The organism is Ochrobactrum sp. Marseille-Q0166, from assembly GCF_014397025.1.
In the GTDB taxonomy this organism is placed as follows: Bacteria; Pseudomonadota; Alphaproteobacteria; order Rhizobiales; family Rhizobiaceae; genus Brucella.
Window position 1 is genome coordinate 173,014 of the sequence record NZ_JACJUO010000003.1, and the last position, 57,671, is coordinate 230,684.

Sequence of the window (57,671 nt, forward strand, 5' to 3'; positions counted from 1 at the left end):
CCCACTTATCTCGAAATATTTCCGTGTCCTCAATAATGCGGAAATGGTGCCGGCTGAGTTTCGTGAATCGAATGTAACAGACTTCAACGATGCGTCGCTGACATGGACTGATGCGGTAAAGGCGGTTCGTGATGATGAGTTCCTGTTGGACCCAAGTCGCATGACACTGAGCTGCGGTGCTGCAGGATTTGACGGCACCAACTTTAAGAATATGTTGGCAGACCGCTTCAATATTCAAGTCAACAAGACTTCGCGAAACAGCATTCTGCTTCAGTCGAACATCAACAATTCGCGCAGCGACGTGGCTCTGCTGGTTCGTGTTCTACTCGAAATCTCCCAAGAGATCGATGCAAGTTTGAAGGAAGGCGGGGAGGCGCGCGTGCAGAACTTTGCCGCCAAGGTCCGCACCCTCGTTGAAGTTGTTCCGAACCTCCCGAACTTTAGCAAGTTTGATGATCGCTATCGCGGTGATCCGAAATCTGCGACGCTCAATGGCGATATTCGCAGTGCATTCTATGATGCCTACAAGAAGGATGAGTGTGAGTTCGTCCCTCTTCATGACTCAACTGTTGATGAACGTATCGAGAAGGGTCCGGCACTCGTATCGGCAAACTTCGTCATTCCTTACCCGCCGGGTTTTCCGATCATGGTCCCGGGTCAGGTCATTACGCGCGAAATCATTGAATTTATGCGTAAGCTTGATGTGAAGGAAATCCATGGCTACGACAAGGCTGCCGGTTTGAAAGTCCTCAAGCGCAGTTGACGCGCGCAAAACTTTGGAGCGTCCACCCTTTCAGGGGCGGACGCTTTAGTGAAATAAGCGCGTATTGCGAAAAGTGTAAAACCGTTTTCGGAAAAAGATGCGCGATAAGACAAAAAGTTAGAGTTTCGACCCGACCCAGTCAGATCGAAATCCGCTCTAATGCTGAAAAATGGGGCTCTCGTTTGGAGCGTTGCATTTTTTCTGCCGCTATTTGATCAGAAAGAAACAAAATGCACTTGTTTGAATGGATAAGTGATGTCCTCAGATCGGCACCTGAACTGGCGATCTTTCTTGCCCTTGCTGTCGGGTTCTGGATCGGTGCTCTGAAGCTTGGATCGGTCAGCCTTGGGTCTGTTACCGGCACCTTGCTGGTCGGCGTATTGATTGGCCAATTAGGCATTGAAATATCGCCGCAAATAAAATCCATCTTTTTCATCATGTTTCTTTTTGCCGTCGGATTTGGTGTGGGCCCGCAATTTGTGCGCGGCATCGCAAGTGATGGCCTACCCCAGGCGATTTTCGCGGTTGTCATTTCCTGCCTGTGTCTCGGCTCAGTGTATTTTGCAGCCGTTGTTGCAGGATATGGGCCGGGCTCGGCAATTGGCCTTTTAGCGGGTTCGCAAACCATTTCCGCGTCGATTGGCATGGCAACAGATGCGCTCAACAGAAGTGGCCATAGTCCATCGGAAATAAGCGAACAGCTTAATGCAATCCCCGTTGCCTATGCAGTGACCTATCTTTTCGGCACGGTCGGCACTGGCCTGATCATCGCTTTTCTTGGCCCTAAGTTGCTTCGGATCAATCTCGAAGAAGAATGCCAGCGTTACGAACGTGAAATGTCGGCTGGTGCGCCTGAGGGTGGAATTGAAACTGCATGGCATCAATACATCGTCCGCACCTTTCGTCTGACCGTTCCGGGTATTATTGCCGGCAAAACTGTCGGCGAGGCCGAAAAGATGGCGGGTGCGCGTATCTTTCTTGAGCGGTTGCGCCGGGATGGCAAGGTGATCCCTTTCGACGACGACACGATACTTGAAATTGGCGATATCATAGCGGTATCCGGCCCGCATGATGCCATGGTTGAATGGTCGAACAGAGCAAGCGAAGTTGCAGATCGCGAACTGCTCGATATTCCGATTGAGACGATGGATGTCGTCGTAACCAACAAGCGACTGCATGGACGTACGCTGATTGATCTTTCCCATGAGCCTTTTGCGCGCGGGGTTTACATCAATCGCATCCGACGGGGGTCGATGAATGTCGATGTGCCTGTTCAGGCGCAAAGCAAAGTTTATCGCGGTGATATCGTCAGTTTAACCGGGAGTCAGAAACACATCGAAGCGCTTATTGCCGAGATTGGCTATGCCGATAGACCAACAAGTACAACCGACATGGTTTTGGTAGGTTCAGGTATCGTCATTGGTGGTCTATTAGGGTCGATCATTATTCCTATCGGGGGAGTGCCTATCACGCTGTCAACTTCCGGAGGTGCGCTTATTGCGGGGTTGATCTTTGGTTGGCTGCGCAGTTTTACACCGAAGATGGGTAACGTGCCGACCGCGACGGTCTGGTTCATGAATACTGTTGGCCTAAATATCTTCATCGCCGTAGTCGGCATCTCGGCGGGTCCGACATTTATTGCGGGGCTGCGTGAAGTTGGCTTTGAAATGTTCCTTTGGGGATTATTCGCAACATCCGTTCCAATGTTGTTCGCACCTTTAATTGGAAAGTATATTTTCCGCTTCGATCCCGCGATTAATCTTGGTTGTTGTGGTGGTGCGCGTACCAGTACGGCATCTGCGGCAATGGTTTCTGAAGCCGCAAAAAGCAACGTGCCAATGCTGGGCTATACCGTACCTTATGCGATTAGCAACACGCTGCTGACACTTTGGGGTATGGTTGTTGTTTTGCTGACGGTTTGAGACAGTTCAGGGCGGCTCCGGTTAAAGCGGAGCCGTTGGACCACTCTATCTCTTTGTTTTTACGAATTATCCGACGCAAAGCCCTTATGTTTCTGCTGGAATGCCCGAGTAACATCAGGAAACATAGGGGTAGATTATAATAGTTCGCGAATGAACTTATTCGCGACCTTAATATCCGATTTTTTTGAAAATATTGGGCTGATCATTACTGTTAAATTCTTTAGAAAATAAAAGCCATTGAACCGTGTGGTAAAAACAGTGGCTTATGACTTTGATAGCCCCTAACGCAATATTCCCGTTATTATATCTTTTAGTCTGTTTCGTGGTTATTTTTGAACTGATGTAGTTTTCTCAATGTAACCATTGAGCAGAGGCGTTTTTTTAAAATGCAGGTTTCTTAATCTTTTTAAAGTTGACAATATCAATCATCTTTAAAAAACTGTTGAGATGCAAAATTAGTGCGACATTTCGCAGCAATATTAAATGTAAATTTGATAATGCTTATATCCTTTATTTATTAGATAGTCTGATTGGGGTATTTTGATTCATGAACATCAGTCTATCAGATCCCTTTTGCTGATTATCTGAGGCTCAGATAAATAAAAAATTAAGGTGGGGCTAATTGTGGTTAATGATCTGGTAGTCGATCTTTCACGAATTCAGTTTGCGGCAACAGCGCTATATCACTTTCTTTTTGTCCCATTGACATTGGGATTAACCATACTCGTCGCCATCATGGAGACAGTTTATGTAACAACAGGCCGCGAAGTCTATCGCCGGATGACCCAGTTCTGGGGCAAGTTGTTGCTGATTAACTTTGCCCTCGGTGTAGCAACTGGTTTGACGATGGAATTCCAGTTTGGCATGAACTGGTCATTCTATTCCAGTTTTGTCGGCGACGCTTTCGGTACGGCATTGGCGATTGAAGGCCTGATGGCGTTCTTCATGGAATCGACATTCCTTGGGTTGATGGTTTTTGGCTGGGATCGTCTCACCAAAATGCAGCATCTGGTCGTCACCTATCTGGTGGCGCTTGGCTCTAACCTTTCTGCTTTGTGGATTCTCGTTGCTAACAGCTTCATGCAGAGCCCTAAAGGTGCGGACTTCAATCCGGTGACGATGCGCATGGAGCTCAGCAGCTTCTTTGACATGTTCTTTAATCCCGATGCGCAGGCGAAGTTTGTGCATACCGTGCTTGCAGGATATGTGACCGCTGCGATTTTTGTCTGCGGTGTCAGTGCTTTTTACATGCTTCGCAATCGCCATATGGATGTTGCAAAACGTTCGTTCCGTATTGCGGCGCTTTTCGGCGTGCTCGGAACCGGCGGTGTGCTGACGCTCGGTGACGCGCTCGGCTTCGTTGGTGCGCATGCGCAGCCGACTAAGCTTGTGGCGATGGAAGCGCTTTGGGAAACTGAAGAGGCACCGATGTCATTTAACGCGATTGCCTTTCCTTCACAAAGCGAACAGAAAAATCTTTTCGCCGTTAAAATACCGGCGATGCTGTCTATTCTGGTAACGCATTCGCTTGAAGGGACGGTGCCTGCGGCAGATGTCTTGGAGGAGCGCGCGAAAACGCGCATTCGAAACGGTATTCCTGCAATTGAAGCCATGCAGGTACTCAGTTCCAACCCGACTGACGCTGCAGCTTTGGCTAAGTTTGATGCTCATAAGAATGACCTTGGCTACGGCTTCCTCGTCCAGCGTTATGCGCCTGATGGCGACATTACGCGGATCACGGATGCAGAAATTGACAAAGCTGCAAAAGACACCATTCCGGAGGTCTGGATTATTTTCTGGGCTTTCCGTGCCATGGTAGGGCTGGGTCTTTTGATGCTTGGCTACTTCGTCCTGTCCTTCATTCTGACATTGACCAATTCGGTTCACCATTATCGTTGGTTCCTGCGGGCCTCCGTCTGGATGATACCTGTGCCGTTTATCGCCTGCGAAATGGGCTGGTTGGTTGCGGAGGTCGGGCGACAGCCGTGGACTGTCTATGAAGTGTTGCCGACCTGGCTTTCTGCATCGACACATACGGTTGCCTACATGATTGTTTCGCTGTCAGGTTTCGTCCTGCTTTATTCAATCTTCGCGATCGTTGAGCTGTTTCTCATGCTGCATTTCATCCGCAAGGGACCAGATGTACTGGAAGAGACGAGTCCTGCAACTGCACCAGCTCCGGCTGCGGCTTACTAATCGGGTGATCTGTTATGGATATTTATCTCGTACTTCAGCTTATCTGGTGGCTGCTTCTTGGTATTCTCCTGATGGGCCTCGCCATCATGGTCGGTATGGATATGGGCGTTGGTACATTGCTGCGCTATGTCGGACGATCAGATACGGAACGACGTGTTGCACTCAACATTATCGGGCCACACTGGGACGGAAATCAGGTCTGGTTTATTCTTGGTGGCGGCGCAATCTTTGCGGCATGGCCTTTGGTTTATGCAACCGCCTTCTCCGGTTTTTACATCGTGATGCTGGTTTTGCTATTCAGCATGATCGTCAGACCGCTTGGCTTTGAATACCGCAGTAAATTGTCTTCGCCACGCTGGAGAAATGCATGGGACTGGAGCCTGTTCATTTCCGGCTTTGTTCCGATGCTGGTATTTGGAGCAGCTTTTGGCAATATTCTTCAGGGTGTGCCGTTTAACTTCGACTGGCGTATGACGTCTTATTATACTGGCAGCTTCATTGAACTGTTCAATCCATTTGCTATCCTGTGTGGCCTTCTTTCTGTTTCGTTGTCGATCTATATGGGCGGCGCGATATTGATGAGTGGCGGCGTTGGCGATCTGGCTGAACGGGCACGCAAAGCTTCCCTGCTTGGCGGAGTTCTGGCACTTGTTCTGTTCACGATTGGCGGGTTCTGGGTCTCAGGCATGGACGGCTATCAGATCGTACAGGGTCCAAATCCCGGCGTTCCGCAAACGCCTCTCCATCAGGTGGTTGAACGCACGCCAGGTGCACTTCTGTCAAACTTCCATGAGTATTCCGTGTTGTGGATTATCCCGGCGTTGACCTATATCGGGGTTGTTCTGGGGCTTCTGGCACTTGTTGCTCGCAAGGCGTTGCTGGGGTGGTGGCTGGGGGCGATCGCATGGATTGGTGTGATTGGCACTGCTGGTGCTGCCATGTTCCCGTTCATGATGCCATCGAGCACGAATCCTTCACATAGTTTGACCGTTTGGAACTCCGGTTCCAGTGAGCTGACACTCATGTGGATGTTGGGCTTTACGGTTATCTTCATGCCTTTGATCGTCATGTATACGAGCTGGGCTTTCTGGGTGATGCGCGGCAAGGTCGATCCTGATCATGTCGAGACGTCGCACCACGCATTTTAAGGAGAGCATGATGAGCGTATTCTGGCGTTTTGTGCTGGCAATGATCATCGCAGTCATAGCGATCCTTGTAGGCATTATCTTAGGGGATTATGGGCCTTGGTATCTTTCGTGGCTTTTGGGCACCGGCTTTATGATCCTTGTTGCAGCTCTCGGCGGCGTCTTGTTTGAGGAACAGGAAGATGCAGCAAGCAAAAAAGGGCGTGGTGTCGATATGCAAAAGTCTAAGACACCGCAAAGGCATCTCGAATATTGAGATAAAAGCTTTTGTAATGAAGATCCCATACGGAGTAATGCTCCGTATGGACTATGCGGAGCGTGGCGCAATGCATTTCTATTGAATATGTTTATATGAAGCCACTGCCAATATTTGATTTTATAGAGCAAATTTCAGGGAATGCTTCAGCGTTCCGGATTTTGCTTTAAGGAGAACAGCCAATGGCTTCAGGTATTTCACGCCGCGATTTTATCAAGCTTGGCACGTTTGCCGGTGTTACTGTCCTGCTTGGACGCGTCCCGACCGCAGAAGCTCTGGAAGTTCATTCTGGTCCAACATCCACCGCCTGGATTGCTAAAGATGGCAAGGCACGTTTTCGCTGGGACGGTGTTCGCAAAGTAACGGGACAAAAGAACTTTGCGCGTGATTATCGTGCGCGTGACATTCCCGGCTGGCCGAAACAACAAAGCCATGCCTTTATGATCAAAGCGACACAGGCCGATCGCACTTTTGAAGGCATTGATCTTTCCATTCTCGGCGCTGATTTACAGCCTGACAAAGTTTTGCTTCAGGAAGATCTCGTTCGTGACGGGCTTAACATCCCGCAAGACACCAATATGGGCAAAGGCTTTTACGGCTACAATATTCTTGTGCCCAAAGGCGAAACGCCACCCATTCTCGGACATCCGGTTGCAATCCTGATCTACAAGGATTTCGATCGTTTTGATGCCGCAAAGCGCCAGCTGCGCTTTGAGGATAATGTGGTCCTCTACGGTGAAAAAACCGGTCCTAAACCTCCGGCAAATTATGGTGCCGCCCGCTATGTGAGGATTGGCGGCGAAACACCTTATGACGCATCGCTATTCTCTCCATATCAGGATGCCGGTATTAAAGGTGGATTTGATGGCAACACACCTGTCTGGCCGCCTTATGCGCCGGATAAGGCGATCGCCATTCCGCCGATCATCCGCAAAGACCGTGGCGGTGGTTTTATCGAAGCGTTGCATAGGGCAGAAGAAAAGCCTGATACGCAGGGCATCGCGATGGATTATGCCAAGAGCATTTCAGACGAGGTCGAAGCCGCGCGCAACAACCCTGACAAAATCGTGCTCGAACGACACGGCTTCTCACAATCAATCGATCCTTGTGCGATGGAGCCTGATAATTGCAATGCCTGGTATGATGCCTCGACAAAGACCATGCATGTGATGACGGCAACACAGTCGCCGACTGGCATCGTCAATGCTGTGGCGATGCTTGCCAAAAACAACAAGCTCTTTCCGGTTGAGAAGATTGTTCTGTTGACCGGTTCGACGGTTGGTTACGGCTCGAAAGATTACTCAGTCTTTCCATTCTATGCGATGGCAGCGTGTTTTTATGGTGAGGGTCATGCAATCCGTATGGCCAATGACCGCTATGAACAGTTCCAGATGGGTATGAAGCGCCATTCTGTCGAGATGGATGTATCAATCACTGCCGACCGCAAGACGGGTAAATTTGAAATTCTCAAAGGATATTATAATTGCAATGGCGGGGGGCGTGAAAACCTGTCGGTGGCGGTCTCTCACGTTGCAGCGCGCGGCGCGCAATCGATTTATTATTTTCCAAAGTCCGATTTAACAGCGCTTGCTATGGCAACACCGGCTGTTGAAGCAGGTTCGATGCGTGGTTTTGGTTCATTGCAATCGATGGCGATTACCGAATTGATGGTCGATGAGCTGGCTAATGAATTGAAGATTGACCCGATCGAATTGCGTCGCCGCAATGCCATTCTCGAAGGCTATCCCAATACGCAAGGGGGCATTATTGCAGGCGATCCGCGCAATGTTGAAATGCTCAACCTGGCGGAAAAGCATCCGATCTGGCAAAATCGCGAGAAAGCGAAAATTGAATTTGAAAAGGCAAATCCGGGCAAGCTCTACGGCGTTGGCTTCGCCCAGGTTCAGCAAGTTTATGGCTCCAGCGGTGTTCCAACCGCTCTCGTGCTCGAGTTTGATGCAGATGGCAAGCTGACGATGCGTCATTGCGTGCAGGAGATCGGCACAGGCGGCACAACGGCACAGCAAGTTATGGTCTGGCAGGCGCTCGGCAAGGCGCCGGATGTGGTTGATTTCGGCGTGACCGAATTTGAACAGCTGCCTCTCCACACGAGCTATGCCGACCAGAAAAAGCAAGACGAACTGGCAAAAACTGATCCGTATTGGACGCCTGCTCTAATACCGGACATGAGTTCGTCGAGCGGTGTCTATTATATCGGCTTCGGCACACGCCAGGCTGGCCGCTTCCTGCTTGAAAACAGCCTCTGGCCGGCTGCCAAAGCATTGTGGAGTGAAGGCGTTGGCGGCGGCGCCATTGCGAGTCTCAATGTTGAACTCTCCGACATTCGCGTTGGTCCTGATGGCATCGGCGGTGGCGGGATGACGCCTATTCCGTTTGAGCGGCTTGCCAAAAAAGCGCATGAAATGGGACTGATCACCGGTGTCGCTGTCCATGCTTATAGCAGCTGGCAATGGTCACGGGCGGAGTTTGACATTCCAACTGTCGGTGAGAGGAATCTGCCGCTTGATGCGATTGCTGTTAAGTATGGCGATGGCGCTTCTGATGAACTCAAAAGCCGCATGACGACCGCCGGGTATGATTTTATCAAACGCAAGATTGCCTATTATCCGCCGACAAAACGCGGAGGCGCCGATCCGACAACCGTTACACCGGCTGCCTGTCTTGTCGAAGTCAACGTGAATACGTTCACAGGTCAGGTTCAGGTCATGCGCCATCACATGATGATGGCACCGGGCACCATGATTGTGCCGGAACTTGTGTCCGGACAGATACAAGGCGGTACGGCGATGGGTATCGGCCATGCTTTAATGGAAGAAATGCCGCTTTATGAGGATGGCCCTGGCAACGGCACGTGGAACTTTAACCGCTATACATTGCCGCGGGCCAAGGATGTTGCGGTCTGGAACCAGACAACCGACTATCTGCCGCCACTTTCAGAAACATCACCACCAAAAGGCATGGCAGAACTGGGCATGATCCCGATCCTGCCGGCAACCAGCAATGCCATTACCCATGCCACCGGCAAACGTTTCTATGACTTTCCGATCACTCCGGAAAAAGTAAAAAGGGCCTTATCATGAGCATCGAAAAACGCCCACTTTCTCTTACTATAAATGGCAAGACTGTTGGCCCTGTTGACGTGCCTGTCGGTATGCCAATGATTGATTTCCTGCATGAATATCTTGATTTAACGGGCACGCATTTTGGTTGCGGACAAGGCATCTGCCATGCTTGCACGATTGTCGAAGTGCACAAGGATGGTACGCGCACTGAAAGCCGCACCTGCATTTTCGACGCGCATTTCTTCAACGGTAAATCGATTATCACCATCGAAGGTCAGGCTGAAACCGATGCTGACGGCAAGGTGACAAAGCTCACGCCGATTCAACAGGCTTTCATTGATAATTTCTCGTTCCAGTGTGGTTATTGCACTCCGGGATTTGTCGCGGGCGCAACCGTTTTTATTGATCAGCTGAAGCGTCAGCCCGTCAAACGTGCCGAACTGGAAAGCGCCATCGAAGAAGCACTGGATGTCCATATCTGCCGTTGCACGGGCTATGTGCGCTATTACGAAGCGATCCGCGATGTGGCGCTTGCCACACCCGGTTGCGTCATCGGATAGGAGGAAAAACGATGAAAAGCCATAGATTGCGCAATTCGATCTTAGCCATCATCGTGTTGGGTGCATTGGTCGCGCTACCCATCCTGTTTGGTCTTTTTCGACAATCAAGTGTTGCTCCGCAGGCCCAACAATCTTTGTCGGCGGAACAAATGCAAAGCCTCATTCCGCGCGGGCGCGAGTTGGCCCTGGCAGGTGATTGTTTCGGCTGTCACTCCCTGCCTGAAGGACCAATGGCCGCTGGCGGTGTTCCAATTGCAACGCCCTTCGGTACGGTTTACTCGACCAATATTACGCCGGATAAAGAATTCGGTATCGGCAATTATACACGTGCTGATTTCCATCGCGCTCTGCGTGACGGTATCGCGGCTGGTAAAGGCAATCTCTATCCGGCGATGCCTTATGTTTATACGCATATTACCACGCCTGACGATCTGGACGCGCTCTATGCCTATATGATGAGCATTCCCGCCTTGCCGGTCGCCAACAAGAATAATACCGGCGTTTTCATGTTGCCGGTGCGTCCTTTCATGAATTTCTGGACATTGCTGAACTTCCCGAACCGCGAGGTTCCGCATAATCCATTGCGCTCTGCGGAATGGAACCGCGGTGCTTATCTGGTTGAAGGATTGGCCCACTGCGGCGCGTGCCATTCTCCACGCAATATCATGATGGGCGTTGATTTCTTCCGGTCGCTTCAAGGCGGCGAGGTGGACGGAATGGCTGTTCCAAACATCACAGCGGCGGCACTTACAAAGCATGGCTTTGATGTTGAGACACTCAGCCAGTATCTTGCGACGGGCATCGCACCTCAGGGCACGTCATTTGCCGGTATGAATACGGTGACGCATTTTTCAACAAACGCGATGGAGCCGGAAGACGTCAAAGCCGTTGCCACCTATCTGTTGACGAATGACGAGGGCAAGATTGAACAAGCAGCGCCTGCGCCTGCACCCCTGCCTGAAGCACAAAATGCGCAGCCCGACAGCACGATGGATCAAGGTCGGCTGGCCTATATTTCTTCTTGTGCCGGTTGTCATGGCATCAATGGCGAAGGGATTCCCAACGTAGCACCTGCCATGAAGGGTAACGCCACACTGGCGATGGATAATCCACAAACGCTGATCAAGGTGGTTCTTAACGGTATTCCGACACAGACGTTCACCAATGGCCAACGTATGTATGCCATGCCACCATTTGCGCATGTCATTGAAGATCCGGAAATTGCAGCTCTTATCAGCTGGATCAGAGCCGAATGGGGCGGACAGTCTACGCCTGTAACACCCGAACAGGTGAGCGCCCAAGAAACAGCTGTTGATTGAAACCGACAAGTTGGGCTGAAGAGATTCAGCCCAACGTAATGTGAAATAAGTGCATTTTTTAGACGTAATCGGATCAACCCCAGGGGGGAATGATGAGTTCGAATATTTCACGTCGCAATTTTATCAAGCTGGGCACAATCGCTGGCATTACCGTGATGCTTGGGAAGCTACCAGCGGCTCATGCTCTGGAAGTTCAGTCTGGACAAAGTCCGTCCGACTGGATCGGACCGGATGGTCATGCCCGTTATCGATGGGACGCCATTCGCAAAGTGACCGGCGAAAAAACGTTTTCCCGTGATTATCGGGCCCGCGATCTTGAAGGATGGCCAAAACAACAGGCACACGCATTTTTTATCAAAGCCACGGATGCAAAACGGACATTTGAAGGTGTTGATCTCGGTATCTTAGGTGACGACCTTCAGCCTGACCGTCTGGTTCTGCATGAGGATTTTGAAGCGGACGGTTTAATGGCGCCACAAGCCGAAGGGCTGGCCAGCGAATTCTACGGTAAAAACATTTTAGTGCCGAAAGGCCAGACAGCGCCACTTCTGGGGCATCCAGTGGCCTTGCTTGTTTATCAGGACTTCGATCGCTTTGATGCAGCCAAGCGTCTTCTGCGTTTTGAAACGGGTATCGTGAAGTATGGTGCGGAAACAGGCCCTAAACCACCTGCCAATTACGGTGCGGCACGCTATGTACGTATTGGCGGCGAAACACCTTCCGCATCATCCGTTTATTCACCGATTCAGGATGCAGTTATATGGGGTGGTTTCGACGGTGATACACCCACATGGCCGCCTGAAACTCCGACCGGTGTGTTCGTTCCGGCATCTGTGCTGACCAGGCATCGGGGTGGCGGAGGTGTGCGTGACCCTATAGAAGTCGCGCGCGAAACCTATGAGCCCATGCGGCGTGGCATGAATGCGGCTGACGATATTGCCAAAGCAATTGAAGATGCACGCAAGGACGAAAGCAAGTTCGTGCTGGAGCGCAAAGGCTTTTCGCAATCGATTGATCCGAGCGCGATGGAGCCGGACAATGGCAATGCATGGTATGATGCACAGTCAAAAACGCTCCATCTGATCGTTGCTGCACAATCACCCTACGAGGTTGCACGTGTTGCCGCCGTGATGGTCAAGAATAACAAGCGCTTTCCGGTCGAGACAATCAAACTCTTGACCGGAACAACGGTTGGTTATGGATCAAAAGATCATTCGATCTTTCCGTTTTATGCGATTGCAGCGTGTTTTTATGGCGACGGGCTGCCAGTACGTCTTGCCAATGACCGCTACGAGCAGTTTCAGTTGGGATTGAAGCGACATTCCATTCAGATGGACGTTTGCATCGTTACTGATCGCAAGACCGGCAAATTCGAGATTATGAAAGGCTTTTACAATTGTAACGGCGGTGGGCGCGCTAATTTTTCTTTCTCCGTTGCCCAGGTCGCGGCGACAGCCGCCCAGTCTATCTATTATTTTCCCAAGTCTGATCTCACATCAATAGCGCTTGCAACGCCTGCCGTTGAAGCGGGCTCGATGCGCGGTTACGGCACTATTCAGGTGATGAGCATCACCGAGCTGATGGTTGATGAAATCGCTGCGGAGTTGGGGCTTGATCCGATAGAGCTGCGTCTTCGCAATGCCATGCGGGCGGGCGATGAAAATACGCAGGGCGCGCAGCCCTTGGGCGACTTACGCAATATCGAAATGCTGGAACGGGTGGCGAAAAGCCCGCTATGGCTCAACAGAGAAAAAGCAAAAGCTGACTTTGAAAAAGCAAATCCCGGCCGTCTTTATGGTATTGGCGTTGCGCAGGTTCAAAAAGACTACGGGACCGGCGCGGATACCACCGCTCTCTCGCTCGATTTTGATGCAGACGGCAAACTGACCATGCGCCATTGCGTACAGGAAATCGGCACAGGTGCAACAACAGCACAACAGGTGATGGTCAGAAATCTGCTTGGCAAAGTGCCGGACGTCGTGGAATTTGGTGTGACTGAATTTCCTGAATTGCCAATGGTCAGCAACTGGTCGCCCTATACGACCACGCAGCAACAACAGGACGAGTTGCAGAAAGATCCATTTTGGGTGCCTAATGCACTGCCGCCGATGAGCGCATCCAACAGTGCCTATTTTCTGGGTTTCGGAACACAACAAGCAGCTCGTTTCCTTTTGGAAAACACGCTTTGGCCAGCCGCAAAAGCTATCTGGAGTGAAGGCCCGTCAGGCGGACAGATTGCCAGCGGCGTTGTCTCGTTAAGTGATCTGCGGGTGGTTGCAGGTGGTATAGGCGGCGGTGGAATGGAAACGCTGTCTTTTGAGCGCCTCGCGCGCAAAGCCCATGAAATGGGATTGGTAACGGGCGCCTCCATTCATTGTTTCAGCCGCTGGGAATGGGCAACTGCAAAATTCGATATACCCGGAATCGGTATGCGCGATCTTCCGGTTGATCTTCTTGCTGTTCGTTATGGCGATGGTGCTTCTCAAGAATTGAAAAGCCGCATGACAACAGGTGGCTATGATTTCATCAAACGCAGCAGTGTGAACTTTCCGCCGGTGCAGCGCAATAATGCCGGCGTCACAACCTATACGCCTGCGGCCTGTATTGTTGAGCTTAACGTCAATACATTCACGGGTGAAGTCGAGATCATGAAGCACCACAGCATACTTGATCCGGGAACTATCATCGTCGAGGAGCTAGTCTCCGGCCAGCAACAAGGCGGTGTTGCCATGGGAATTGGCCATGCTCTTATGGAGGAACTTCCGCTTTATGAGGACGGGCCGGGTAATGGCACATGGAATTTCAATCGTTACACGCTACCGCGGGCGAAGGACGTAGCCGTGTGGACCCAGACCGCTGAATATCTTGATCCGCTATCCGAAAGCTCCCCACCAAAGGGACTGGCAGAAGTGGTGATGATCCCGATTGTGGCTGCGACAGGAAATGCGATTACTCATGCGACAGGCAAACGCTTTTATCGTTTGCCGATGACACCCGATAAGATGAAGCAAGCTTTGGGAGAGTAAAAGCATTAATGCCTTTTGAAATCTATAGTGAACCCGTATGAAACCGACAGAACAGGCAGACTTCGAGGGTGCGAAGATCACCGTGCGCGCGGCGTCGATCAATGAGAATGATTTTCCATTGATGCCCGCCTTGTCTGCGGGAAAATGCGCACTCGCAGTGATCGTGGGAGTCGAAGGTCCTTCCTATCGTCGTTGCGGTGCCGCAATGATTGTTGATGCATCAGGCCGGAGCTGGGGCAATCTCTCTTCGGGTTGCATTGATAAGAATGTAGCACTGAATGCTAAGTCAGCGATGGAAACTGGCAATTCCATGCAAGTGCGTTATGGCCGTGGTTCACCTTATTGGGATTTGCCTCTTCCATGCGGCGGTGCGCTCGATATACAGATTTTTCCCTACCCTGATAAGATGGTTCTGAACGCTCTCGCAGAAAAGCTGAAAGCTCGAGAGTCAGCCGTCCTCACTCTGGGTGAGGATGGAACATTGTCTCTCAACCCGACCGGCATGGGTTTACACTTGACAATTTTGCCTCAAATCCGGGTTCTGGTCTTCGGCACCGGAATGGAGGTCATTTGTTTTACCGAGCTGGCGGTTGCTGCCGGTTGCAGGGTTGAATTGTTTTCCCCCGATCCAGACGTTCTAACGCATTTTTCTTGGGCAAATCCACTTGTTAAAGATGATTGGCCAGAGGGCGTTGTAATCGACGAACGAACGGCTGTTGTGACTTTTTTTCATGACCATAACCGTGAACCTTCTATTCTGACAGAAGCACTGAACAGTCATGCCTTCTTTGTCGGGGCTCAAGGCAGCAGAAGAGCCCATGCAACACGTTGTCAGGAGCTGGTCAACAATGGTTGCCCCGTTGCAGGCATTGATAAGCTGAAATTTCCATTGGGACTTATTCCCTCGACGCGTGATCCATATACGCTTGGCGTGTCTGTGCTGGCACACATATTGCAGAACGTAAAAGATTCTACAGCACCGCAAATACTTGCAAACGAAATTAAATGAGTGGAACGCCAAAAATCGCTGTCATCGTTTTAGCAGCAGGTAAATCGCGCCGGTTTGGAGCGGCCGATAAACTTCTTTCCTTCTTCAATGGCAAGCCACTGGCCGCTCACGTGGCATCATCTCTACGGGGGCTGCCCTATAGCTTTGGTATCGTCGTCGCACGCAATCCATCTGTGGCTAAACTGTTTCGCCAGACGCGCCTGCAACACATGTATCCTCAGAGGTTATGTCGCAAATTTATCATGATGTTAAAAGCGGCTTGAACTTCAGACGCAATTATGCTGCCAGCTCCGCAAAGACTTCAAATGGCGAGCGGTTGTCATTTTCGAACTGCTTCTTACGGATCATATGCGCCACTTCTATGCCCGCGATTGTCGCTGCGGCTGAATGAAACGCCTTGAAGCCCATCATCGGTTTGGTGATCCGTTTGATGAACCGATGATCTTGTTCAAGAATGTTGTTCAGATATTTGACCTGCAGGATTTCAATCATCTTGCTGTGACCGGTGATCTTCAGGATATTGTTTACTGCCTGCACACCAGCCAAATTAGCTCCGCTTTTGTCGATAACGATCTTGTGCGGAACACCATTACTTGTAATGGCTTTTTTAAAGAAAGGCCGTGCTGCACCGAGATTCCGGTGTTCAGAGAACATGAAATCAAGTGTTTGGCCCTCTCGGTCAACGGCTCGGTACAGATAGGTCCATTGACCACGAACCTTGATATAGGTCTCGTCAACACGCCAGGAACGGGCCGTGGGTCCCTTGTGCAATTGTGCCTGGGCAGCGATCAGCGGCGAGTACCGAACAACCCATCGGTTCAAGGTCGCATGGTCCACAGCAATGCCGCGCTCAGCCAGAATTTCCTGAAGGTCACGATAGGAAACCCGGTAGCGCACGTAAAAGAAGACTGCATGCAGGATGATATTTTTGGGAAAATGGGTACCCTTGAAAGCCACCGTCATTCGCATTCGCCTCACTCAATTATGCGCACTGACGCTCACATAGCTCAGCAGAAGTGAAAATTTTGCGACACAGCCTCCGGAAAAGTCGGGGACGGTTTTTGGACAAAAATAAATGTTAAAACGAATAGATAGAGCGAATTTCGCTCTAAATGGTCGCCCACGTCCCAGTTCAGCGTGAGCGACCGTTTTGTTCGACAGGGCAATCCGTCAGGCCGCGAGAATGACCTTCATGGCCTTTTCGCGGGCTGCATTGCCAAAGACCTCATAGGCGTCGAGGATTTCGTTAAGGCCGAAGCGATGAGTGATCAGCTTGCTCGGATCAAATTTTCCGGCTTCCACCGTCTTGAGCAGCAAAGGTGTGGTGTTGGTATTCACCAACCCCATGGAGATGCTGATGTTCTTGATCCAGAGTTCTTCAATGTGAAGTTCTACCGGCTTGCCATGGACGCCGACATTGGCAATCTTGCCACCCGGCGCGACGATCTTTTGGCATATGTCGAATGTGGCAGGCACGCCAACTGCCTCGATTGCCACGTCAACACCGCATCCATTGGTTATTGCCATGACCTGAGCGGCGGCATCTTCCGCACCAACCTGAACCGTATCGGTAGCACCAAACTGCCGGGCAAGCGCCAGACGAGCGGGATCCATGTCGATCATCAGGATTTTTCCTGGTGAATAGAACTGTGCCGTCAACAGCGCTGACATGCCAACCGGTCCTGCGCCGACAATGGCGACCGTATCTCCGGGTTTCACACCACCTGCATGCACACCTATTTCTAATCCGGTCGGAAGGATGTCGGAAAGCATAACAAGTGCTTCTTCGTCCGCGCCAACTGGAATATGATACAGAGAGTTGTCACCGTGGCGGATGCGGACATATTCTGCCTGCGTACCATCAATGGTATGGCCGAGCTGCCAGCCGCCGTCGTCACAATGGGAATAGAGCTGCCGTTTGCAATTTGCGCAAGAACCGCAGGATGTGATGCAGGAAATCAGGACCTGATCACCCTTCTTAAAGTTGCGCACAGCGCTGCCAACATCCTCGACTACACCGACGCCTTCATGCCCGAGCGTACGCCCTTCGACAACCGCTGGCACGTCGCCCTTCAGAATATGAAGGTCGCTTCCACATATAGTCGTCTTCGTGATTTTCACGATCACGTCAGTCGGCTCCTGTAGAACCGGTCTGGGTTTATCGACCCAGTCTTTTTTACCCGGTCCGTAATAGACGAGCGCTTTCATGAGGCCCTCCCTTTGGGATATTCCCTTGAGCATAATATTACAAAGATCACACAAACCGACCTCCTGTCCGGATGGTGGAGGTGAACAAACACCCCAAGCCATTTTAGCCAAGTCGTGACAGCCAGTGCAGTCCAATCTCTACTCCATTTCGGAAGTTGACAGTCCAAAACGGAGGCAATAGCCAAATTAGGATAAGACGAATACATCACGTCACATGACGTGTCGGGAAATGACGGCGCAGTCTGGTGTGGGCTGTATCTTTTATTGTTTAAGTGCGAGTGCGCAGCGTCTGGGAAGGGCTTTCACCAAAACGCTTGCGGTAACTGTTGGCCATTGCGGTAAGGTTGAAATAACCACGCGCATGACCAATAGAAGATATTGTTTCCCCGGGAGAAGCCTGCTCCAGCGCTTTGCGTAGACCATCGAGACGTTTTGCCGACAGATAATCGTGGGGAGTGATGCCTCGAAAGCGACGGAAAGCATCGGAAAGACTGCGAGTGGAAATGCCTATCGCTTCCGCGATCTCAGCGACTGAGGGGCCTTCATGCGCGCGCTCTTCCATCAGCCGTTCGGCTTCGCGGACATATTTCGGAGCGGCATTGCGCGCGCCCGTCTCGAGGTGAAGGCCGGAGCTTAATGCCCAGCCGCGAAGCAATTCCAGGCAGAGGGTTTCCTCGATACGCTTTTCGATCAGTGGGCTCACGATGCGGTCAATACGCGCATCAACTGAACGCGCCGCATACTCGACCAGAGACAGCCATGCTGAATTCCCTTGACTGAAGACGAGGCGCTTCTTCCACAGGTCATCCTCCGGCACGAAACCATACCATCGCTGTGCTGTTTCTTCCATCAAGCTGTGTGGAATGGTGAGATTGAATTGCAGATCATCGCCATCGGCGACGTTCCAATAGTCTATTCGGCTGCAATCGACCACATAGCTGTCCCCTGACTGTGTATCAATGCTCACGCCATCGGCGAGCGGGTGGCGAACGCTTCCTCGCATCGTGTTGACGACGATGATATTGCCGGAGGACGGGTCGAAATCGTCTGCCTTTGTCGGCACGCCGAAGCAGAAGCGGCTGAAGATTATACGGCCGATGGAAAGGGTCCTTAGCGTGGCATCAGGGTCGGTTCCCTTAACAAGGGGGCGTGCTACGAGCGGCATGTAAACGGCATTGCAAAAAGCGCTGACTTCAGACCACTCACGCGAAGAGTTTAGCTTTCCACGCAGAAGTGGCTGACCATGTGCATCATACAACAGCGCATTTTCCAGCATTCCGATACACTCCTTCAGATACCCATGTAATTTACCTGGAGGCGAGGACATCACAACCCTCGATGCCAAGCTGATGAGCAAAATTTATGTATTGTTTTGCACTGAATTGTTTGCTGGATAAGCGGAGCTATTCCAATTACCAAATGCCCACCGCCTGAGCGCTCTTCCGACCGGGCAGACATTATTCTAGGGTAAATTAAATCTGCCCTCAATTGATCCTCTACATTTGAACGGAAAGTTTACTGGATCACTGTTCTGAATTGGTATCGATCACGAATTCCATTCTGTCCGCAGAAAATCGCGTGAGAGAATATTGAATAGGTTTTCCCCCGGTATCGATATTGATGGCGCGCGCGGTCAGAACGATTGCACCGGGAGACAGTTTGAGGTGCTTGAGATCGTCAGGATCGGCATGGCGTGCCGATATCACTGTTGATTTTCTGAAATAATCACTGACGCCTGCCGCTTTGAATGCGGAAGTGATCGAACCGCTCTTCGTATAATCTTCGGTGAAAGTCGGGAAAGCCTTTGAAATTACCCAGTGGGTGGCAATCGAGATCGGGTGTCCGTCGGCGCTGTGCATGGTCTCAAGCCGTAACGCTTCTGAACCAATATCTATTTCCAGCGCCTGAGCGATATCGATAGTCGCAGTCTCCAGAGAAGAGCTAAGCAAGAGGCCCTTTGTCTCGCTCACTTGTAGTGCGAGTGCTTGCGAAATACGCGTGCGTCGCCCGATCTGGTAGGTGAGACGTTTTGCATTGGCGACAAAAGTGCCGCGCCCCTGTTCCGCGCGCAGGACACCTTCCTGCGTAAGAGCCGCAATTGCGCTGCGCACCGTATGGCGATTGACGCCAAATCGTTCTGCCAGCTCCATTTCGGCCGGCATGCGCGTGCCTGTTGCAAGTTTCCCGGCCATGATGTCGCCGCGTATCTCATCGGCAATCTGCCGCCAGATAGCCACACCGCTGTTTCTCTCAATCCGTCCGCTCTTTTTCATCGACGCCTTTGTCATCAATTGTCATCGCCGTGTCATTGGCAGGGTGTATTCATTATGGTATTGTATAGTTGTCTATATAAATAGACAAGTAAGATGATCAAGTCAACCGGTTTAAATAGGGCGGATAAGCTCATGAACACGACGGGCCATACTACGCAGCACAGCACAGTTGAAAGTGGAGGCTGCACCACCGCTAAAAGCAATTTGGCACCGGATGCAACGCAGGCAGCACGTCAGGCCAGTATGGCGCTTCTCGCTCGCGCAAGCGGCGAAGAATTGGCAACCTTCTGGCAGAACTGGGCAGACAAGCCTGAATTTGAAGTGTTGCGTGGTCCGGAAACCGGACTGGTCATGATGCGCGGTCGTATGGGCGGTGGCGGTGCCCCGTTCAATGTTGGCGAGGCAACCGTCACCCGCGCAACTGTTCGTCTGGCGAACGGCTCGGTTGGGCATTCTTATGCGCTGGGACGTGATCAGGAAAAGGCGAAGTTGGCTGCATTGTTTGATGCGCTTTGGCTCGATGAAGCCACCCGCGATGCGATTGAAAGCAGCGTGCTCAATGCATTGCGTGGTCGTGTCGATACTGCGGATGCAAAACGGCGCAATGAGACAGCTGCCACGAAAGTCGATTTCTTCACAATGGTTCGGGGAGACAACTGATGCTCCATTCTTCTTCTGCATTTGAAGGCGGACTGGTTGATCCAGTCAATGAAGCGCAGTCAGCGTTTCATGCAGTTATGCACGCAATGGCCAATCCTGGTCGTATCCATTCGCTGCCTAGTGCGGCTGCGCCCTCAAAGCCGCTCACGCCTGAGATTGGCCTGATTGCAGCAACGCTTCTTGATCACGACGCAAGCGTCTGGGTCGATGCTGAAATTGCAGCCAATCAGGACGCAACGGCATGGCTGACATTCCATACCGGTGCACCAATCGTCGGCGATCAGTCGAAAGCGCAGTTCGCACTTGTAACGGATGCGCAATCGTTGCCGGCGCTTTCTTCCTTCGCGCAGGGAGACCCTGAATTTCCGGATCGTTCGACGACTGTTGTTCTAGCCGTTTCGTCTTTGACGAGCGGGCAGGGTTTCAGCCTCAAAGGCCCGGGCATCAAGGATGAAACTGTGCTGACCGTTGATGGTTTGCCGCAGGATTTTGCTGCGCAATGGCGTGAAAATGGCTCGGTGTTTCCGCTGGGTATCGATCTGGTGCTCGTCGCTGACGGCAAAGTCGCAGCGCTTCCCCGCACCACGCGTATAGCAAGTTTGGAGCATGATCCCGAAAAGTGGGAACCGGTTTTCGGAAAAGATCATGCTGTCGAAAAGATTGAGGGCTAATCCATGTATGTTGCTGTAAAGGGCGGTGAAACCGCCATCCGCAATGCCCACCGTCTGCTTGATGATCGTCGTCGTGGTGACCGCTCGGTTCCGGCGTTGCGTCTTGACCAGATTGCCGAACAGCTGGGTCTCGCCGTTGACCGCGTCATGGCCGAAGGTTCGCTTTATGACCGCGAACTCGCAGCACTTGCCGTGCGTCAGTCGCGTGGCGATCTGATTGAGGCAATCTTTCTGGTTCGTGCCTACCGAACAACCCTGCCGCGTTTTGGCTATTCGCTGCCACTTGAGACCGCGAATATGCTGATCGAACGCCGCATTTCGGCCACCTATAAAGACCTGCCTGGCGGGCAGTTGTTGGGACCGACATTTGACTACACGCATCGTCTGCTTGATCCGGAGCTGGCGGGTGATGTCAGTGTTCCCGAACCGGAAGTGCGTGCGACTGAACCTGAAGAAACGCCACGCGTGACCGATATTCTCGGCGTCAACGGGATGATCGAAGAAGATGGTGCAATGCCGGAAGGGCATGAGCCGGGCGATCTTACCCGCGAACCGTGGACGTTCCCGATGCCGCGCGATCTGCGCTTGCAAGCTTTGGCGCGCGGTGATGAAGGCTTCCTGCTGGCGCTGGGTTATTCCACGCAACGCGGTTATGGCAACACGCATCCATTTGTCGGTGAAATCCGCATTGGCGAGGTGGAGGTTGAGTTCGATGTGCCTGAGCTCGGCTTTGCCGTTTCGCTTGGCCGTGTTCAGCTGACCGAATGCCAGATGGTGAGCCAGTTCAAAGGCTCGTCCAAGCAGGCACCACAGTTCACTCGTGGCTATGGTCTGGTGTTCGGACAAAGCGAGCGCAAAGCCATGTCGATGTCGCTTTGCGACCGGGCGCTGCGTGTCCGCGAATTCGATGCGGATGTGACAGCACCCGCGCAGGACGAGGAATTCGTCATTTCCCATTCCGATAATGTGCAGTCGACGGGCTTCGTCGAGCATCTGAAATTGCCCCATTACGTGGACTTTCAGGCCGAGCTCGATCTTATCCGCCGTATGCGTGCGGAATATGAAAAAGCGAACAACGAGACTGAAGTTTTGGCAACCGAAGCAGCAGCCAGTATCGGCACAGGCAAGGAAGCAGCAGAATGAGCGATCTAGCCAATTACAATTTCGCCTATCTGGACGAGCAAACAAAGCGGATGATCCGCCGCGCTATCCTGAAAGCCATTGCTATTCCGGGTTATCAGGTTCCGTTCGCAAGCCGTGAAATGCCGATGCCTTATGGCTGGGGCACAGGCGGCGTGCAGGTGACGGCGGCAATTCTCGGTCAGGATGATGTGCTCAAAGTTATCGATCAGGGCGCTGATGATACGACCAACGCCGTTTCCATCCGGGCATTCTTCCAGAAAACTGCCGATGTTGCCGTAACCACCCATACGGGTGAGGCGACTATCATCCAGACACGTCACCGCATTCCGGAATATCCGCTGACTGAAGGGCAGGTGATTGTCTATCAGGTGCCAATTCCTGAGCCGTTGCGTTTTCTGGAGCCGCGTGAAACCGAAACGCGCAAGATGCACGCGCTTGCCGAATATGGCCTCATGCATGTGAAGCTTTACGAAGATATCGCGCGCCACGGCCATATCGCCAAGACCTATGATTATCCGGTGATGATCGAAGGGCGCTATGTCATGGCACCGTCGCCGACGCCAAAGTTCGACAATCCAAAGATGCATATGTCGCCAGCTTTGCAGCTGTTTGGGGCCGGTCGTGAAAAGCGCATCTATGCCGTACCGCCTTATACGGATGTCGTGAGCCTCGATTTCGAGGATCATCCATTTGAGGTGCAGAAATTCAAACAGCCTTGCGCATTGTGTGGCGCACGCAGCGTCTATCTCGACGAAGTCGTGCTTGATGACCAGGGCGGCTCGATGTTTGTCTGCTCCGACACCGATTATTGTGAAGAGCGTCAGGCGAATGGCCACTTTGGTCATCTGGCAGCGAACAATGAGACCGCAGCCAAGGGAGCCCTGAAATGAGCATTGAAATGGGCGTCGAACCTCTTCTGAAAGTCAGCAATCTCTCGAAGTTTTATGGCAGTCGTCGCGGTTGTGCGGATATAGATTTCTCGCTGTGGCCGGGCGAAGTGCTGGCCATCGTCGGTGAATCCGGTTCGGGCAAGACGACTTTGCTCAACTGTCTGGCGACACGTCTGGAACCGACATCGGGCAGCGTGGAATATTGCATGCGTGATGGCGAGTTCCGCGATCTTTACAAGATCGGAGAGGCTGAACGCCGCTTTCTGATGCGTACTGACTGGGGCTTCGTGCATCAGAATCCTTCGGATGGTCTGCGCATGAGTGTTTCGGCGGGTGCCAATGTCGGTGAACGGCTGATGGCTGTTGGCGAGCGCCACTATGGCAATATTCGCAACACGGCAACCGAATGGCTCGGACGTGTCGAAATCGCTGCTGATCGCATCGACGACCAGCCCCGCGCTTTCTCCGGCGGCATGCGTCAGCGTCTGCAGATTGCGCGCAATCTCGTCACGGCGCCGCGCCTTGTTTTCATGGATGAACCGACTGGCGGTCTCGATGTGTCAGTGCAGGCACGTCTTCTCGATCTGCTGCGCGGTTTGGTGAGCGATCTCGGCCTTTCGGTTGTCATCGTGACTCACGATCTCGCAGTGGCCCGTCTTCTGTCCCATCGCATCATGGTCATGAAAGACGGCCATATTGTCGAACAGGGCCTGACCGACCGCGTTCTGGATGACCCGCAAGCGCCTTACACGCAGCTTCTCGTGTCGTCTATTTTGCAGGTCTAGCAAATTAAAACAGATGTTGCAGCGTGTTGTTCGTAAATGAGCGAAACTTCATGCGTGAGGTGAGAAATGACACAAGTTAGAACATCCTCTCCGCTGGCCGTGTCGGGTCTGGCAAAGACGTTCACGATGCATTTGCAGGGTGGCATTGAGTTGCCAGTCGTAAGTGACGTGAACTTCGATCTGAAAGCAGGCGAATGCGCCGTGCTTGGCGGACCTTCCGGTGCCGGTAAAAGCTCCATTCTCAAAATGGTCTATGGCAATTACGCCGTAAATGCAGGTTCTATCCTCATTCGTCACGAAGATCGCATGGTGGATCTGGCAACAGCCGATCCGCGCGAAGTTCTGGCCGTTCGGCGTGTTACGATTGGTTATGTCAGCCAGTTTCTGCGCACATTGCCGCGCGTGGCGGCAATCGACATCGTTGCGGAGCCATTGGTGGTTCGTGGTGTTGATCGCGATACTGCTCGCAATCGTGCAATCGAGTTGCTGGCGCAGCTCAACCTGCCGGAACGGCTCTGGGTATTGCCACCTGCAACTTTCTCTGGCGGTGAGCAGCAGCGCGTGAATATTGCGCGCGGTTTCATCACGGATCATCCGGTGTTGCTGCTTGATGAGCCGACCGCTTCGCTTGATGCCAGAAACAGAGTAGTTGTCGTTGATCTCATCAAGGCCAAGAAGGCGCAGGGCGTCGCAATGCTTGGGATTTTCCATGATGAAGATGTGCGTGAACAGGTTGCTGATCGCATTATCGACGTAACCGCTTTCTCGCCGAGGGCAGCAGCATGACCAAGCTCTCGGTAGAACCGTTGGTTCATGAAACGGCTGAAGTTAACGGTAGCAGGCTTGGCCGATATATCGAGATCGGCGCGCGCAGCCGTGTTTCGGAGACTGTGCTGGACGATTATTCCTATCTCGGTATCGATTGCGAAATCTGGTGTGCTGAGATCGGCAAGTTTTCCAATATCGCCAGCCATGTGCGTATCAACGCTACCAATCATCCGACATGGCGTCCGACGTTGCATCATTTCACCTATCGCGCCGGTGATTACTGGCCGGAAGAAAAGGATGAGACGGAGTTCTTTGATTGGCGTCGCGGCAATGCCGTGAAAATCGGTCACGACACATGGCTCGGCCATGGCTCCACAATCTTGCCGGGTGTGACGGTTGGCAATGGTGCCGTTGTCGGTGCCGGAGCTGTCGTGAGCAGGGACGTGGCGCCCTATACGATTGTTGGTGGTGTCCCGGCGCGTCTCATTCGTGAACGCTTCGATGCTGCGACCGGCAATCGTCTGGATCGACTGGCCTGGTGGGACTGGAGCCATGATCGTCTGCGTGAGGCGCTCGATGATTTCCGCGCGCTCGATATCGAAGCATTCCTCTCGAAATATGAAACGGCCGCCAATGCGAATGCGGTCATGAAAGAGCTGTCCAATGGCGAATGAAACCGTTCTGAAAAATGCGCAGATCGTGCTTGCCGATGAAATCGTTTCCGGTTCTATCCTGATCCGTGATGGCAAAATTGCCGCCATCAATCAGGGCAATGCCAGTGTCGGCGACGACATGGATGGCGATTATGTCATTCCCGGCCTCATCGAGCTGCACACCGATCAGCTGGAAAGCCATTACGCGCCACGTCCAAAGGTGCGCTGGAATGTCGATGCAGCGGTTCAGGCGCATGATGCGCAGGTCGCAGCATCGGGCATCACCACAGTTTTCGATGCGATGCGCGTTGGTTCCGATTATGACCGTGAATTCGTGGGTAAAGATATGCGGATGCTTGCGGACGCCATCGAAAGTGGTGTTCGAGAAAATCGCCTGCGTGCTGACCACTTTCTGCACCTGCGCTGCGAAGTATCCTCAGCAGATTGCCTGGAAACATTCGAGCTTTTTGCAGGCGATGACCGGGTTAAACTCGCTTCGCTGATGGATCATGCACCGGGACAGCGTCAATTCGTTGATCTTAATACGTATCGCACTTATTACATGCGCAAGATGAAGCTCACGGATGAGGAGTTCCGGGTGCATTGTGAGAAGCGTATGGCGGATTCGGATGCATATTCGGCCAAACATCGTCGCGCCATTGCCGAACTGGCAGCGGCGCGCAGCATCGTGCTGGCCAGCCATGATGATGCGACCAGCGCGCATGTCGATGAATCAATCGACCATGGTGTGAGGATCGCCGAGTTTCCGACCACGATGGAAGCAGCCAGTGCCTCGAAAGGCGCAGGCCTTTCCATTCTGATGGGCGCGCCCAATATTGTGCGCGGCTGCTCGCATTCCGGAAACATCGCTGCACGCGATCTCGTCGATAATGGCAGCCTCGACATTCTGTCCTCGGATTACATTCCGTTCAGCCTCATTCAGTCGGCTTTCGGCCTTGCTTCTGGCGAGCGTCCAATTGCGCTGCCACAGGCTGTCCGCCTCGTAACCAAGAACCCGGCTGATGCCATGGCGATGGATGATCGCGGCGAAATCGCTATCGGCAAGCGTGCCGATCTGGTTCGCGTGCGCCCGAAAGGTGCAATTCCGGTTGTGCGTACTGTCTGGCGCGAAGGCGAGCGGGTGCTTTGATGCAGATGCAATCCGATACGCCGAAAGGCTGCTTCATTGCCGTTGTCGGCCCCAGCGGGGCTGGCAAGGACACGATTATGGATGCAGCGCGTGTGGCTCTTGCGGGCGACACGCGGTTTCATTTTGTGCGCCGGATCATCACACGTCCGCAAATGCCGGGCACGGAAGATCACGACAGTCTGGATGAAACAGCTTTTACGAAAGCCGCAGGCGAGGGTGCTTTCGCCCTGCACTGGCAGGCGCATGGCCTGAGCTATGGATTGCCGAAATCGCTTGATGATGAAATCGCCGACGGTATCGTCGTGATTGCCAATGTGTCGCGGCGTGTGCTTGGCGATATCCGCAGGCTTTATTCGGAACGCTCCGTGGTTGTCATCTCGGCAAGGCCGGAGGTGCTTGCAGAGCGGCTTGCATCGCGCGGCCGTGAAAGTCGAGAAGAAATCGCTTTGCGACTTAAGCGCGAAGTGAGCTTCGATGACGGTGCCAATGATGTCATCGTAATAGACAATTCGGGTGAAGTCGCTGCTTCAACGGATGCCTTTCTGCGTCACCTGCAAGAAATGAGTACAAAATCCACGCGCTAAATTAAGGGTTTGAGACGGAGAGTAAGTTTACACAAACGTCATGGTCCGTTCATTGCAGTGTCATTGAACGGATCAATAGTGAGCATGAATGGAGACGAGTTCATGCTTCAACTAAAAAACGTAACGCGCCGCTATAATGATAAGGTGGCGGTTTCGAGTGTTGACCTTGAGATCGAGCCGGGCGCGTTTGTCGGAATTATTGGTCGCTCGGGCGCGGGAAAGTCGACGCTGCTGCGCATGATCAATCGTCTGGTCGAACCGTCCGAGGGAACAATTCACTGGGATGGTCGCGACATTACCGGGCTCAAGGGTTCAGGATTGCGCGATTGGCGCGCACAATGTGCGATGATTTTCCAGCACTTCAATCTGGTTGATCGTCTTGATGTTCTGACCAATGTTCTCATGGGGCGTCTAAACTATGTTTCAACGCCTAAGTCGCTTCTGCGCATCTGGAGCGATGAAGAGCGTCTGATCGCTCTGTCCGCCTTGCAGCAGTTCGATATTGGCCATCTTGCAGCGCATCGCGCTGATGAGCTTTCGGGTGGTCAGCAGCAGCGTGTAGCCATTGCCCGTGCGCTTGTTCAGCAGCCGCGCATCATTCTCGCCGACGAGCCGATTGCATCGCTCGATCCGCGCAATACCCGCAGCGTCATGGACGCTCTGCGTCGCATCAATCGCGAATATGGCATCACGGTTCTCTGCAATCTGCACTCGCTCGATATCGCGCGCAGCTATTGCGACCGCCTCGTCGGCATGTCTGCCGGCAAGATCGTATTCCGCGGCACACCGTCGATGCTGACCGATATGGCATCACGCGATCTTTACGGCATGGAAGCCGATGACGTCATCGATGCCGATGAACTGACTGAAACACTGCCAATGACAATGCCGGTTCCTCAGTCGGCGGAAGCCGTTCTGCGCCAGCTTTCCGCCTGAGCGCACAAAGCTCTGGAAAAAATTACGCTCCAAAATCAGGGATTAACAGGAGATACCTATGCTTAACCGTAGAAACTTTCTGGTGGCGGCTGCACTTTCCGCTACGCTGACCATGCCGATTATGGTTTCCACTGCACAGGCTGCAGACTGGAGCAAGGATTATCCAGAAATCGTTCTGGGCGTGATCCCAGCTGAAAACGCTTCGACCACTTCCGACCGTTATGCACCTCTGGCAGCTTATCTCGGCAAGGAACTCGGCACGAAGGTTACGCTGCGCGTTGCTAACGACTATGCGGCTGTTATCGAAGGTCAGCGCGCCGGCAACATTCAGATCGCATTCTATGGCCCGGCTTCCTATGCCCGCGCTGTGATGACCGGTGTTGAAACCACTCCGCTCGTCAACCAGCGTCACAACACCGGGGTAAACGGCTATTATTCGGTTGTTTATGTTCGCGCTGACAGCCCATACCAGAAGATGGATGATCTGAAGGGCAAAGCGATCGCGCTCGTAGATCCTAATTCGACATCGGGCAACAACGCGCCACGCTTCTTCTTGAACCGCGATGGCTATAGCGTCGATACGTTCTTTGGTAAGAACTTCTTTGCTGGCAGTCACGAAAACGCAGTTCTCGCTCTCGCACAGGGTACCGCAGATGCTGCTGCAAACTCCTGGAATTCTGAAGACGATTCCAACCTGACCCGCATGGTCAGCCGTGGCGTTCTGAAGGACGCAAACGGCAAGGCAATGACGAAGGATGATTTCCGCATCATCTTCAAGTCGGACTTCCTTCCAGAAGGCCCATTTGCGGTTCTCAGCACCCTGCCAGATCAGCTAAAGGCCGATATCAAGCAGGCTTTCCTCGACATGCCAACCAAGGACAAGGCTGGCTTTGACGCTCTTTCCGACGGCAAGGATAAGGAATTCGTAGCGACCGAAGCCAAGGAATATGAGCCAATCATCGAGATGCTTAAGTTCAACGACAAGGCTCGCAAGTCTTAATCCGTAGAACAATTAAGATGCCCGGAACGTAACCCGTTCCGGGCATTTTTTTAGAGCATGATCACGAAAAGTCGGAACCGCCTTCGGAGGGAAATCAGTCCACTGGACTGATTTCTGATCCTGCTCCGATCAGACAGGTCATACCTGATTAAAGGAAGCTCGCATGACGGTATCCTCACTCGACGGCAACGGAGCAAAAAGCCTGCTTGCCGATTATCGAAGAGACGTCGGCAAACGGCGTCTCTACGGTATCGCGCTCCTCCTTGCGCTTGTCGTTGTTGCCATTGCTGCGTCCGTCGTTGCCGATGTTCGGCCGGGCACGCTGGTCGAAAATCTCTTCCGCTTTACAAGCTATCTTGGTCGCATCTTGCCGGAGCTGACGATTGCCAATTTCCGCGGTGATCTCGCCGCCTGGTACTGGAACCTTGGCGGCTGGCTCAAGATGCTGTTTGAGACGTTACTGATTGCCTATCTGGCAACCTTGATCGGCGGCATCATCGCTTTTGCGGCGTCATTTGCGGCGTCATCCAACATGGCTCCCAATTCGACAGTGCGTTTCGTCGTTCGTCGCGGGTTGGAGCTGCTGCGTACGGTTCCTGAAATCGTTTTCGCGCTGCTTTTTGTTATCGCTTTCGGTCTTGGACCGATGGCCGGTGTGCTGGCGCTGATGCTTCATACAACAGGAGCGCTGGGCAAATTGTTTTCGGAAGTTGTTGAGAACATCGATATGCGTCCGGTGGAGGGCATTCGTGCATCGGGTGGTTCCGGCTTTCAGGTCATCCGCTTTGCCGTGCTTCCACAAGTGGCGGCAAATTTTGCGTCCTATGGCCTTCTGCGCTTTGAAATCAATCTGCGCGGTGCTTCCGTTATGGGTTTTGTGGGTGCGGGCGGTATCGGGCAGGAACTACTGACTTCGATCCGCCAGTTCTATTACAGCGATGTTAGCGCCATTCTGCTTTTGATTATCGTGACCATTGTTGCCATCGATCTCATTACACAGCGTATTCGCCATTCGCTTCTGGGCCGTATTGGTTGAGGAGTGTGATCCCGAAAAGTGGGAACCGGTTTTCGGAAAAGATCATGCTCAAACAAAAGAGAGAATTATGACCGATATTGCACAAAGTCTCTCCCGTGAGGCGCACGCGCATGAAAAGGAACTTCGGGCAGAGCATGCCGAATTGTTCGGAAACGCGCGTGCCTGGCGAAATCTGGCGATTTTAACCGGAGCTTTGATTGCTTCCGTCTGGTTCGCTTTCTACTGGCTCGATTTTTCGCTGCTGCGCATTCTCAATGGCCTCGGTCGCCTCGGCGATTTCACGCTTATGATGATGCCGCCATCGTCCGGTGGGCGTTTCAGCCTTTATGTGTGGTCGATGATGGAAACGCTGGCAATCGCCTATCTCGGCACATTGCTCGCGGCAATTCTTGCGTTCCCATTCGGCTTTCTGGCTGCCAAGAACATCATCCCGAATGTGTTCCTGCATTTTGGCATCCGCCGCTTCCTCGATACCATTCGTGGCGTCGATACGCTGATCTGGGCACTGATCTGGGTGTCGGTTGTGGGTCTCGGACCGTTTGCCGGTATTCTCGCAATTGCCTGCTCGGACTTCGGGGCATTTGGCAAGTTGTTCTCGGAAGCCATAGAAGGCGCTGACAAGAAGCCGGTCGAGGGCGTTGTCTCATCAGGCGGGAGCAAACTGCACGGCTATCGCTTCGGCGTGTTGCCGCAGGTTCTGCCGCTGATCGGCAGTCAGGTGCTTTACTTCTTTGAGTCAAACACCCGTTCGGCAACCATCATCGGTATCGTGGGAGCAGGCGGCATCGGCGCGCATCTGGCTGAGCAGATCAAGGTTCTCAATCTTCAGGACGTTTCCTTCCTGATCATTATGATCCTGATCGCTGTCGCTGTTATCGACTGGTTCTCGTCGAAGCTCCGTCACGCGATGATTGGCAAGAAAGCAATAAAATCAATGTAGTCGGCCAATGATTCGAAGGAGATTCTTCTGTTCAGCAGTTTTGAATTTGAATTCTTGCGCCATTCCCAAACGCCGCCTAGCAGCTGCATTTATATGCCTCAACAAGTCAAACCTTCCTAGCGTTATTGCCCTCTTCTGAAGGCACGCAAGAATACGATTATTTACAAAAGACGTATAAAGATCGACAAATGTAAAATACGTATATTGACATTTGTCGATCAATTGATGATTTTTGTCGTGCGTGGTGAAGGAGGATACCGTGCAGACGCTATTGAAAGTTGAGAACCTGAAAAAATCGTTCGGCGGTGTTGCGGCACTTCGCAATGGCCAGCTGGAATTGCGTGCAGGTTCCGTCCACGCGCTCTGTGGCGGCAATGGCGCCGGCAAATCCACATTCCTCTCCATTTTGATGGGCATCCAGCAGCGCGACGGCGGCACAATCTGGCTGCGGGGCAAGGAAGTTAAATATTCGACCCCTGCGGAAGCGCTTAAATCCGGCATCGCGATTATAGAGCAGGAGCTGAGCCCTGTTCCGCATATGAGTGTTGCAGAGAATATCTTTCTCGGTCGCGAACCTTCGACGCGATTTGGCGGTATTGATTTCAAGAAGATGAACAGTGAAGCGCAGGCGCTTCTGGATCGTCTGGAGTTTGATATTCGCGCGACTCAGGTGATGAGCCAGTTGTCGGTTGCACAGATGCAGCTCGTGGAAATCGCCAAGGCGTTCAGTCACAATGCCGATGTGATCTTCATGGATGAGCCGACATCGGCCATCGGTGAAAAGGAAGCGCAACATCTGTTCAAGGCGGTCGAGCGTCTCAAGGCTGAAGGCAAGGGCATTGTCTATGTCTCGCATCGTCTGTCCGAGATTTTCCAGATTGCAGATTCTTATACGGTTTTCCGCGACGGCGGTTATGTCGGTTCGGGCGCGTTGAGCGATATCGACCGTCCCGAACTGATCCGTCTCATCGTTGGGCGTGAGCTTGGCGAAGAATTCATCAAGACCAACGAGCCGACCGATCATATTGGCTTCGAGGTTTCCGATCTCTCCCTTCCTGGCAAGATCGAAGATATTTCCTTCTCGGTCCGCAAGGGTGAAATCTTTGGTATTTACGGCCTGATGGGTTCGGGTCGTTCCGAAATCTTCAACTGCATCTTCGGTCTCGACAAGGCAAGCAAGGGCGAGATCCGACTTGAGGGCCGTGCGCTCAAAGTGGGCAAGCCTGCTGATGCAATGGCTGAAGGCATTGCCTTTGTGACCGAAGACCGCAAGCTGACGGGGCTTAATCTCACAGACAGCGTGCGCGCCAATATCTGCCTTGCCAGTCTTCCTGAAATGAGCCCCGCATTTGCCATGCGGCAGCGCGAAGAAGCTGAAGCGAGTGCCAAGATGATCGCGCATTTCGGCATCAAGGCTGCACGCGACACGATGCCGGTTTCCGGTCTTTCGGGCGGCAACCAGCAGAAAGTTGTGCTGGGCAAATGGTTTCTACGCAACCCGCGACTGTTGTTGCTCGATGAGCCGACACGCGGTGTGGATGTGGGCGCGAAGCGGGAAATCTATCGCATCATCTGCGAATTCACTGCGTCAGGCGGAACCGTCGTGATGATTTCATCTGAAATCGACGAGGTTCTGGGCATGTCGGACCGCATCCTCGTGATGCGGCAGGGCAAGTCAGCGGGCGTTTATGACAGGGCCGACACTGACGCACAAAAGCTGGTGCATTTGTCCACCTGATAACGGACGTCACTCTGAACGCAAGATCGAGAATTAGGCCTGACACTGGCAGGCTGGGAGAGGCTGGAAAACGTGAGCAACAACGAAAACACACAATCGACCAGCTGGTTCGCTTCTGAAAAGCGCCGGTTGATCATTCAGGAATACGGCATTTTCCTGGCCTTCCTGCTTCTGGTCTTCATTCTGTCGGTGTCAAATCCATACTTCCTGACAACGGGTAATATTTCAAACGTTCTCCTTCAGACCTCGATCAACGGTGTCCTGGCAATCGGCATGACCTTTGTCATTCTGACGCGCGGCATCGACCTTTCTGTCGGCTCTGTTGCGGCACTTACAGGTATTGTTGCAGCCAGTCTTGCAACCACTTCAGCAACGGCTGGTGTTGCGGGGGGGCCTTATCCGGCAATCGTCGCCATAGCTGCCGGGCTTGCAGTTGGTTGTGCCTGCGGCGCACTGGTCGGCTGGATTGTTTCGCGTTTCTCGGTGCCTGCATTTGTTGCAACGCTCGGCATGCTGTCGGCTGCACGCGGCATGACGCTTATTTATGGTGGTGGTAAGCCTGTGCCTGCACTGATCCCGGATTTCCGCTGGATCGGCACCGCCAAAATCATGGGTATTCCAATGCCTGTCCTTATTCTGGCGATTGTCTTCATTGCCGCCTGGTGGGTTCTCACCCGCACGCGCTTTGGCCGTTATGTCTATGCTGTTGGCGGCAACCCCCATGCAGCAAAGACATCGGGTATCAATGTCACCCGCGTTCGCTTCTCTGTTTATGTCATCTCCGGTGCACTTTCCGGCCTTGCAGGCATGATGCTTGCTGCCCGCACCGGCTCCGCACTGCCACAGGCCGGTATTGCTTACGAACTCGATGCAATTGCCGCGGTTGTTATCGGCGGCACCAGTCTTGCAGGTGGTGTCGGTCGCGTAACCGGCACGTTGATTGGCGCGCTCATTATTGGCGTCATGAACAATGGTCTCGATCTGATGGGTATGGAATCTTACTACCAGCAGGTTCTCAAAGGCGCGTTGATCGTCGGTGCAGTCATGCTTGATCAGAAACGCAACCAGAGCGCCTGATAACCAGAATTTCTAATTGCCAGTTCATGGCGCAACCAAAGCCGCACATTCAATCATTGCGGATATTGTGGAGGAGAATACCAATGAAGAAACTGCTGATTGCCCTAGCATCGGCTACGGCTCTGCTCGCAGGCGCTGCAAATGCTCAGGAAAAGCTGAAGATTGGTGCAGCCCCTTACGGCTTGAATGCTGAATTCATGCAGATCTGGTCTGAAGCGCTGAAAGAACACCCAGCCGTGAAGAGCGGGGAAGTTTCGCTGACGGTTTTCGACGGTCGTTATGACGCGCTCGTTCAGCAGGAACAGTTCAATAACATGATCACACAGAAGTTTGACGCAATCATTTTTGCGCCTATCGATGTTGAAGCCGGCGCCACCGCCGTCCAGGCCGCGGTCGATGCAAATATTCCGGTTGTTGGTTCCAACACCCGTGTGAACTCCGATCTTCTGGCTGCCTATGTTGGTTCGGACGATGCGGTATCTGGATATATGGAAGCCAAAGCCGTTCTCGATAAGATTGGCTGCAAGGGTAATGTCGTCATCATCGAAGGCCCGATTGGTCAATCGGCGCAGGTTTCGCGACTCGAAGGCAACAAGAAAGCGCTTGCTGAATGCCCGGACGTCAAAGTTCTTGAACAGCAGACGGCAAATTGGTCGCGCGCTGAAGCACAGACACTGATGGAAAACTGGCTGACTTCACATAAGGGTGAAATCAACGGCGTAATCGGCCAGAACGACGAAATGGCTCTTGGCGCAATTGAAGCCATCAAGTCGGCAGGTCTCAAGGTTGATGACTTTGCTATCGCGGGTATAGACGGTGTGACCGATGCACTTAACGCAGTTAAGGCTGGCACCATGACTTCGATCCTGCAGGATGCACGCGCTCAGGCGCAGGGTGCAATGGACCTCGCAATCTTCCATGCGAAGAAGGGCGACTACAAGCCAGAATCCGATATCTGGGCGCAGTATCCTGACATGCCGTTCAACGACGGTAAGGACAAGGAATACAATGTTCCTTGGACGCCAGTAACAGCCGACAATGTCGACAAGCTGCTCGAAGCACGCAAGTAATAGAGAACTGCGGGATGAGCCACCCCGGCTCATTCCGCAACCCAAACAGTCCGCTACCCTCAACACCGAGGATCAAACCATGTCCGACCAATCCCCTCAAATCGACCTGAACTTCCCGCTTAACGGTAAAGTTGCTCTGGTAACTGGTGCTGCTTCCGGTATTGGCGCGGCTGTTGCTGAAGCCTTCGCTGCCAAGGGTGCAAAGGTTGCTGTGCTTGATATTAATGCTGATCAGGCGCGTGCCAAGGCAGAAGCGCTTGGAGACGGTGCAAAGCCTTTCGTCTGCGACGTATCTGATCCGGCTTCGGTGAAGGCTGCGGTATCCGGCGTGGTCGAGGCATTCAGACAGATAGATATTGCTGTAAACAGCGCCGGCGTAGTTTTCCTCGCACCCGCCGAAGATCTGACCATTTCCGATTGGGATCGCACGATTGCAATCAACCTCAAGGGCAGTTTTCTCGTCACACAGGAAGTAGGCCGCGCGATGATCGCAGCAAATAAAGGCGGCAAGATTGTCAATCTCGCTTCGCAGGCCGGTACCGTGGCGATTGAAGATCATGTTGCTTATTGCGCATCGAAGTTCGGCGTCATCGGCATGTCGAAAACCTTTGCTGCGGAATGGGGTAAATACGGCATCACCGTCAACACGATCTCGCCAACGATTGTTCTCACGGAACTGGGCAAGAAGGCCTGGAGCGGCGAAAAGGGCGAAGCTGCGAAGAAGCGCATTCCAACTGGACGCTTCGCATTTCCGGAAGAAATTGCAGCTGCCGCAGTCTTTCTGGCGTCAAGCGGTGCGAACATGATAAATGGTGCCGACCTTCTGATTGATGGTGGCTACACAATTCTTTAACAAAGCGACCAGTTCTGACACGTCCTGACGATTGTTCGGGGCCGAAAATACGGCTTTAAAAATATAGAGCGGGAACTCATCTCTCGCCTTCGATAGGTGCAAAATGCAAAGATTTATCAATAACCCGGATGAAGTGGTCGAAGATACCGTCAAGGGTTTTATTAAGGCGCATAAAGATCTGGTTCGGCTTTCTACGGAAAACCCTCGCGTTGTTGTCGCTAAAGATGCACCTATCGAGGGGAAAGTTGGCGTTATTACCGGTGGTGGCTCGGGTCACGAGCCTGCCTTCATCGGCTATACCGGCAAGAACCTGCTTGATGCTGTTGCCGTTGGGGAACTGTTCTCCTCGCCGACTGCCAAGAGCTTCTACGATGCTGCGCGTGAAGCCAATGGTGGCAAGGGTGTCGTCTGCCTTTATGGCAACTATGCCGGTGACAACATGAACGTCAAAATGGCGATCAAGCTTGCTGCCAAGGCCGGTATTGAAGTTCTGACCGTCGTTGCCAACGATGATGTCTGTTCCGCTCCTGCGGATGAGCGCGAAAAGCGTCGCGGCGTTGCCGGCGAAATCTTCATGTGGAAGGTTGGCGGTGCAAAAGCTGCATCGGGTGCAAGCCTTCAGGAAGTACAGGCAACAGCACAGAAAGCCATCGACAATTGCCGTTCGATCGGCGTCGGCCTTGGCCCGTGTACGCTGCCAGCTGTTGGCCATCCGAACTTTGAGATCGAGCCGGGCACAATGGAAGTTGGCATCGGCCATCATGGCGAGCCGGGCGTTCGCGTCGAGCCGTTGAAGCGTGCTGACGAGGTTGCCAGGGACATGAGCAAGATTGTGCTCGACGATCACAATCTTCCTGAAGGCACTGAAGTTGCGGTTCTGGTTTCCGGACTTGGCGCGACACCGATCAATGAGCTTTATATCCTTAACGATACCATCGAGCAGGAAATAGCTGCACGCGGCCTCAAGATTTATCGCACCTATGTCGGCAACTACTTCACATCGCTCGAAATGGTCGGCGCAACCCTGACAGTTATGGCTTTGGATGATGAGCTGAAAGCTCTGCTGGACGTAGAAGCCCGCTGCACTGCGGTTTTGTAAGAAAGAAGCATATCATGCAGACATTCAAAAATGCCGGATCGGGTGAGATCGTTCTTTCGCTTGCAGACCGGATTATCGAAAATAAAGCTTACTTAAGCGAAATCGATGGCAAGATCGGCGATGGCGACCACGGTGTGAACATGGCCAAGGGTTTCGGCCTTGCAGCCGAACGACTGCGCGGCAAGGACGTAACCCTTACTGAAGGTCTTGATACGCTCGGAACCGTTCTGTTGACCGAAATTGGTGGCTCGATGGGGCCGCTTTATGGTGTGATGTTCAACGAATTCGCAGAAAAGCTGGAAGGCGTTGACGATATTGACGCGAGCGCTTTCAGCGCCATGCTTCATGCAGGACTAGAAGGCATTCAGTCGATCGGTTCGGCAAAGCTTGGTGACAAGACGCTGCTCGACACGCTGATCCCTGCAATCAACGCTTTTGACGAAGCAAACGGCAAGGGGCAGTCTTTTGCTGAAAGTCTGGACGCTTTGTCGGTGGCCGCTGAAGCCGGTCGCGACTCCACACTTAATCTCGTGGCGAAGATCGGTCGCGCAAGCCGTCTCGGTGAGCGTTCGCTGGGCGTCCTTGATGCAGGTGCAACATCGTGCGCACTGATTCTGACTGACCTTGCAGCACAGGCAAAGAGCCGTTTGAAGTAAGGCTTACTGTCTGGATTTTGAGTTTGGCGTCTGAAAACTGTGTGGGTTCACATGTTCAGGCGCCAAATTCGTTTCATTATGTTGCAATTGCGTTTGAACGCTTTCATGTTTGCTGCGCAGGAGAGAGGCAACAGAAAATCGCATGACGCTCAAGCCCAACACAACGCGCAAGGTCGGCAAGCCAAAGGCCGTTGCAAGCGAGAATTCGATCACGATTCCCATGCGTTATGGCGATGATCCCTATGTCTGGGCCTGCTGGCTTTATTACGAAGACGGCCTGACGCAGAGCGAGATTGCCGATGTGATGGGCATTTCGCGCGCAACCGTGAACAGCTATTTGGCCGAAGCACGCGATAAGGGTATCGTCAATATCTCTCTCGAGGCTGGACGACTGGAATCCCTGTCTGTGGCTCAGGAGTTGAAGCGTCATTTCGGCCTGACCGACTGCTTTATCATTCCGCATGATGACAATGCCCGTCCGCTGATTGATCGGCTCGGCGTTGCGGGCGCACATGCGCTTAACAAGATTCTCAAATCCGGCGATACGCTTGCGGTTGCCTGGGGACGGACGGTGCTGTCGGTCGGCGAGCAGACCGCCATCGGTTCCTTGCAAGACATGACTGTCGTGCAGGCGACGGGCGGCACCACGGCGTCGTTCCCCTATACGCCTGAACGTTGTGCAGCAGCGCTTGCAGAAGCTGTCTCGGCACGCTGCGTGAACATTGTGGCGCCTGCCGTGGTGCGTTCGCAGCAGACGCGGGATGTGTTGCTCGAAGAGCCTTTGCTTCAGGAACAGTTTGCCACCCTTGAAAATGCCAATCGCATTCTTTTCGGTGTTTCGTCGCTGCGGTCCAATTCCACCATTCACACCAGCGGTTTTTTTGAATCGGTTTCCCTGCAGCAATATCTAGCAGCCGGTGCTGTCGGAGTTGTGGCAGGCCGTTTCATAGATGAGCGTGGGAAGCCGGTCGCAGGCCCTCTTGATGAGCGGACAATTGGCATTTCGCTCGATAAGTTGCGGCAGATTCATACCCGCATTGCGGTCGCAGGCGGTTTCGACAAGGTGCCAGCACTTCTGGCAGCGCTGCGCGGTGGTTTCATCAATGTGCTGGTGACGGATGCTGCGACCGGGCTCGGTATTTTGCGCGCCGATGGTGTCATTGATCTTGACGCGCGTCTTTCGCAGAAGCCCAAGACCAATCAGATGCCAGCAGCCTTTCGCGTGCGGGTAAAAAAGCTCCTCAACAATCCCAACGAAGTAGTTGAGGAAATGCTGGATGGTATTGTTCGGGCTCATGGTAAATTCCTGCAGCCAATTGGTGGATCCAACCGGACCTTGGTTGCACGCGATGGTCCGCGCGCCGGCAAGGTTGGGCTGGTCATTGGCGGCGGTGCCGGTCATGAGCCATGCTTTGTGGGCTATGTGGGCAAGGGACTGGCAGACGCTGTTGCTGTCGGCAATGTCTTCTCATCACCTCCACCCGATCCGATTGTGCAATGCGCGCTTGCGGCCTCCAGCGGCGAGGGCGTTCTTTTCGTCTACGGCAATTATGCCGGCGACGTCATGAACTTCGAGATGGCGGCTGAAATGGCCGAGGAAAAGGGCGTCAGGATCAAGACCGTTCTGACCACCGACGATATCGCCTCATCGCCAATCGACGACAAGGACGGACGCCGCGGCGTTGCAGGCAATTTCTTTGTCTTTAAAGTAGCAGGGGCTGCCTGCGACAAGGGGTTGTCGCTTGATGCCTGCGAGATCGTTACTCGCAAGGCCAATTCGCGGACTTATACAATCGGTGTAGCCCTTGAGCCGGGCTCATTGCCGCAAACCGGTCGGCATAATTTTGAAATTGGTCCCGAGGACATGGAAATCGGTGTTGGCATTCACGGTGAGCCGGGTGTATCGCGTGATCGCATTCGTCAGGCCGATGAAATCGTTGATGGTATCATGGACCGGATTTTCAACGAAATGAAGACCGTGCCGGGTGATCGCGTGGCTGTGCTGGTGAATTCATTCGGAGCGACACCGCTGATGGAACTTTATGTGCTCTATCGGCGTGTGGCGCAGCGACTAGCAGCCAAGAATATTCACATTGAGGCCAACTGGATCGGACATTATTGCACGTCCCTGGATATGGTTGGAGCGTCGATATCGGTCATGCATCTTGATCACGAGCTGTCGGACCTGTTGCTGCATCCGTGTGAAACAGCGAGCCTCAAAATCAGCTAAAGCCTGTGTTTGAGTCCTATCGTTTCACTGTGCCTGAAAGTAAATTAGCATACTCTTTATGACGAGCGACGCCCGTTGCAGTTATAAGGCTTGAGGAGGAAATCCATGTCGGAAACCGCGGCTCGTCGTCTAGCCCATATGTTTGATGCTGTTTCTGCATCGCTTGAACTGGAAAGTGACCGACTGTCCGAACTCGACGGCGCAATCGGCGACGGCGATCATGGAACGACAATGGCTCTGGGCTTTCAGGCTGTGCGCAGCGAATTGTCGAAGCTCAATCTCGATGAAGCCGATATTTCGACGGTTCTCAATACCGCGGCAACCGCATTCATTAATGCGGTCGGTGCATCGACCGGGCCGCTCTATGCCACCGGTTTCCGTCGCGCGGCGCAGGCAACCGCAGGACTTAACGATCTCGATCTCAGCACTTGCGCGATCATCATTGAGGCCATTGGTGTTGGCATTGGTGAGCGAGGCCGTGGACAGCGTGGCGACAAGACTATGCTTGATGCCTGGCTGCCTGCTGCCGAAGCCGCGCATCTGGCGGCGAATGAAAATCAAAGCGCGGGCGAATTCTGGGAAAAGGTTGTGTCAGCCGCCACAGCCGGTGCCAACACGACCCGATCCATGATAGCAACCAAGGGGCGTGCCGCGCGTCTTCGTGAACGCTCGCTTGGCCACATCGATCCGGGGGCTGCATCGGCGATCATCATTTTGCAGGCAATGACGGTTCTTTCGCGAAGTGATCAAACGAGTATCTCATAGTAATATGCTCTGTTGGCATTGATAATCACCCACGTATCGACATCGAGTTATTGCTTTCTACATGTGCATGGTTCATAGCCGCCAGTAAATAAACGGCCAGGCCTCATGCCGATATGAGCTGGCATATCGAGTATATTTTGAACACACAACGAACGGGCCATCGCAATTGTTGCTTCTGCGCAAATTGCAGCATCTTGCGCAGCGTTGTGATGTTTGAAACTCAAACCAAGATGATTAGCCAACACATTTAATTTATGTGAAGGCAGGTTTGGCCAAATCTTTTGAGCGATTTTGACGGAGCAGAGATACTGAAATTCAGGGTAGTTTTCGCCATACTGATCGAGAGACGCACGCCAGACACTGAAATCAAACGAAGCATTATGCGCAATCATTGTTGCGCCTTGAAAATCATTTGCGAATTCACTCATGACTTCCGGAAATTCAGCCGCACCTTCAACATGTTCAGGACGAATGCCGTGAATAGCAATGTTAAAAGAAGAAAAGCGCATCTCTTTGGGACGGATTAATCGCTCGGCTACGCGAGTTACATGGCCATTCTCAATCCATGCGAATCCAACCGAACAGGCGCTCCCCCGCTGTTCATTTGCGGTTTCAAAGTCAACTGCAATGATTTTCAAAACTTGCTCCAGCTATTGACTTTGTTCTTTAACGCCACGTTCTAAAATTGGCAAATGGCGTGTGGAAAAGTTACCCCAAGTGCATCATGCCGTTGATGAGGTTATCTGATTAAGCAGTTCCCTGTAAAAGTGTAGCAAAAACTTCGGTTGGCGTCTTAAATCCTAGATACTTCCGCGGCGTTGCATTGAGATTGTGGGCGAGGGCGGTCAACTGAGCATGGCTAACCCGCGCCAGATTCATATTACTGGGTAAATAGCGCCGGATCCGCTTATCGGTGTTATTAATCGCACCTTTTTGCCATGGTGGGTTTGGATCACAAAACCAGCTCCTTGCCCCATTCCACCCTCTATGGCTAACTTCATGAATTCATTGGCATGTTATGCTTAAAAGTAGAATGTACCCCCTGTGAGGTCAGGCTGAAGCGCGACTTTTCGGTTTGAGTTTACGCAAAACGATGTCTGTTTGCGAAGAGTTTCTGCCGAAAGACTTCTGCAGGTGTTTTGTACCCCAAACATTTGCGCGGTGTATTGTTGAGGCGATGACAGATGAATGCGAGGTCGCGATCACTGAGGGTGAGCGGATTAAAGTCTCGGGGAAGCCAGCGTCTTGTGCGCCTATTGGAGTTCTCAACAGTGCCTTTCTGCCAGGGTGACTGCGGATCACAGAACCATGTTTGAGACCCTATCCCATTCTGCAGATAGGACCATTCTGTAAACTCGGTACCACGATCAAAAGTTATCGATCGGCGGGCCATTTGGGGCAGGGGCTGGAGTACCCTAATCACCCCATCCATAACCGGCCTTGACTGACGATCATTGTTGCGTAGCAACACCGTAAAGCGGCTCACCCGCTCAACCAGAGACGTCACATTGGCCTTGCCAAACCTCTTGCGAAACTGGATTAGGTCGCATTCCCAGTGTCCGAACTGCTTGCGTCTGGCGACCATGTCTGGACGATAAAGAATGCTCAATTCCGGTGGAAAGCGGCGTCCTTGATGACGTCGGGCATGACGTGGGCGTCGTTTGGCACGGCGTTCGGGCAGATATTTCCAAAGCTCTTTTTTTCGACCGTCGGTGGAATACACAAACTGATAGATCGTTTCATGACTGACAGAAACGGGATGCCGCTCCAACCGCATTCTCCCGGCAATCTGTTGCGGTGACCACCCATCGCTGATGTGCTGGATCACGGACTGCCGGAGCTGATCATAACGAATAAGTTTTCGTTGCTTCGAGCGACGCTCACGGCATTTCTGGTCAGCAATCGTACAATAATAGCCGTTTAAATCCTTGATCTCGTCATCGTTAAACTGATTGCGTTTCAGTTCACGAAAAATCGTCGAGCGATGCCTTCCAAGCTTCTCAGCAATAACGTCAACGGAAAGCTTTGCAGTGCGCCAGCGTGCTATTCTGCGACGTTCATCCAAATCAATATGCGAATAGGTACGGTCCATGACAGGTTCCTTGCATTGGATAACTCTTTGTTATCATTTGCAAGTCGCACTTCAAGTTAGAACCCACCCCCGTTATAGGAATTAATCGCATAAGATGGATTATGGAACATTATATGAATAAACCCGTATCGATCATACTTAAAATTCAGGCAGGACTACCAAACCTTCGTAGACTTGAAGAATGGAGTCCTCCCCATGTTTTGTAATGAAGGTAATAAAACTCCCATTACCGCTGAAAATGTGATTGGAATACATTTATTGCGTCAGCCAAATTCCACTTTCTTAGCAGAGATGCAGCATTGTCATCGTCCCAGCTCGCACCAGGTATGACTGTGTTTTGCTTCCGATCATTGGCGCTCGCATTCTTTCATCTAATTTCTCAGACAACAGAGCAATAACATCCTCCCTAAGGAAGGACAGCAGAGAATTCAGAACAGTCAGGCAGCTGTCATTCAAGCCGTAGTCAGACTTTGCGATACCCAGATGCTCATACAATCCCCATTTCCTAATGCCCTCACCTGTCGGTTGAGACCAGGCACACTTCAGCATTCGTTTGCTCAACGCAGATGTGATACTCCCTAGAATTTGCATTTACTCTTGCCTTACTAAAGGCAAAAGAAATCAGCCCAGCAAATTGAACGCAACGACCCTTGACGCCGATTCTGAGAAATGCGATTCGTATCTTGCTACAGAAAAACGAAATAGCCTTCGCAGACTGATGTTTGTGGGGGCTTTTTCTTTTGCAACTTACTCTCCATGTTTGGGTCTTCTAACGTCTGATAATGGTTATGTAGACGATAAAGGTGCCCAGATATCCTTGTCCTTTGTTTTATATTGAAAGGAGTTAGTGCATGCACTAATGCCCTATCATAAGACACCTATCCAAACTCTAAATTAGGCTGTAAAAACGAAAGTCACACTAATAACGCGTCTGCGAAAAACTAGCTTTTCTGTTTGCAATCATTTTTCGCTACAAGATACGGAAATCTTTGAACAACAGCAGATTATGCTGAATGACTAGTACCCGACGTTCTAGCGGCGCTGTCGCAAAAAATTAATGGGTTAGAAGTAGTCTTATCTCTGGACACGCTTATGTTGCGAGTTGGGCAAACATTTCGAATGGCGAGCGATTGTCATATGCGAATTGCTTCTTGGGATCATCTGAGCCACTTCGATGCCTGCATTTGTTGCTGATGCGTGAAATGATTTTAAGGCTAATGTGTGTTTGGTAATCCTTTTAATGAAACGATGATCCTGCGAATGATTGGTGGAAGCACCACTTGGTTCCAGAGCCGTCAATATAGGTGATGGCGCCAACCAGAATGTCCCCTGGGCAAACAGGCAGATAGGCTCCATGAAAATAGCCACCTACATACGCCCAATTAGCAATTTGATAAGCAAGTGTACCATTGCCCCATTGAAGAACCGGTTGCATACCGCCGCCATCGGCAGCATTCCATATAAAGAATGTTTTGTTGACTTTGACCGTTGGCAACCAGAAACAACCCATGTGGTCTTGAAAGATTGAAGCCGACTGACGTCAGCTGAAGCATAATAAGCCGGATCGTGAACATCTAAGTGTTTCGCTGCTATTCCATGGCTTAAGAAATGCTCGCGACACGATCGCATAGCACCTTGAGTTTTATCAATCAGGAAGTCACCTATTGTGTCGCCATTAATGTAATAAATTGTTACCATCATACGTTATCAATCAGCAGATGGAGAAGATACAATAAGGGAAAAATAATGATAAATATAATATAAATTATACTGTAATATCATGCACTTTTAATTCGTAAATGTAATTTTAAATTTGGATGATAGTTTACTTTAACTCAGATGCAATCGGACTTTAACATGCACTGTTACTCTTACGGGGACTTCACGTCTGCGATTTCGCGTCGCATGTCTGTTGCGGTTTGGAGTAGCTCACTGTGATCGGATGAGGTGAGTAAATTGCATGGAAAGTGGTGAGGATTGTAAATGGGATTATATATGGATGTGAACCTTTGCAAGTGTCGTGCCGATTGAATGGGCTTCATGATGTGCCCTCACCTCTGGATTGGCTGATGCGGATTCTCAGCCGGAGTGTTCACCCCCCCCTATGCTGCGAGGGTGTTGAACTGGTGTTAGATGGAAAGGTTCGTCGTTGAAGTGAAGGCCCGGCGTTGGTGCATCGACACCCATTCGGGTTTCCTGTACTTACAGGGCAATCTTTACCAGTTGAATTTCCGTGTGTTGAATTACGCTCATGCTTTTCAAATACAAGGCTGCTCACTATTACCGGATACCGCGATAGAATTTCACGATTGAGAACTGGCCTGATTATTAAGCCGGTTTGGGTCAGCGTGGCAGCTTACTTTCTAGATCAGCGAAGCTGCGATTGCAGGATGTTTGGCTCCGCGACGTATGACAGGAGGTGGTCAGCCGCGCTGTTCTAATCTGGCGATTGAAACATCTTTGATGTGGGGGGGGGCATCAACCCTTACGTCAGACAGAAGGCTTGATGACGTCACTGCTACAGTTGATGGGCCTTGACCTCACTGTCCCTGATCATACTACATTGATCAGGCCCTGTGTCAGCTTGTCACTTTCGAATGCTTTGGTTCGTCACAAGACAGCCGAACCTGATGAACCCATTCACTTTCTTATCAATAGTACAGGATTGAAGATTTATCGTGCAGGCCAGTGGTTTGCATACAAACATGGCAGAAAATCCCTCAGAGAATGCCGCGAACTGCACCTTGCGATGGACGCTGATACGTCTGAAATCATCGCTGAAGTCCTGTCGATCAGAACAGCAGTGCCATCAGACAGCTTACAGATTTGCTTGAACATATTGACCTACCTATCGCCGTCTTCACAGACGATGGAGGTTACGATAGTGGTGAAACTTGTAGATCCCTTCGCCATCACAATATGGGTGTCACCATTATTCTTCCACCACGCGCACGGCAGTTACCAGAAAACATTTATGGTCCACTGGATCAGATTGACTAGCATGGCCACACAATCGCTGATCATGGCTGAATGAAGTCGCAGATCATGACCAACTATGGGAGACGTTCCAAAGTGGAAACGACAATCCGAAATCATACTCGGATGTCGTATTCCCAATCGAATGCTGGCATAGGCACGTCCGAATTCCGGCTGCGTGAAAGCTGAAGGCATGTAAACAAACATCAAATACCGGAATCTGCCAAGGCTTGCCGGATCTGTCGCAAAATTTCCCCAAAGAAACAGCCTCGTAGTTAACTAATATCCAGCCTTAAGTTGCATTGGTTGATCTAGTAGTAAATTATATTAGCCACCAAAAATTTGCGACAAAACTAGTGTGAGTGCTCCTAAATCATTATTTCTGATAACTGCTCATTCATCATATCATTAATAACCGCCGTCTTCAGAATCCGGCTTAGCGTATCACAGACATTCTGTACCTGCGCACGGTTGAAACGATCACTGCGATAAGTCACAATCAGCCTGATCTCGCGCTTATCACCCACATTTTCTTCCATAATTTCAAATTGCATGCCTAGCATGGCTTCATCTTTATCTGGATCGACCTGACGGTAGCGAATGGCGCCACCACGCCCGTCCGGCAAAGCACCGTTGAGCTTGTTTTGCGCATGAATTTGCACATAGACCTCAAAGAAACGATCCCGCCCCGGAACAATCCCTAAAGATTCTTCGATAATATCAATCGGAATATCCGTATAAGGCATGGAACCAACCACAATATCGCGGCAGGTTTCAATCAGTTCCGCCACGGTCATATCCGCATCAAACGGCACACGATGTGCGACCATAGTGGTAAAATAACCGACCGTGTCATAGAAATGCGCATCTGTACGCCCGTCTGCCGAGGTACCGATAACAAGATCGGAGAGATTGCCGATTTTATGCAGGCTCAACGCAATCATGGCGTAGATCACATTGAACAACGAAGCATTATTGGCGCGCGCCAGACTATACAGCCCTTCGGCAGTTTCCTGATCAATGGCGCAGTCCAGCCAGTCCACGTCACCGCTCTTTATTTCGGCATCGCTCGCTTCAGCAATTTGTGGCAGTTTCAGCCCATGCGTAGCCGTGCTCAGCATATTTTTCCAGTAATCAATATGGCGATGATCCAGCCCTTGTTCATATTGACGCCGGGCAAAGGCAGCCATTGACGGCGCAGCCTGCTCCCAGTGCGGTGCTTTGCCCTCAAGTCGCGCCTGGTAGGCTGTGCCAAGCTCATCCATCATCAGGTTCAGCGACCATTCATCGAGTGCAATATGATGGAATAGGAAAGACAGTATCTGCCGTCCGGTCTGCTCATCGCGCATGAAGCGCAGTCGTAATGGCAACTCCCGTGACAGATCAAACAAGTAGCCGACCTCCTCATGAAGCCTGACACCAATACTCTCGCGGCTGGTCCAGAACCACTGATAATTATCCAGATCCTCCGCGGGCACAACGCGCTGATACACACTGTCACCGGAACGGTAGAAATGGCTGCGCAAACCGGCATGGCGCACCAGAATATCCTCGAAGGCACGGGCAAAAATCTGCTCATCAACCTCATCAAGGAAATCCAATGCAAATGGCAGGTTGAAAACCGCACCATAATCAAACACTTCATAACCGCGCCACATCGACATTTGTGCAAAGGACAAAGGCACAAGTGTTTCTGAATGACCGGCACCGGCCTGATCCTGTACCTGTGCATCTGCCGGGCCGACCGGCACAATACGGGATGCAAGACTTTCAGCCGTAGAATATTTAAAGAAATCGTTGAACTGCACTTCCAGCCCATGCTCGGTCAACAAGCGGCCGATCACCCTTGTTGCCAGCATGGAATGACCTCCGCAGTCAAAAAAGTCATCACCGGCCTGTATATCCGGATCACCAAGCGCACGGCGAAACTCCGACAAGATAATATCCGTATATGAACTGCTTTCCTGTGCTGTCTCCGCCTGCCAAGCACTGCTTGGAGCAGCTGCCCACGCTTCGCCTTGCAGGGCAGCACTCAGCCGATCCAGCAAAAATTCACCAGCCATACCCAGCAGTTTCGACCCCGTGCGCAATGTCAGCAAAAGCCGCTGATCATCTTTACGGCTGATATCCAGCGCAATATCGGCGGTCACCTCATGGGATGGCAGCAGGAGCTTTTCCACCACCGGATAACCAGCCTGAAACGCCGTATCACTCTCACCGCTCAAAGAAAGATCAATTAAGGGCAGTGTCCTGTCGCCTCCCTGTCGCCTGCCCGCCGCTCCGCTCTTTTGCAAGACCTTACGAACCTGATCGGCCAGATGACCCGGAGAATCATGACGGGCAAACACAAAACTGCTCAGACTACCCGCATGATTAAGCCGCAGAACCAATCGCTCATGCGCACCGAAACGACTGATCAGCCGGGCAAATTGCTCGGCAATAAAACCACTGATCTGACTGGCATCCTGCAACACTGGTTTTTCTGAGCGCAGCGCATCTTGATGCAGCAATATCTGCCATGCCTGACCGACACCGGATTTAAACACCTCACCGGCGGTTGAAATCATACCCGCTTTTGTGCTGCGCTCCAACAATGGCAGCACAGCATCACCGCTCTGTGCAGACACAAAAACAGCTTTATATGTCTGTACCGGCAGAGATGGCTTTTCCCCGCGGCTCACTGCCGCAATCTTTTGCAGCAAAATACCGGCATCAATATTTTCGTCCAGAATATGATGAAGAATAAAGGCAATCTGCTTTTGCCCGCCTGCATTGGTCAGCAGCACCTGATAGGGTGCCTGATCCTCAAGATCGAACGGTGCTGCCTGCCGCACCAGCAACAGCTCGCTCACATGCTGCGCCGAGAGCAGCTGAATATTTTCCACACAAGGTACAGCATTATGTGCACGCGCCTTAACCAGTTCGAAATCATCATTAAACTGAAAGCGCATATTCAAGGCAGGCTCACTCTGCACCACGCGGCGCACAGCCCGTTCCAGCTGCGCCATATCCGCATCATCCGCCAGCCGCCACGCTGAAATCCGATTCAGCACCTGATGGGGTTGTTGCTGTTGCACCAACCAAATCTGCTGCTCATAATCAGACACGGTCGGTGCCGCCCGCTCTTCATCAGAATAATCCGCAGCACCTGAGAACGGATCAATCCCGCCATTAATATGGGACAGGCTCGTGTCTTTTTCCATCTGACCACCCTTATGAAAGACCGGCTAAAGGATGCTGACCGGCTTTAAGATATGCTACGGATTTTGCCTTCCGCGCCTCATTGCATTTGCGTAAAATTCTGAAATTCAAAGCGCAATATGCACGGATTAACACCACATTACGGTGGTGCATAAATTTAATATGACAATTTTCATCAGGTTTTATTAGGCAAGTCAAGTCCAGAAAATATAGACGTTGCTTAAATGCCAGATTAGCGGATTCCGCCTTGGCACAAAACAGACACTGCGCTCGCCGGCAGTACATATTTCTTGCAGGAATGGTAGAGCAAGCGGCGGTTCTTCAACCGCCATTTGCTGTGATCAGCCCGGTATTTCCGGCTTTCAGTTGGTTGCGTGCCAGCTTTGCGTCTGCTGCTGGATCTGCCACATTTTGGCAAAACGACCACCGGATTTCAGCAACTCCGGCTGCGTGCCCTGCTCGGCAAGCTGACCGTCCTCAATCACCAGAATATGGTCTGCCGCAGCGATAGTTGAAAGCCGGTGCGCAATCACAATCACCGTGCGTTCGCGCACCAGCGCATCAATTGCCGCCTGCACCGCCACCTCACTTTCCGTATCGAGGGCAGCGGTCGGCTCGTCCAGAATAACAATCGGTGCATCTTTGAGCATAGCGCGAGCAATGCTGATACGCTGACGCTCGCCGCCGGATAAACGTCCGCCGAGATCACCGATGCGGGTCTGATAGCCTTCCGGCAATCGGCTGATAAAGTCATGGCAATGCGCCGCCCGTGCGGCGGATTCCACCTCTTCATCCGTGGCGGAGGGCCTGGCCATACGGATATTGTTCATCACCGTGTCGTCGAACAGATACACATCCTGAAATACCACGGAAACCAGACTATTGAGCACATCCGGCGCAATGGAGCGAATATCCTTACCCCCTATCCGCACCACACCTTGCTGCGGATCGGCATGGCGCAGGATCAGCCGCGTTATTGTAGTTTTGCCTGAGCCCGAAGGTCCGACCAGTGCCGTCAGGCTGCGTTCCGTCAGAGTGGCACTTATGGTTTTGAGCGCCGCCTTTTCCGGCGCTCTGGCATAATGGAAACTCACATTATCAAAGCTCACATCAAAGGCTTCTGGCTTTTCCTCCGGCACTTGCTGCGGCAGCGGTTTAATCTCCAGCAGAATCTGGATTTTCTGCAATGCAGCTTCCATCAGATCAATAATTAGCGTCATCAGAATAACACTGCTCAAGGGCTCACTGAAGCGCACAATGATCACCACCACAGCAGCCAGAACTGCGACTTCGAGTGAACCCTGAAAGACCAGAACAGCGCCGATGAGCACCACCAGTAAGAGCCCCAGCTCCATAACCGATGCAATCATCAGATTGGGTTTTGCGCCTTTGCGCTGGCCAATCGCCTGTATTTTTTCCAGATGGTCGATACTGTGTTGCAGACGCACGGATTTTTTACCAGCACAACCGGCGGCACGCAGCACAGCCAGCCCTTGCGTATATTCCAGCATTTCAGCACTGGCTTGTGCATTAGCTTCGGCAAGCGCGCGCATACCACGCCCGAAAGCAGGCCGTCTCCAGCGATAAAATGGCAGCAATACAGGAAAGATCAGCAGCAAGAGCAGTCCGATGCGCCAATCAATAAACAGTGTCACCACAGCCACTGTCAAAGGCGTAATCACTGCATTGGCGATCAGATTGGCAATGGTCAGCACATAGGTCAGGTTTTCATCCACATTACCAAGCAGCGTGGCATTGATTTCACCAGAATGTTTATCCTGCAACTCTTCCAGCGGAATACGACGCAATTGCTGCCCGAGTTCCGTGCGCAATTCATGGGTGTTGAGCACCATATCACCGGCATAGTCGAAATTCTGCGCCATCCAGCGCACGACAGTGCTGGCAATCATAAAAGCAGTCATCAGACCTGCCCATGGAAGAGCTGTCGCCCACTGACCATCATGCATAATTGCACGAAACACTGGAATGATACATACCAGCGCCAGACCTTGAAGAACAGCCGCAAGACCGAGACCGATCATACTTGCACGCAGGCGCGGTGCACGATGACGGGCTGTCAGCATTAATTGCCGCCATGTATCCTTAAGCGGCGTAATTTTGGGTGTTATCCTGCTCATTTGCGGTCTCCCATCAGAGCCCAGCCCTGGGCTTTTTCATAATGCCCCCACAAACGGGCATAGACAGCGCCATTGGCAACCAGCTGATCATGACGGCCTTTTTCACTCAAACGCCCATGATCAAAGACCAGTATCTGATCAGCATCGCGGATGGTTGAAAGCCGGTGCGCAATCATCAATACCGTCTTGCCGCGCATCAGATGCGACAGCGCTGCCAGCAATGCCGCCTCATTTTCCGGGTCAGCAAAAGCCGTTGCCTCATCAAGGACAAGGATCGGACGGTTTTGCAAAATCGCACGGGCAATCGTAATCCGCTGGCGTTGTCCGCCAGAGAGAAACACACCACGCTCCCCTGTCAGCGTGTTATAACCGGAAGGCAGTTCCATGATGAATTCGTGCGCCTGCGCGGCTTTTGCCGCAGCGATCACATCCTCATCGGTGGCATCAGGCAGGCCTAAACGAATATTGGCCGCAATCGTATCGGCAAACAGAAAAGTATCCTGAAACACAAAAGCAACCTGCTGCATCAGCACATCGGTTCTGATCTTACGGATATCCGCACCGCCAACAAAAATTGTTCCTTCACTCACATCCCAGAAACGCGGTATCAGCCGCGCGACTGTAGTTTTACCCGCACCAGACGGTCCGACAAGTGCAGTGATTGTGCCCGGCGCAGCCGTGAAACTGATATCCTGAAGGACCATTGCTCCATCAGCTGTATAGCGAAAACCGACTTGCTCAAAGCGCACGCTGGCATCAACGGGAATTTGCGCCGCATCAGCATCTGCTTCCGGCAGAGCCGGCTGGCTCATCACCTCATTAATACGGTGAACACTAATTTCTGTGCGGGCAATGAGATGTTTCAACGACATCAGCGGTAGCAGAGATTCCGCCATGCCGGTGCATATCAACAGCACAGCCACCCATGTGGAAACAGCCAGTGCGTCATGCGTTACCAGCCAGCCGCCAAGCCAGACCATCACCGCTACTGTTGGCATGGGATTGAGAATAACCTGAGAAAAACGGGCAGGAAAACCGGCCATGCGATACCAGTTCAGCACAATATCCAGATAGACCTGCAAAGCACGCTGATAGCGCCCGAAAGTCGCCGTGCCGCTGTCGAAAGTACGTACCACCGGCATTGCTTGCACATATTCAACCACCGAGACACTGACCTGCTCACGGGCAAGGTTAAATTCATGCATTACCTCGCCGCTATTACGCATGGTGCGGGCAATGATCCCCAGCCCCACAACCAGCACAGCCGTGGCAGCGAGCGCCAGCCGCCAGTCGAGAATAAACAGCGCGATAAATGTCAGCACGGGCGATACATAGGCGCGGGCATAAAGGGGTGTACTGTCGGCAACAAAAGCATGCAGGTTTTTCACATCATCCATCATCACCTTGGCAAGCCCGGCCGCACCATTTTGCTGCACATAACCGAGCGGCACCTGTGCAAGATGATCGGACAAGTCTTTACGCAGCACGGTTTCCAGCCGGAAAGCTGCATAATGCGATTGATTGAAAGCCAGCAATCGCAACACATAGGCTAAAGCGGTAAAAACGGCAGCAGCGGCAAGCGGCTGCCACGGAAAAGCCTGCCGACTGCCCAGCAGCAAATGCACCTCCCATGCCAGCGCAATAAGGGCAAGTACTGTGGCCAGCGATGCCAGTGCAGATAAAACCATGGCATAATAGATTTTACCGCGCACAGGATTCATGATCTGCCATATACTTGGCACAGCTTGTGTTTTTTGAGGATCACTCATACCGCTTTTCCAACCTTGACATTTGGATAAGATGCTTGAAAAAAGTGCTGATTAGCAGCGTTTATTTCGCTTTTTGCCATGCATCGAGCGCATCCAGCGTGTGTTTAGCGCTGGCAAAGCTCGGAGTGAAAACTTTGGAAGAATCCAAGTAGAGAACGCGCCCTTCTTTGGCCGGCTGTACAAATTGCTCCCAGCCCGGCACCACTTTTTCAACGGCTTTTTTGATCGTTGCCTCATCATGCTCGGTCTGTGCCCAGCTACTGATAATCACCAGCAAATCGGGATTGAGCGTACCGAAGCGCTCAGGACTGAGCTTCATCATCAAAGTCGGCTGGGCATTGGCCGCAGCACTTTCATCGACAGTGAATTTCTTGAACCCGGCATCTTCCAGCGCCTGTGTGGCACCGGAACCGCTGCCGATGACGCTCAGCTGATCAGCCACCAGAATGAGCAGATAGGTCTTGCCTTTATGAGAATCTGCAGCCAGCGCTTTTGTTTCTCCTACCCGTTTCTGATAATCCGCCAACAGAGTTTCAAAAGTATTTTCGCGACCAGTTATGCGCGCCAGCTCTTGCTCGATAGCAAAATTGCTCAGGTCACCGCTGGCAAATTTCTGCAGATAAACCGGTGCAATACCGGAAAGCTGACCAACTTTATCAAGGTCAAATTCAGTACCGACAATCACGTCAGGTTTTAGTGCTGTCAGCCGTTCCAGATCAATCTGACCGTTCAGACCAAAGCCTTTCGGTTTTGTTCTTCCTTTGCCAAGCACGGAGTCGATAAAATCCGCGCCGAACTGGTAAGAACCGTCATCATTGCGTCCGAGGCTGGCAACCGGATCCAGCCCAAGCTCAATCAGCGGCACTGTGGCCACAGGCTCATTCAGTACCACAATCCGTTTCGGCTCCAGCGGCAGACTAACTTCGCGGCCCGTGGCATCGGTCAGCGTGCGACTGTCTGCCATTGCAAGACTGCTCATGCCCAGAAGAAGTACCATTGTCAAAACTCTGATCACTGGAAGTTCCTTTCATTGCTGCCGTTTCCGGTAAAAAGACCGGAGGCGTAAAATTGCGAGAAACAGAGGCACGCCGATCAGGACAAAGCTCAGGCCGAGCGGAAGAGAAACCCTGCCCCCGAATGACAGACGTGTTAGAATATCGGCAGCAATCACCAAATTGCCGCCCATGAGTGCTGCGAGAAACAAACGCGCCCTGCCTGTAGCGCCAGTGAGAAAACCGGTAAGTTGCGGCGCGAGGACGCCAAGAAAAGACAACGGCCCTACGGCTGTAACCGATGAAGCGCTGAGCAGAACAGCAAAAAACAAAATCACCGGTCGAGAGAAATGCACAGGCTCTCCCAGTGCCATGGCAAGATGATTGCCCAGCTCATAGCAATTCAGCGCTGCGCCAAAAATCATGATACCGATAAGGCTTAAAGCCATTAATGGCAGGAAAAACACGATCGTTTCCCAATTCGCCTGAAACAGCGAGCCTGCCATCCAGCTTGCCAGATTATAGGAGAGCTCTGCAGGCAAATAGAGCAACAGGAATGAATCCACCGATGCGAGAACGGTGCCCACAGCAATCCCCATCAGTAGGATTGCCAGCCCGTCAACATGGCCGCGGCCAACCAGCAACAGCAACACACAGGTGACCGCGAGACCGCCGCCGAGTGCGGCCAGCACTACATAGGCTTTGGGCACGGCAGGCGCAAACGCGAGAAGAATAAGGATCATCGTCATGGAACCGGCACTGATGCCGAATAATCCCGGCTCGGCCAGCGGATTGCGCGCAACCGATTGCAGAACTGCGCCGGCCAGTGCCGCACTCCATCCGGCCAGAAAACCCAGAATGATATGTGGCAGCCGTACGGTGAGAATGGCATAATTCTGATCATGATCTTCGGCCCGCCCGAAAATCACCGGCAGAATATCTGTCAGGCCAACATGAATATCACCGACACTAAGCGACAGTATGATCAGCGCCAGCATGATAAGAAACAGCGCCACACCAGCCAGCAAATCACGCTGCCGCAGTGCCAGTCCATTGTGCAGGCGAATGATTTTGCGTCCGTCTATTCCCACATCCCGGATCATGAGAGCCTCGCAGCCGATACGGACAGGTAATAGCGCCGTATCACCCAGATAAAGGCGAGACCGCCCAGCAGATCCATGATCACGCCGGTATGCACCACATAAGGCAGAAAGGCGATGCGCGCACCAATATCGGCTATCAGGGTAATAACCGCGCCGGTCATCGCGCAGGCAGGCAGCGCATAGATGAAATGCTGGCCGGTAAAGGGGCGCACAATATGCGGCACAACAAGACCGACAAAGCCAATCGGCCCGCAAATGGCAACCGCAGAACTTGCACCGATAATAGCACAAACCAGCCCGATACGAGACACAACTAGCGCATTCACACCGGCCGAACGCGCTTTATCCTCTCCGAGTAGGATTAGCGTTAAAGGACGCGCCAATGCCAGCAGCACCATTAAAACTGCAATACCGATCCAGCCATAGCTATATAGTCTCTCACTATAGGCATGATTGATATTGCCGGTCAGCCAGGGCAGATAATCCATGCGCAAGGTCGGATGTCCGAGCAGCACCGCATTACTGATACCGGAAAACAACATGGCAATCAGCGTACCGGATAAAATCAGCATCAGACCACGCGGCGCGTCGCTGCCCCCTGCCAGACGCGAAACTGTGAGGCACGCTGCAAAACCGGTGAACCCGCCCAGCAATGCAGCAAGCCCTTGCTGCTCAAGTGTAAGCTTGAAATAGATTGCACCGACAACCACAAACATCGTGGCACCAGCATTGACACCCATTGTGGAAGAACTTGCCAGCGGGTTGCGGATCAATCCCTGAAAGACCAGCCCGCTGCAGGCCATCACCGCCCCGACATAGAGAGCAATCAGGCTGCGCGGCAATCGCTGATGCACAATAACCGCCTCTTCATAATTTGCCGGCGCATCCTGTTTCAATGCAGCGAATATTTCCTGCGGCGCGGCATATTTATCTCCCGTTGCCAGTGCCGCATAAAAACTCAGCAACAAAGCAACCAAGGAGAGAAGCAGAAACAGGTGCCGCCGCATCATCGCACCTGCCCGTCATCTTCAACCGGGAAAGGCTGGCAGATCATACGGCCTTTGCGGGTAAACACATCCGCCGAAATGTCAAAAACCATCTCAATATTGGCGGCATTAATCACGTCTTCAACACAGCCTGCCGCCCTTATCTGTCCGTCTTTGAGCATCACCACATCATCGGCAAACGTTGCGGTGAGATTGATGTCATGGAGTACCACCAGAACCGTCTTGCCATATTGCTGCGAGAGTTTGCGCACCAGATCCAGCACTGCATATTGATATTTGACATCCAGATGATTGACCGGCTCATCCATCAGAATGATGTCGGTATTCTGCGCCAGCACCATGGCTACCCATGCGCGTTGCCGCTGCCCGCCGGACAGCGAACTGACAGGACGGGACGCCTCAGCAGACAGGCCGACGATCTCAAGAACATCACGATATAATCTGCGGTCTTCATCCGATGGCCCGCCCAGCAGCGAGCGAAGCGCATAGCCACCCATCTCAACCAATTCACCCAGCGTCACGTAATCAGGACAATGCGCTTCCTGCGGCAGATAGGATAAACGGCGCGCCAGTGCCCGTCTGCCAATGTCACTGACAGACTCGTCATTCAGCAAAATCCTGCCGTCTGAAACTGGCACAAAACCCATGATCGCTTTCAGTAACGTGGATTTACCGCAGCCATTAGGTCCTGCAAGCGCAGTCACGCGCCCCGCTGCAAACTGCACCGAAAGATCAGTCAGGACCGGTCTACCGCCATATCCGGCAGAAATATTGTGAATGCTGAGAACCAAATTAGCCTCCGGCATTATCGCCAACGGAGAAATTTTTATATAAATTCCAAACTGCCACATTTGATAGTTCACATATCAAACAGACAATCGTGACAAGCGGCGCATTGCACGGCGGTCCTGTGCGATGCGCCACTGGTTCGGTAAATTTCCGGCTGTTATAAGGGTCAGAAATCAACCGATGCAGACAGCAGGAATGTTCTCGGTTTACCCAGACCGCCGCTCAGGCTGCTCCATCCCCAATAGGATTCATTGGTCACATTGAGCACACTTGCGCGCAATGTCAGAGGCTTGTCAGCCACTTTGGTCAGATAACGCAAACCGAGATCGAGCGTGGTGTAGGAAGGTACCGAAAGCGTATTAGTATTATTCACATAACGCTTGCCGACATGATTGATGTTACCGGTAACAGTCAGACCCTGAATAGACGCCACATCATATTCAAGCCCCATCTTGGCCATGAAGGACGGCGTACCTAGAGCCTTATTGCCCCTTTCAGCAATATTGGCAGTATCTCTCAGCTTGGCATCAATATAGGAAATACCACCGAGCATACGCAGGCCGGAAGCCAGCTCACCATAGACGGAGAGTTCCACACCACGGTTGCGCTGTTCACCATTGGCGCCGAACAGATTTGTTACCGGATCAACATACGCATTCGGCTTGCTGATCTGGAACATGCTGAGCGTGGTGGTTACCGTGCCAATATCCCATTTCACACCGGCTTCATATTGCTCGGTTTTATATGGTTTAAGCATAGTGCCAAAATTGTCTGCCCCCACAGGTGCAGCCTCCCCTTGGCTCAATCCCTGAATATAATTGGCATAAACAGAGATATTATCTGTTGCCTTATACAGCACACCAACAGCAGGCGTCACACGGCTTTCATCATAGTCCACGGCCATCATATGGCTTGGTAACAGATATTGCTGGTTTTCAACCCTCTGATATCGCGCACCTGCAGTCACCAGCAACCGCTCATCAAACAGGCTCATTGTATCGGAAAATGCGACACCGGTGAGCTTTTGTTCAATCCCGGCATATGGACCCATATTTGCAAAAGCGCTAACATCAGGAGCGGGACCAAAATCAATATTATAATAATTGGTCAGTGCCAAATTAGGCAGCGACAATGTGGTGA

Annotated in this window: 47 protein-coding genes and 2 pseudogenes (2 of these 49 only partly in view); 33 read left to right on the forward strand and 16 right to left on the reverse strand. The window is 52.2% G+C overall.

The window, feature by feature from the left end; all coding sequences use genetic code 11:
* The 11 genes from H5024_RS19345 to H5024_RS19395 all read left to right on the forward strand — a co-directional run.
* Positions 1-763: the 3' end of an aminotransferase class I/II-fold pyridoxal phosphate-dependent enzyme gene (locus tag H5024_RS19345; RefSeq protein WP_348770724.1), read on the forward strand. It extends 1,949 nt beyond the left edge of the window; only the last 763 of its 2,712 coding nucleotides appear in the window; its start codon lies off the left edge, out of view; the stop codon is at positions 761-763.
* 230 nt (positions 764-993) lie between these two features.
* Positions 994-2,685 carry an aspartate-alanine antiporter gene (gene aspT, locus H5024_RS19350; RefSeq protein WP_187548842.1) on the forward strand — a complete coding sequence of 564 codons (1,692 nt, stop codon included), beginning with the start codon at positions 994-996 and terminating at the stop codon, positions 2,683-2,685.
* A 624-nt stretch (positions 2,686-3,309) separates the two neighbouring features.
* Positions 3,310-4,881, forward strand: a complete 1,572-nt coding sequence (locus H5024_RS19355; RefSeq protein ID WP_187548843.1) for a cytochrome ubiquinol oxidase subunit I — start codon at positions 3,310-3,312, stop codon at positions 4,879-4,881.
* A gap of 14 nt (positions 4,882-4,895) precedes the next feature.
* Positions 4,896-6,029: a cytochrome d ubiquinol oxidase subunit II gene (gene cydB, locus H5024_RS19360; RefSeq protein ID WP_187548844.1), complete on the forward strand. Its 1,134-nt coding sequence runs from the start codon at positions 4,896-4,898 to the stop codon at positions 6,027-6,029.
* Between the two features lie 10 nt (positions 6,030-6,039).
* The gene (locus tag H5024_RS19365; RefSeq protein ID WP_187548845.1) at positions 6,040-6,282 is read left to right on the forward strand and encodes a hypothetical protein; all 243 of its coding nucleotides are present in this window, start codon (positions 6,040-6,042) and stop codon (positions 6,280-6,282) included.
* A 182-nt stretch (positions 6,283-6,464) separates the two neighbouring features.
* Positions 6,465-9,383: a molybdopterin cofactor-binding domain-containing protein gene (locus H5024_RS19370; protein ID WP_187548846.1), complete on the forward strand. Its 2,919-nt coding sequence runs from the start codon at positions 6,465-6,467 to the stop codon at positions 9,381-9,383.
* Positions 9,380-9,925, forward strand: coding sequence for a (2Fe-2S)-binding protein (locus tag H5024_RS19375; protein ID WP_187548847.1), 546 nt, complete (start codon positions 9,380-9,382; stop codon positions 9,923-9,925). The genes H5024_RS19370 and H5024_RS19375 overlap by 4 nt, the downstream gene beginning before the upstream one ends.
* 11 nt (positions 9,926-9,936) lie before the next feature.
* The gene (locus H5024_RS19380; protein WP_187548848.1) at positions 9,937-11,244 is read left to right on the forward strand and encodes a c-type cytochrome; all 1,308 of its coding nucleotides are present in this window, start codon (positions 9,937-9,939) and stop codon (positions 11,242-11,244) included.
* A gap of 89 nt (positions 11,245-11,333) precedes the next feature.
* On the forward strand, positions 11,334-14,270 hold the full coding sequence (locus H5024_RS19385) for a molybdopterin cofactor-binding domain-containing protein (RefSeq protein ID WP_247875397.1): 2,937 nt from the start codon (positions 11,334-11,336) through the stop codon (positions 14,268-14,270).
* A gap of 37 nt (positions 14,271-14,307) precedes the next feature.
* Positions 14,308-15,279: an XdhC family protein gene (locus tag H5024_RS19390; protein ID WP_187548849.1), complete on the forward strand. Its 972-nt coding sequence runs from the start codon at positions 14,308-14,310 to the stop codon at positions 15,277-15,279.
* Entirely contained in the window at positions 15,276-15,542 is a 267-nt protein-coding gene (locus tag H5024_RS19395; RefSeq protein ID WP_187548850.1) for an NTP transferase domain-containing protein, read from the forward strand. The genes H5024_RS19390 and H5024_RS19395 overlap by 4 nt, the downstream gene beginning before the upstream one ends.
* Positions 15,543-15,555: 13 nt before the next feature.
* Here H5024_RS19395 and H5024_RS19400 read toward each other — a convergent pair whose 3' ends face one another.
* From H5024_RS19400 to phnF, 4 genes are all read right to left on the reverse strand, one after another.
* Positions 15,556-16,242: an IS6 family transposase gene (locus H5024_RS19400; RefSeq protein WP_187548851.1), complete on the reverse strand. Its 687-nt coding sequence runs from the start codon at positions 16,240-16,242 to the stop codon at positions 15,556-15,558.
* Between the two features lie 207 nt (positions 16,243-16,449).
* Complete coding sequence (locus H5024_RS19405; RefSeq protein WP_187548852.1) at positions 16,450-17,487, reverse strand: zinc-dependent alcohol dehydrogenase family protein; 1,038 nt, start codon at positions 17,485-17,487, stop codon at positions 16,450-16,452.
* 268 nt (positions 17,488-17,755) lie between these two features.
* On the reverse strand, positions 17,756-18,763 hold the full coding sequence (locus tag H5024_RS19410) for a helix-turn-helix domain-containing protein (protein ID WP_187548853.1): 1,008 nt from the start codon (positions 18,761-18,763) through the stop codon (positions 17,756-17,758).
* 247 nt (positions 18,764-19,010) lie between these two features.
* On the reverse strand, positions 19,011-19,760 hold the full coding sequence (gene phnF, locus H5024_RS19415; RefSeq protein WP_187549122.1) for a phosphonate metabolism transcriptional regulator PhnF: 750 nt from the start codon (positions 19,758-19,760) through the stop codon (positions 19,011-19,013).
* A 132-nt stretch (positions 19,761-19,892) separates the two neighbouring features.
* Here phnF and phnG point away from each other — a divergent pair, with 132 nt between their 5' ends.
* The 21 genes from phnG to dhaL (H5024_RS19520) all read left to right on the forward strand — a co-directional run bounded on the left by phnG (position 19,893) and on the right by dhaL (H5024_RS19520) (position 40,464).
* On the forward strand, positions 19,893-20,420 hold the full coding sequence (phnG, locus tag H5024_RS19420) for a phosphonate C-P lyase system protein PhnG (protein ID WP_187548854.1): 528 nt from the start codon (positions 19,893-19,895) through the stop codon (positions 20,418-20,420).
* Positions 20,420-21,091 carry a phosphonate C-P lyase system protein PhnH gene (gene phnH, locus H5024_RS19425; RefSeq protein WP_187548855.1) on the forward strand — a complete coding sequence of 224 codons (672 nt, stop codon included), beginning with the start codon at positions 20,420-20,422 and terminating at the stop codon, positions 21,089-21,091. Before phnG ends, phnH begins: the two co-directional genes overlap by 1 nt.
* 3 nt (positions 21,092-21,094) lie before the next feature.
* Complete coding sequence (locus H5024_RS19430; RefSeq protein ID WP_187548856.1) at positions 21,095-22,234, forward strand: carbon-phosphorus lyase complex subunit PhnI; 1,140 nt, start codon at positions 21,095-21,097, stop codon at positions 22,232-22,234.
* Positions 22,231-23,124 (forward strand): alpha-D-ribose 1-methylphosphonate 5-phosphate C-P-lyase PhnJ, encoded by an 894-nt coding sequence (locus H5024_RS19435; RefSeq protein WP_187548857.1) that lies wholly within the window; start codon positions 22,231-22,233, stop codon positions 23,122-23,124. The genes H5024_RS19430 and H5024_RS19435 overlap by 4 nt, the downstream gene beginning before the upstream one ends.
* Positions 23,125-23,132: 8 nt before the next feature.
* On the forward strand, positions 23,133-23,909 hold the full coding sequence (phnK, locus tag H5024_RS19440) for a phosphonate C-P lyase system protein PhnK (RefSeq protein ID WP_187549123.1): 777 nt from the start codon (positions 23,133-23,135) through the stop codon (positions 23,907-23,909).
* A gap of 66 nt (positions 23,910-23,975) precedes the next feature.
* Positions 23,976-24,695, forward strand: a complete 720-nt coding sequence (gene phnL, locus H5024_RS19445; protein ID WP_187548858.1) for a phosphonate C-P lyase system protein PhnL — start codon at positions 23,976-23,978, stop codon at positions 24,693-24,695.
* Positions 24,692-25,351 (forward strand): DapH/DapD/GlmU-related protein, encoded by a 660-nt coding sequence (locus H5024_RS19450; RefSeq protein WP_187548859.1) that lies wholly within the window; start codon positions 24,692-24,694, stop codon positions 25,349-25,351. Before phnL ends, H5024_RS19450 begins: the two co-directional genes overlap by 4 nt.
* Positions 25,341-26,480 carry an alpha-D-ribose 1-methylphosphonate 5-triphosphate diphosphatase gene (locus H5024_RS19455; RefSeq protein WP_187548860.1) on the forward strand — a complete coding sequence of 380 codons (1,140 nt, stop codon included), beginning with the start codon at positions 25,341-25,343 and terminating at the stop codon, positions 26,478-26,480. The genes H5024_RS19450 and H5024_RS19455 overlap by 11 nt, the downstream gene beginning before the upstream one ends.
* Before the next feature lie 5 nt (positions 26,481-26,485).
* Positions 26,486-27,064: a phosphonate metabolism protein/1,5-bisphosphokinase (PRPP-forming) PhnN gene (phnN, locus tag H5024_RS19460; protein WP_187549124.1), complete on the forward strand. Its 579-nt coding sequence runs from the start codon at positions 26,486-26,488 to the stop codon at positions 27,062-27,064.
* Between the two features lie 102 nt (positions 27,065-27,166).
* Positions 27,167-28,000: a phosphonate ABC transporter ATP-binding protein gene (gene phnC, locus H5024_RS19465; RefSeq protein WP_187548861.1), complete on the forward strand. Its 834-nt coding sequence runs from the start codon at positions 27,167-27,169 to the stop codon at positions 27,998-28,000.
* A 58-nt stretch (positions 28,001-28,058) separates the two neighbouring features.
* Positions 28,059-29,000: a phosphonate ABC transporter substrate-binding protein gene (gene phnD / locus H5024_RS19470; RefSeq protein ID WP_187548862.1), complete on the forward strand. Its 942-nt coding sequence runs from the start codon at positions 28,059-28,061 to the stop codon at positions 28,998-29,000.
* Positions 29,001-29,163: 163 nt separating this feature from the next.
* Positions 29,164-30,036, forward strand: coding sequence for a phosphonate ABC transporter, permease protein PhnE (phnE, locus tag H5024_RS19475; protein WP_187548863.1), 873 nt, complete (start codon positions 29,164-29,166; stop codon positions 30,034-30,036).
* Positions 30,037-30,103: 67 nt separating this feature from the next.
* A complete protein-coding gene (gene phnE, locus H5024_RS19480; protein ID WP_187548864.1) occupies positions 30,104-30,976 on the forward strand; it encodes a phosphonate ABC transporter, permease protein PhnE in 873 nt (290 codons plus the stop codon).
* Positions 30,977-31,235: 259 nt separating this feature from the next.
* Entirely contained in the window at positions 31,236-32,714 is a 1,479-nt protein-coding gene (locus tag H5024_RS19485) for a sugar ABC transporter ATP-binding protein (RefSeq protein WP_187548865.1), read from the forward strand.
* A 72-nt stretch (positions 32,715-32,786) separates the two neighbouring features.
* Entirely contained in the window at positions 32,787-33,791 is a 1,005-nt protein-coding gene (locus H5024_RS19490; protein ID WP_187548866.1) for an ABC transporter permease, read from the forward strand.
* An 83-nt stretch (positions 33,792-33,874) separates the two neighbouring features.
* Entirely contained in the window at positions 33,875-34,861 is a 987-nt protein-coding gene (locus H5024_RS19495) for a substrate-binding domain-containing protein (protein ID WP_187548867.1), read from the forward strand.
* Between the two features lie 79 nt (positions 34,862-34,940).
* Positions 34,941-35,714, forward strand: a complete 774-nt coding sequence (locus H5024_RS19500; RefSeq protein ID WP_187548868.1) for an SDR family oxidoreductase — start codon at positions 34,941-34,943, stop codon at positions 35,712-35,714.
* A gap of 103 nt (positions 35,715-35,817) precedes the next feature.
* Positions 35,818-36,813: a dihydroxyacetone kinase subunit DhaK gene (locus H5024_RS19505; protein WP_187548869.1), complete on the forward strand. Its 996-nt coding sequence runs from the start codon at positions 35,818-35,820 to the stop codon at positions 36,811-36,813.
* 14 nt (positions 36,814-36,827) lie between these two features.
* Positions 36,828-37,469 (forward strand): dihydroxyacetone kinase subunit DhaL, encoded by a 642-nt coding sequence (gene dhaL, locus H5024_RS19510; protein WP_187548870.1) that lies wholly within the window; start codon positions 36,828-36,830, stop codon positions 37,467-37,469.
* Positions 37,470-37,611: 142 nt separating this feature from the next.
* Positions 37,612-39,699: a bifunctional sugar-binding transcriptional regulator/dihydroxyacetone kinase subunit DhaK gene (locus H5024_RS19515; RefSeq protein WP_187548871.1), complete on the forward strand. Its 2,088-nt coding sequence runs from the start codon at positions 37,612-37,614 to the stop codon at positions 39,697-39,699.
* 105 nt (positions 39,700-39,804) lie between these two features.
* Positions 39,805-40,464 carry a dihydroxyacetone kinase subunit DhaL gene (dhaL, locus tag H5024_RS19520; RefSeq protein ID WP_187548872.1) on the forward strand — a complete coding sequence of 220 codons (660 nt, stop codon included), beginning with the start codon at positions 39,805-39,807 and terminating at the stop codon, positions 40,462-40,464.
* A gap of 47 nt (positions 40,465-40,511) precedes the next feature.
* Here dhaL (H5024_RS19520) and H5024_RS19525 read toward each other — a convergent pair whose 3' ends face one another.
* The 4 genes and pseudogenes from H5024_RS19525 to H5024_RS19540 all read right to left on the reverse strand — a co-directional run bounded on the left by H5024_RS19525 (position 40,512) and on the right by H5024_RS19540 (position 44,051).
* Positions 40,512-41,102 carry a 3'-5' exonuclease gene (locus H5024_RS19525; protein WP_187548873.1) on the reverse strand — a complete coding sequence of 197 codons (591 nt, stop codon included), beginning with the start codon at positions 41,100-41,102 and terminating at the stop codon, positions 40,512-40,514.
* 443 nt (positions 41,103-41,545) lie between these two features.
* Entirely contained in the window at positions 41,546-42,556 is a 1,011-nt protein-coding gene (locus H5024_RS19530; RefSeq protein ID WP_187548072.1) for an IS30 family transposase, read from the reverse strand.
* A gap of 1,090 nt (positions 42,557-43,646) precedes the next feature.
* A pseudogene (locus H5024_RS19535) lies at positions 43,647-43,813 on the reverse strand (IS6 family transposase); the annotation flags it as partial.
* On the reverse strand, positions 43,794-44,051 hold the full coding sequence (locus H5024_RS19540; protein WP_187549156.1) for a hypothetical protein: 258 nt from the start codon (positions 44,049-44,051) through the stop codon (positions 43,794-43,796). The gene H5024_RS19540 and the pseudogene H5024_RS19535, both read right to left, overlap by 20 nt.
* Before the next feature lie 996 nt (positions 44,052-45,047).
* Here H5024_RS19540 and H5024_RS19545 point away from each other — a divergent pair.
* Positions 45,048-45,590 (forward strand): annotated as a pseudogene (locus H5024_RS19545) (transposase); the annotation flags it as partial.
* A 310-nt stretch (positions 45,591-45,900) separates the two neighbouring features.
* Here the strand turns inward: H5024_RS19545 and H5024_RS19550 are convergent.
* The 8 genes from H5024_RS19550 to H5024_RS19585 form a co-directional block, all read right to left on the reverse strand.
* Positions 45,901-48,735, reverse strand: a complete 2,835-nt coding sequence (locus tag H5024_RS19550) for a condensation domain-containing protein (RefSeq protein ID WP_187548875.1) — start codon at positions 48,733-48,735, stop codon at positions 45,901-45,903.
* Positions 48,736-49,095: 360 nt separating this feature from the next.
* Complete coding sequence (locus H5024_RS19555) at positions 49,096-50,871, reverse strand: ABC transporter ATP-binding protein (protein WP_187548876.1); 1,776 nt, start codon at positions 50,869-50,871, stop codon at positions 49,096-49,098.
* Complete coding sequence (locus tag H5024_RS19560) at positions 50,868-52,640, reverse strand: ABC transporter ATP-binding protein (RefSeq protein WP_187548877.1); 1,773 nt, start codon at positions 52,638-52,640, stop codon at positions 50,868-50,870. Before H5024_RS19560 ends, H5024_RS19555 begins: the two co-directional genes overlap by 4 nt.
* A 61-nt stretch (positions 52,641-52,701) precedes the next feature.
* Positions 52,702-53,637, reverse strand: coding sequence for an ABC transporter substrate-binding protein (locus H5024_RS19565; protein ID WP_187548878.1), 936 nt, complete (start codon positions 53,635-53,637; stop codon positions 52,702-52,704).
* A gap of 30 nt (positions 53,638-53,667) precedes the next feature.
* On the reverse strand, positions 53,668-54,735 hold the full coding sequence (locus H5024_RS19570) for an iron ABC transporter permease (RefSeq protein WP_187548879.1): 1,068 nt from the start codon (positions 54,733-54,735) through the stop codon (positions 53,668-53,670).
* A complete protein-coding gene (locus H5024_RS19575) occupies positions 54,732-55,745 on the reverse strand; it encodes an iron ABC transporter permease (RefSeq protein ID WP_247875398.1) in 1,014 nt (337 codons plus the stop codon). Before H5024_RS19575 ends, H5024_RS19570 begins: the two co-directional genes overlap by 4 nt.
* Positions 55,742-56,548: an ABC transporter ATP-binding protein gene (locus H5024_RS19580; protein WP_187548880.1), complete on the reverse strand. Its 807-nt coding sequence runs from the start codon at positions 56,546-56,548 to the stop codon at positions 55,742-55,744. Before H5024_RS19580 ends, H5024_RS19575 begins: the two co-directional genes overlap by 4 nt.
* Before the next feature lie 149 nt (positions 56,549-56,697).
* A protein-coding gene (locus H5024_RS19585; protein ID WP_187548881.1) for a TonB-dependent receptor crosses the window boundary here: on the reverse strand, positions 56,698-57,671 show its end. The gene runs 1,480 nt beyond the window's last position; only the last 974 of its 2,454 coding nucleotides appear in the window; the start codon falls outside the window, past its right edge — the gene reads right to left on this strand; the stop codon is at positions 56,698-56,700.

Bases quoted from the DNA above. Each gene is read 5' to 3' on its own strand.
- aspT (WP_187548842.1), top strand. From the start codon at position 994: ATGCACTTGTTTGAATGGATAAGTGATGTCCTCAGATCGGCACCTGAA.
- cydB (WP_187548844.1), top strand. From the start codon at position 4,896: ATGGATATTTATCTCGTACTTCAGCTTATCTGGTGGCTGCTTCTTGGT.
- H5024_RS19365 (WP_187548845.1), top strand. From the start codon at position 6,040: ATGAGCGTATTCTGGCGTTTTGTGCTGGCAATGATCATCGCAGTCATA.
- H5024_RS19370 (WP_187548846.1), top strand. From the start codon at position 6,465: ATGGCTTCAGGTATTTCACGCCGCGATTTTATCAAGCTTGGCACGTTT.
- H5024_RS19375 (WP_187548847.1), top strand. From the start codon at position 9,380: ATGAGCATCGAAAAACGCCCACTTTCTCTTACTATAAATGGCAAGACT.
- H5024_RS19380 (WP_187548848.1), top strand. From the start codon at position 9,937: ATGAAAAGCCATAGATTGCGCAATTCGATCTTAGCCATCATCGTGTTG.
- H5024_RS19385 (WP_247875397.1), top strand. From the start codon at position 11,334: ATGATGAGTTCGAATATTTCACGTCGCAATTTTATCAAGCTGGGCACA.
- H5024_RS19390 (WP_187548849.1), top strand. From the start codon at position 14,308: ATGAAACCGACAGAACAGGCAGACTTCGAGGGTGCGAAGATCACCGTG.
- H5024_RS19395 (WP_187548850.1), top strand. From the start codon at position 15,276: ATGAGTGGAACGCCAAAAATCGCTGTCATCGTTTTAGCAGCAGGTAAA.
- H5024_RS19400 (WP_187548851.1), bottom strand. From the start codon at position 16,242: ATGACGGTGGCTTTCAAGGGTACCCATTTTCCCAAAAATATCATCCTG.
- H5024_RS19405 (WP_187548852.1), bottom strand. From the start codon at position 17,487: ATGAAAGCGCTCGTCTATTACGGACCGGGTAAAAAAGACTGGGTCGAT.
- H5024_RS19410 (WP_187548853.1), bottom strand. From the start codon at position 18,763: ATGCTGGAAAATGCGCTGTTGTATGATGCACATGGTCAGCCACTTCTG.
- phnF (WP_187549122.1), bottom strand. From the start codon at position 19,760: ATGAAAAAGAGCGGACGGATTGAGAGAAACAGCGGTGTGGCTATCTGG.
- phnG (WP_187548854.1), top strand. From the start codon at position 19,893: ATGAACACGACGGGCCATACTACGCAGCACAGCACAGTTGAAAGTGGA.
- phnH (WP_187548855.1), top strand. From the start codon at position 20,420: ATGCTCCATTCTTCTTCTGCATTTGAAGGCGGACTGGTTGATCCAGTC.
- H5024_RS19430 (WP_187548856.1), top strand. From the start codon at position 21,095: ATGTATGTTGCTGTAAAGGGCGGTGAAACCGCCATCCGCAATGCCCAC.
- H5024_RS19435 (WP_187548857.1), top strand. From the start codon at position 22,231: ATGAGCGATCTAGCCAATTACAATTTCGCCTATCTGGACGAGCAAACA.
- phnK (WP_187549123.1), top strand. From the start codon at position 23,133: ATGGGCGTCGAACCTCTTCTGAAAGTCAGCAATCTCTCGAAGTTTTAT.
- phnL (WP_187548858.1), top strand. From the start codon at position 23,976: ATGACACAAGTTAGAACATCCTCTCCGCTGGCCGTGTCGGGTCTGGCA.
- H5024_RS19450 (WP_187548859.1), top strand. From the start codon at position 24,692: ATGACCAAGCTCTCGGTAGAACCGTTGGTTCATGAAACGGCTGAAGTT.
- H5024_RS19455 (WP_187548860.1), top strand. From the start codon at position 25,341: ATGGCGAATGAAACCGTTCTGAAAAATGCGCAGATCGTGCTTGCCGAT.
- phnN (WP_187549124.1), top strand. From the start codon at position 26,486: ATGCAATCCGATACGCCGAAAGGCTGCTTCATTGCCGTTGTCGGCCCC.
- phnC (WP_187548861.1), top strand. From the start codon at position 27,167: ATGCTTCAACTAAAAAACGTAACGCGCCGCTATAATGATAAGGTGGCG.
- phnD (WP_187548862.1), top strand. From the start codon at position 28,059: ATGCTTAACCGTAGAAACTTTCTGGTGGCGGCTGCACTTTCCGCTACG.
- phnE (WP_187548863.1), top strand. From the start codon at position 29,164: ATGACGGTATCCTCACTCGACGGCAACGGAGCAAAAAGCCTGCTTGCC.
- phnE (WP_187548864.1), top strand. From the start codon at position 30,104: ATGACCGATATTGCACAAAGTCTCTCCCGTGAGGCGCACGCGCATGAA.
- H5024_RS19495 (WP_187548867.1), top strand. From the start codon at position 33,875: ATGAAGAAACTGCTGATTGCCCTAGCATCGGCTACGGCTCTGCTCGCA.
- H5024_RS19500 (WP_187548868.1), top strand. From the start codon at position 34,941: ATGTCCGACCAATCCCCTCAAATCGACCTGAACTTCCCGCTTAACGGT.
- H5024_RS19505 (WP_187548869.1), top strand. From the start codon at position 35,818: ATGCAAAGATTTATCAATAACCCGGATGAAGTGGTCGAAGATACCGTC.
- dhaL (WP_187548870.1), top strand. From the start codon at position 36,828: ATGCAGACATTCAAAAATGCCGGATCGGGTGAGATCGTTCTTTCGCTT.
- H5024_RS19515 (WP_187548871.1), top strand. From the start codon at position 37,612: ATGACGCTCAAGCCCAACACAACGCGCAAGGTCGGCAAGCCAAAGGCC.
- dhaL (WP_187548872.1), top strand. From the start codon at position 39,805: ATGTCGGAAACCGCGGCTCGTCGTCTAGCCCATATGTTTGATGCTGTT.
- H5024_RS19530 (WP_187548072.1), bottom strand. From the start codon at position 42,556: ATGGACCGTACCTATTCGCATATTGATTTGGATGAACGTCGCAGAATA.
- H5024_RS19550 (WP_187548875.1), bottom strand. From the start codon at position 48,735: ATGGAAAAAGACACGAGCCTGTCCCATATTAATGGCGGGATTGATCCG.
- H5024_RS19555 (WP_187548876.1), bottom strand. From the start codon at position 50,871: ATGAGCAGGATAACACCCAAAATTACGCCGCTTAAGGATACATGGCGG.
- H5024_RS19560 (WP_187548877.1), bottom strand. From the start codon at position 52,640: ATGAGTGATCCTCAAAAAACACAAGCTGTGCCAAGTATATGGCAGATC.
- H5024_RS19565 (WP_187548878.1), bottom strand. From the start codon at position 53,637: ATGGTACTTCTTCTGGGCATGAGCAGTCTTGCAATGGCAGACAGTCGC.
- H5024_RS19570 (WP_187548879.1), bottom strand. From the start codon at position 54,735: ATGATCCGGGATGTGGGAATAGACGGACGCAAAATCATTCGCCTGCAC.
- H5024_RS19575 (WP_247875398.1), bottom strand. From the start codon at position 55,745: ATGATGCGGCGGCACCTGTTTCTGCTTCTCTCCTTGGTTGCTTTGTTG.
- H5024_RS19580 (WP_187548880.1), bottom strand. From the start codon at position 56,548: ATGCCGGAGGCTAATTTGGTTCTCAGCATTCACAATATTTCTGCCGGA.